Source organism: Amycolatopsis echigonensis (assembly GCF_014174495.1).
GTDB classification, from domain to species: Bacteria; Actinomycetota; Actinomycetes; order Mycobacteriales; family Pseudonocardiaceae; genus Amycolatopsis; species Amycolatopsis echigonensis.
The window spans coordinates 1-57,290 of the sequence record NZ_JACJHR010000042.1; the positions used below are offsets into that span (position 1 = coordinate 1).

Annotated in this window: 53 protein-coding genes and 1 pseudogene (1 of these 54 running past the window's edge); 28 read left to right on the plus strand and 26 right to left on the minus strand. The window is 70.5% G+C overall.

What is annotated here, in order from left to right:
• Window positions 1-146: 146 nt before the first annotated feature.
• Window positions 147-623, minus strand: coding sequence for a helix-turn-helix domain containing protein (locus tag H5411_RS26445; RefSeq protein WP_101439384.1), 477 nt, complete (start codon window positions 621-623; stop codon window positions 147-149).
• A 193-nt stretch (window positions 624-816) separates the two neighbouring features.
• Window positions 817-2,418, minus strand: a complete 1,602-nt coding sequence (locus H5411_RS26450; RefSeq protein WP_183125370.1) for an alpha/beta hydrolase — start codon at window positions 2,416-2,418, stop codon at window positions 817-819.
• Between the two features lie 130 nt (window positions 2,419-2,548).
• Here H5411_RS26450 and H5411_RS26455 point away from each other — a divergent pair, with 130 nt between their 5' ends.
• On the plus strand, window positions 2,549-3,238 hold the full coding sequence (locus H5411_RS26455) for a DNA alkylation repair protein (protein ID WP_101439382.1): 690 nt from the start codon (window positions 2,549-2,551) through the stop codon (window positions 3,236-3,238).
• A gap of 105 nt (window positions 3,239-3,343) precedes the next feature.
• On the opposite strand, the gene pheT is transcribed toward H5411_RS26455, so the two are convergent.
• The 7 genes from pheT to infC all read right to left on the minus strand — a co-directional run bounded on the left by pheT (window position 3,344) and on the right by infC (window position 10,302).
• A complete protein-coding gene (gene pheT / locus H5411_RS26460) occupies window positions 3,344-5,914 on the minus strand; it encodes a phenylalanine--tRNA ligase subunit beta (protein WP_101439381.1) in 2,571 nt (856 codons plus the stop codon).
• The gene (gene pheS / locus H5411_RS26465) at window positions 5,914-6,969 is read right to left on the minus strand and encodes a phenylalanine--tRNA ligase subunit alpha (protein ID WP_101439380.1); all 1,056 of its coding nucleotides are present in this window, start codon (window positions 6,967-6,969) and stop codon (window positions 5,914-5,916) included. The genes pheT and pheS overlap by 1 nt, the downstream gene beginning before the upstream one ends.
• A 587-nt stretch (window positions 6,970-7,556) precedes the next feature.
• On the minus strand, window positions 7,557-8,177 hold the full coding sequence (locus tag H5411_RS26470) for an AAA family ATPase (protein ID WP_244194839.1): 621 nt from the start codon (window positions 8,175-8,177) through the stop codon (window positions 7,557-7,559).
• A 2-nt stretch (window positions 8,178-8,179) separates the two neighbouring features.
• Window positions 8,180-8,968 (minus strand): TrmH family RNA methyltransferase, encoded by a 789-nt coding sequence (locus H5411_RS26475; RefSeq protein WP_376772230.1) that lies wholly within the window; start codon window positions 8,966-8,968, stop codon window positions 8,180-8,182.
• An 8-nt stretch (window positions 8,969-8,976) separates the two neighbouring features.
• Window positions 8,977-9,354 (minus strand): 50S ribosomal protein L20, encoded by a 378-nt coding sequence (rplT, locus tag H5411_RS26480; protein ID WP_009079612.1) that lies wholly within the window; start codon window positions 9,352-9,354, stop codon window positions 8,977-8,979.
• 64 nt (window positions 9,355-9,418) lie between these two features.
• Window positions 9,419-9,613, minus strand: coding sequence for a 50S ribosomal protein L35 (gene rpmI / locus H5411_RS26485; RefSeq protein ID WP_101439379.1), 195 nt, complete (start codon window positions 9,611-9,613; stop codon window positions 9,419-9,421).
• 80 nt (window positions 9,614-9,693) lie between these two features.
• Window positions 9,694-10,302 carry a translation initiation factor IF-3 gene (gene infC / locus H5411_RS26490; protein ID WP_460431750.1) on the minus strand — a complete coding sequence of 203 codons (609 nt, stop codon included), beginning with the start codon at window positions 10,300-10,302 and terminating at the stop codon, window positions 9,694-9,696.
• 227 nt (window positions 10,303-10,529) lie between these two features.
• Between infC and H5411_RS26495 the strand changes: the two genes are divergently transcribed.
• The 3 genes from H5411_RS26495 to H5411_RS26505 all read left to right on the plus strand — a co-directional run bounded on the left by H5411_RS26495 (window position 10,530) and on the right by H5411_RS26505 (window position 13,099).
• Window positions 10,530-10,889: a DUF1844 domain-containing protein gene (locus H5411_RS26495; protein WP_037370356.1), complete on the plus strand. Its 360-nt coding sequence runs from the start codon at window positions 10,530-10,532 to the stop codon at window positions 10,887-10,889.
• 567 nt (window positions 10,890-11,456) lie between these two features.
• Entirely contained in the window at window positions 11,457-12,104 is a 648-nt protein-coding gene (locus H5411_RS26500) for a GntR family transcriptional regulator (protein WP_369333440.1), read from the plus strand.
• Window positions 12,101-13,099, plus strand: a complete 999-nt coding sequence (locus tag H5411_RS26505) for a 1-aminocyclopropane-1-carboxylate deaminase (RefSeq protein ID WP_101439376.1) — start codon at window positions 12,101-12,103, stop codon at window positions 13,097-13,099. The genes H5411_RS26500 and H5411_RS26505 overlap by 4 nt, the downstream gene beginning before the upstream one ends.
• A gap of 36 nt (window positions 13,100-13,135) precedes the next feature.
• Here H5411_RS26505 and H5411_RS26510 read toward each other — a convergent pair whose 3' ends face one another.
• From H5411_RS26510 to H5411_RS26520, 3 genes are read right to left on the minus strand one after another with little or no spacing between them, the layout of a single operon-like run.
• Window positions 13,136-13,519, minus strand: coding sequence for a RidA family protein (locus H5411_RS26510; protein WP_043828490.1), 384 nt, complete (start codon window positions 13,517-13,519; stop codon window positions 13,136-13,138).
• Window positions 13,519-14,277, minus strand: a complete 759-nt coding sequence (locus tag H5411_RS26515; protein ID WP_101439375.1) for an IclR family transcriptional regulator — start codon at window positions 14,275-14,277, stop codon at window positions 13,519-13,521. Before H5411_RS26515 ends, H5411_RS26510 begins: the two co-directional genes overlap by 1 nt.
• Window positions 14,274-15,215, minus strand: a complete 942-nt coding sequence (locus H5411_RS26520) for a sugar kinase (protein WP_244194965.1) — start codon at window positions 15,213-15,215, stop codon at window positions 14,274-14,276. Before H5411_RS26520 ends, H5411_RS26515 begins: the two co-directional genes overlap by 4 nt.
• 150 nt (window positions 15,216-15,365) lie before the next feature.
• Here H5411_RS26520 and H5411_RS26525 point away from each other — a divergent pair, with 150 nt between their 5' ends.
• The 8 genes from H5411_RS26525 (at window position 15,366) to H5411_RS26560 (ending at window position 25,330) form a co-directional block, all read left to right on the plus strand.
• Entirely contained in the window at window positions 15,366-16,664 is a 1,299-nt protein-coding gene (locus H5411_RS26525; protein WP_101439374.1) for an amino acid deaminase, read from the plus strand.
• On the plus strand, window positions 16,664-18,259 hold the full coding sequence (locus tag H5411_RS26530) for an N-acyl-D-amino-acid deacylase family protein (protein ID WP_101439373.1): 1,596 nt from the start codon (window positions 16,664-16,666) through the stop codon (window positions 18,257-18,259). Before H5411_RS26525 ends, H5411_RS26530 begins: the two co-directional genes overlap by 1 nt.
• Window positions 18,256-19,647 carry a GntP family permease gene (locus H5411_RS26535; protein ID WP_101439372.1) on the plus strand — a complete coding sequence of 464 codons (1,392 nt, stop codon included), beginning with the start codon at window positions 18,256-18,258 and terminating at the stop codon, window positions 19,645-19,647. The genes H5411_RS26530 and H5411_RS26535 overlap by 4 nt, the downstream gene beginning before the upstream one ends.
• A gap of 31 nt (window positions 19,648-19,678) precedes the next feature.
• On the plus strand, window positions 19,679-20,812 hold the full coding sequence (locus H5411_RS26540) for a lactonase family protein (RefSeq protein ID WP_101439371.1): 1,134 nt from the start codon (window positions 19,679-19,681) through the stop codon (window positions 20,810-20,812).
• 74 nt (window positions 20,813-20,886) lie between these two features.
• Window positions 20,887-22,170, plus strand: a complete 1,284-nt coding sequence (locus H5411_RS26545; RefSeq protein WP_183125371.1) for an extracellular solute-binding protein — start codon at window positions 20,887-20,889, stop codon at window positions 22,168-22,170.
• 3 nt (window positions 22,171-22,173) lie between these two features.
• Entirely contained in the window at window positions 22,174-23,094 is a 921-nt protein-coding gene (locus H5411_RS26550) for a carbohydrate ABC transporter permease (protein ID WP_183125372.1), read from the plus strand.
• The gene (locus tag H5411_RS26555; protein WP_183125373.1) at window positions 23,085-23,939 is read left to right on the plus strand and encodes a carbohydrate ABC transporter permease; all 855 of its coding nucleotides are present in this window, start codon (window positions 23,085-23,087) and stop codon (window positions 23,937-23,939) included. Before H5411_RS26550 ends, H5411_RS26555 begins: the two co-directional genes overlap by 10 nt.
• Window positions 23,940-23,941: 2 nt before the next feature.
• Window positions 23,942-25,330 carry a beta-N-acetylhexosaminidase gene (locus H5411_RS26560; protein WP_183125399.1) on the plus strand — a complete coding sequence of 463 codons (1,389 nt, stop codon included), beginning with the start codon at window positions 23,942-23,944 and terminating at the stop codon, window positions 25,328-25,330.
• Window positions 25,331-25,439: 109 nt separating this feature from the next.
• On the opposite strand, the gene H5411_RS26565 is transcribed toward H5411_RS26560, so the two are convergent.
• From H5411_RS26565 to H5411_RS26575, 3 genes are all read right to left on the minus strand, one after another.
• Window positions 25,440-26,207 (minus strand): SDR family oxidoreductase, encoded by a 768-nt coding sequence (locus H5411_RS26565; RefSeq protein WP_101439367.1) that lies wholly within the window; start codon window positions 26,205-26,207, stop codon window positions 25,440-25,442.
• Window positions 26,208-26,292: 85 nt separating this feature from the next.
• On the minus strand, window positions 26,293-26,961 hold the full coding sequence (locus tag H5411_RS26570; protein ID WP_101439366.1) for a response regulator: 669 nt from the start codon (window positions 26,959-26,961) through the stop codon (window positions 26,293-26,295).
• The gene (locus H5411_RS26575; protein WP_167442063.1) at window positions 26,958-28,562 is read right to left on the minus strand and encodes a sensor histidine kinase; all 1,605 of its coding nucleotides are present in this window, start codon (window positions 28,560-28,562) and stop codon (window positions 26,958-26,960) included. Before H5411_RS26575 ends, H5411_RS26570 begins: the two co-directional genes overlap by 4 nt.
• A 163-nt stretch (window positions 28,563-28,725) precedes the next feature.
• On the opposite strand from H5411_RS26575, the gene H5411_RS26580 reads away from it, so the two are divergent.
• Window positions 28,726-30,072: a cation:dicarboxylate symporter family transporter gene (locus H5411_RS26580; RefSeq protein ID WP_101439365.1), complete on the plus strand. Its 1,347-nt coding sequence runs from the start codon at window positions 28,726-28,728 to the stop codon at window positions 30,070-30,072.
• A 99-nt stretch (window positions 30,073-30,171) separates the two neighbouring features.
• Here H5411_RS26580 and H5411_RS26585 read toward each other — a convergent pair whose 3' ends face one another.
• Window positions 30,172-30,573, minus strand: a complete 402-nt coding sequence (locus H5411_RS26585; protein ID WP_101439364.1) for a winged helix-turn-helix transcriptional regulator — start codon at window positions 30,571-30,573, stop codon at window positions 30,172-30,174.
• A gap of 116 nt (window positions 30,574-30,689) precedes the next feature.
• Here H5411_RS26585 and H5411_RS26590 point away from each other — a divergent pair, with 116 nt between their 5' ends.
• Window positions 30,690-32,123, plus strand: coding sequence for an MFS transporter (locus H5411_RS26590; RefSeq protein ID WP_183125374.1), 1,434 nt, complete (start codon window positions 30,690-30,692; stop codon window positions 32,121-32,123).
• Window positions 32,124-32,141: 18 nt separating this feature from the next.
• Here the strand turns inward: H5411_RS26590 and H5411_RS26595 are convergent, their stop codons facing one another.
• Window positions 32,142-32,606 (minus strand): SRPBCC family protein, encoded by a 465-nt coding sequence (locus tag H5411_RS26595; RefSeq protein ID WP_183125375.1) that lies wholly within the window; start codon window positions 32,604-32,606, stop codon window positions 32,142-32,144.
• A gap of 121 nt (window positions 32,607-32,727) precedes the next feature.
• On the opposite strand from H5411_RS26595, the gene H5411_RS26600 reads away from it, so the two are divergent.
• Window positions 32,728-33,384, plus strand: a complete 657-nt coding sequence (locus tag H5411_RS26600) for a fibronectin type III domain-containing protein (protein WP_183125376.1) — start codon at window positions 32,728-32,730, stop codon at window positions 33,382-33,384.
• Between the two features lie 101 nt (window positions 33,385-33,485).
• On the opposite strand, the gene uvrA is transcribed toward H5411_RS26600, so the two are convergent.
• Complete coding sequence (gene uvrA, locus H5411_RS26605) at window positions 33,486-36,347, minus strand: excinuclease ABC subunit UvrA (protein WP_101439361.1); 2,862 nt, start codon at window positions 36,345-36,347, stop codon at window positions 33,486-33,488.
• Between the two features lie 340 nt (window positions 36,348-36,687).
• On the opposite strand from uvrA, the gene H5411_RS47110 reads away from it, so the two are divergent.
• Window positions 36,688-37,380, plus strand: coding sequence for an RNase H family protein (locus H5411_RS47110; RefSeq protein ID WP_220817496.1), 693 nt, complete (start codon window positions 36,688-36,690; stop codon window positions 37,378-37,380).
• Window positions 37,381-37,384: 4 nt separating this feature from the next.
• Here H5411_RS47110 and H5411_RS26615 read toward each other — a convergent pair.
• Window positions 37,385-38,215, minus strand: a pseudogene (locus H5411_RS26615) (YwqG family protein).
• 78 nt (window positions 38,216-38,293) lie between these two features.
• Between H5411_RS26615 and H5411_RS26620 the strand changes: the two are divergent.
• The 3 genes from H5411_RS26620 (at window position 38,294) to H5411_RS26630 (ending at window position 40,346) form a co-directional block, all read left to right on the plus strand.
• A complete protein-coding gene (locus H5411_RS26620) occupies window positions 38,294-38,971 on the plus strand; it encodes an MBL fold metallo-hydrolase (RefSeq protein ID WP_183125400.1) in 678 nt (225 codons plus the stop codon).
• Between the two features lie 179 nt (window positions 38,972-39,150).
• The gene (locus H5411_RS26625; protein ID WP_220817497.1) at window positions 39,151-39,564 is read left to right on the plus strand and encodes a hypothetical protein; all 414 of its coding nucleotides are present in this window, start codon (window positions 39,151-39,153) and stop codon (window positions 39,562-39,564) included.
• Between the two features lie 116 nt (window positions 39,565-39,680).
• Complete coding sequence (locus H5411_RS26630; protein ID WP_183125377.1) at window positions 39,681-40,346, plus strand: hypothetical protein; 666 nt, start codon at window positions 39,681-39,683, stop codon at window positions 40,344-40,346.
• A 4-nt stretch (window positions 40,347-40,350) separates the two neighbouring features.
• Here H5411_RS26630 and H5411_RS26635 read toward each other — a convergent pair whose 3' ends face one another.
• A complete protein-coding gene (locus tag H5411_RS26635; RefSeq protein ID WP_183125378.1) occupies window positions 40,351-41,136 on the minus strand; it encodes a DUF1684 domain-containing protein in 786 nt (261 codons plus the stop codon).
• Between the two features lie 92 nt (window positions 41,137-41,228).
• Here H5411_RS26635 and rnhA point away from each other — a divergent pair, with 92 nt between their 5' ends.
• From rnhA to H5411_RS26650, 3 genes are all read left to right on the plus strand, one after another.
• Complete coding sequence (gene rnhA, locus H5411_RS26640; RefSeq protein WP_101439356.1) at window positions 41,229-41,708, plus strand: ribonuclease HI; 480 nt, start codon at window positions 41,229-41,231, stop codon at window positions 41,706-41,708.
• 103 nt (window positions 41,709-41,811) lie between these two features.
• Window positions 41,812-42,186, plus strand: coding sequence for a YchJ family protein (locus H5411_RS26645; RefSeq protein WP_183125379.1), 375 nt, complete (start codon window positions 41,812-41,814; stop codon window positions 42,184-42,186).
• A gap of 160 nt (window positions 42,187-42,346) precedes the next feature.
• Window positions 42,347-44,986 carry a glycoside hydrolase family 2 protein gene (locus tag H5411_RS26650; RefSeq protein WP_183125401.1) on the plus strand — a complete coding sequence of 880 codons (2,640 nt, stop codon included), beginning with the start codon at window positions 42,347-42,349 and terminating at the stop codon, window positions 44,984-44,986.
• Between the two features lie 28 nt (window positions 44,987-45,014).
• On the opposite strand, the gene H5411_RS26655 is transcribed toward H5411_RS26650, so the two are convergent.
• Window positions 45,015-46,424 carry a carboxylesterase/lipase family protein gene (locus tag H5411_RS26655; protein ID WP_183125380.1) on the minus strand — a complete coding sequence of 470 codons (1,410 nt, stop codon included), beginning with the start codon at window positions 46,422-46,424 and terminating at the stop codon, window positions 45,015-45,017.
• A gap of 59 nt (window positions 46,425-46,483) precedes the next feature.
• Between H5411_RS26655 and H5411_RS26660 the strand changes: the two genes are divergently transcribed.
• Together H5411_RS26660 and H5411_RS26665 are read left to right on the plus strand one after the other, a co-directional pair.
• Window positions 46,484-48,361, plus strand: coding sequence for a Na+/H+ antiporter (locus H5411_RS26660; RefSeq protein WP_312878619.1), 1,878 nt, complete (start codon window positions 46,484-46,486; stop codon window positions 48,359-48,361).
• Between the two features lie 22 nt (window positions 48,362-48,383).
• Window positions 48,384-49,070, plus strand: coding sequence for a histidine phosphatase family protein (locus H5411_RS26665; protein ID WP_101439352.1), 687 nt, complete (start codon window positions 48,384-48,386; stop codon window positions 49,068-49,070).
• Here the strand turns inward: H5411_RS26665 and H5411_RS26670 are convergent.
• From H5411_RS26670 to H5411_RS26680, 3 genes are all read right to left on the minus strand, one after another.
• Window positions 49,046-49,816 carry an ABC transporter permease gene (locus tag H5411_RS26670; protein ID WP_183125381.1) on the minus strand — a complete coding sequence of 257 codons (771 nt, stop codon included), beginning with the start codon at window positions 49,814-49,816 and terminating at the stop codon, window positions 49,046-49,048. The two genes, H5411_RS26665 and H5411_RS26670, sit on opposite strands and share 25 nt — an antisense overlap.
• A gap of 224 nt (window positions 49,817-50,040) precedes the next feature.
• Window positions 50,041-50,520 (minus strand): MmpS family transport accessory protein, encoded by a 480-nt coding sequence (locus tag H5411_RS26675; protein ID WP_183125382.1) that lies wholly within the window; start codon window positions 50,518-50,520, stop codon window positions 50,041-50,043.
• Between the two features lie 198 nt (window positions 50,521-50,718).
• Window positions 50,719-51,117, minus strand: a complete 399-nt coding sequence (locus H5411_RS26680) for an NUDIX hydrolase (RefSeq protein WP_101439349.1) — start codon at window positions 51,115-51,117, stop codon at window positions 50,719-50,721.
• A 38-nt stretch (window positions 51,118-51,155) separates the two neighbouring features.
• Here H5411_RS26680 and H5411_RS26685 point away from each other — a divergent pair, with 38 nt between their 5' ends.
• Complete coding sequence (locus tag H5411_RS26685) at window positions 51,156-51,953, plus strand: AraC family transcriptional regulator (protein WP_101439348.1); 798 nt, start codon at window positions 51,156-51,158, stop codon at window positions 51,951-51,953.
• A gap of 1 nt (window position 51,954) precedes the next feature.
• Here H5411_RS26685 and H5411_RS26690 read toward each other — a convergent pair whose 3' ends face one another.
• Window positions 51,955-53,433: an FGGY-family carbohydrate kinase gene (locus tag H5411_RS26690; RefSeq protein WP_101439347.1), complete on the minus strand. Its 1,479-nt coding sequence runs from the start codon at window positions 53,431-53,433 to the stop codon at window positions 51,955-51,957.
• A 93-nt stretch (window positions 53,434-53,526) separates the two neighbouring features.
• Between H5411_RS26690 and H5411_RS26695 the strand changes: the two genes are divergently transcribed.
• From H5411_RS26695 to H5411_RS26705, 3 genes are all read left to right on the plus strand, one after another.
• Window positions 53,527-54,504 (plus strand): LacI family DNA-binding transcriptional regulator, encoded by a 978-nt coding sequence (locus tag H5411_RS26695; RefSeq protein WP_183125383.1) that lies wholly within the window; start codon window positions 53,527-53,529, stop codon window positions 54,502-54,504.
• Window positions 54,505-54,874: 370 nt separating this feature from the next.
• Complete coding sequence (locus H5411_RS26700; RefSeq protein ID WP_101439345.1) at window positions 54,875-55,456, plus strand: DNA-binding protein; 582 nt, start codon at window positions 54,875-54,877, stop codon at window positions 55,454-55,456.
• 89 nt (window positions 55,457-55,545) lie between these two features.
• Window positions 55,546-56,202 carry an RES family NAD+ phosphorylase gene (locus H5411_RS26705; protein WP_101439344.1) on the plus strand — a complete coding sequence of 219 codons (657 nt, stop codon included), beginning with the start codon at window positions 55,546-55,548 and terminating at the stop codon, window positions 56,200-56,202.
• Here H5411_RS26705 and H5411_RS26710 read toward each other — a convergent pair.
• On the minus strand, window positions 56,195-57,290 hold the 3' portion of the coding sequence (locus H5411_RS26710) for a S9 family peptidase (RefSeq protein ID WP_183125384.1). 833 nt of this gene lie beyond the right edge of the window; only the last 1,096 of its 1,929 coding nucleotides appear in the window; its start codon lies beyond the right edge, outside the window; the stop codon is at window positions 56,195-56,197. The genes H5411_RS26705 and H5411_RS26710 overlap by 8 nt on opposite strands.

The following is a 57,290-nucleotide window of genomic DNA, read 5'->3' on the forward strand; positions in this document are numbered from 1 at the left end:
CCAAACGCTCGCCTGCCGCAAAACCGCCAGTCCAGCACCGCGTACTCACCCAGCACGCAACCGCACCCAGGCACGCAGCCGCCACTCCGGCACACGGCCACCGCCACGCCGGGCCCGCCTCGGGACGCGAACCCGGCGGGCACTCGTCAGTCCACTCCCTCCTCCGCTTCGCGGAGACTCGGCGGTGTCGGCAGATGGTTTCCCGGATGCTCCGGATCGCAGCCGACCCGGGGCAAGCGCGCCCGGATCCCGCCCGGTGTCCGCGCGAAATGCCGGGCCAGCTCGGCCACCGAGTCCCCGGCGAGCCAGCGGGCCTCCAGATCCGCGTCCATCTCGTCGGTCCACGGCCGCCCCTGCTGGGCCGGGCGTCCGCGCGATCTTCGCCGCGCCCCGCCGCCCGCGAAGGTGCGCAGGCTCGTGTCGAGCAGCTCCGCGACGGTCGCCACGGACGTCACGTCGAGTTCGAGTCTGCCCTCGACGACGGGTTCGCCGTCCGGCCGTTCTCCGCCGACCGTGACGGTGACTCGCTCCGGCTCGCCGTCCTCGCTGCGGGTGACGACGGCGACCTGGTACTGGACATCTCCTGACCGGACCTCGGTCCGGTGCTCCTGAATGATCGTCATGGCCGCGAAGGTATCCGCGACCCCCGACAATTTTCGATCACTTAACGCGATCGGGTGACTGCGGTCCGAAATTGTCAGACCCCCGCCGTAGCGTCCCCGGCGACCCGAAAACACCCGAGGGGGATCGGTGGACCAGCGGAAAAGAACAATGCCCCGGTCTGGCAGGCCAGACCGGGGCACCGAGCACAACACCTCAGAAACGCAGCAACCCGGCGAGCAGGCCCTGCTTCTCCTCCGCCGCGGCTTTCGCCTGGGCATCCGCCTTCTGCTGCGCGCCGGAGGCGACCGGAGACGGAACCGGCTGCGGCACCGGAGCGCATTGGACGTCGGAGTGGTCGCCGCGCACCCGCTTCGGCAGGGCGCCGGTGGCGAGGTAATCAGCGACCTTGTCGTCCACGCACGAAACTCCGGACAGCGATCCGGCGTGCGTCGTCCCGCCGGGCGCGCTGATGAGGCTCGAACGCGGGTAGCGCTTGCGCACTTCGAGGCTGCCCGAGTACGGCGTGGCCGCGTCGAGCTCCTCGCTGATCAACAGCGCGCCGCTCGCCTTGGACCCGTCGATGTCCACCGGCTTGCCCGCCTTCGCCGGCCAGTTCAGGCAGGTCGCGTTGTACCAGGTGTTGCTCCAGGTCTCGAAGGGCGCGCGGGTGTGGGTGGCCCAGGCGTCGCGGCGCCAGCGGTCCCAGTCCTGCGGCCACTGGGCATCAGTGCACTGCACCGCGTTGTAAACCGCGTAGCCGTTGTCGTCGCCGGGCGCGTTCGACTTCTCGTACAACGCTTTCAGCGTCTGCCAGTCGCCGCGGTGCACCCATCCGTCGAACGCCTTCGCCATGTCTTCCCAGCCGAACACGTAGTAGCCGGCCTGCAGGAAGATGTCGGTCCACTCGTCGCCGCCGATCACGCCGCCGGCCGGGTCGCGGTCGAGCTTCCGCTGCTGCGCGTACCAGAGCTGCTCGACGGCCGAGCCGGTTTTGCCGAGGTGGTAGACGTTGTCGTACTTCGCGAGCCAGTCGAAGTAGATCCTGATGTTGCGGTCGAAGGCGACGTCCTGGTCCAGGTTGGCGTCGTACCAGACCTTGCGCGGGTCGACGTTCCCGTCGAGCACCATCCGGCGCATGCGGTCCGGGTACAGCGTGCTGTACACCTGCCCGAGGTAGGTGCCGTAAGAGAAGCCGTAATAGTTGATCTGCCGCTGGCCCAGCGCCTTCCGCAGGCTGTCCATGTCGTGCGCGACGTCGGTGGTCTTGACGTGCTGGAGCAGCGGGCCGTTCTTCGCGCAAGCCTCGGCGTAGCCCTTCGTGCGGGCACGCCAGGTGCTCTCCAGCTGCGGCGTCTTCGGCACGTAAGCCGGACGGCCGGGCGCGAAGTAGCTCCCGTCGCACGTGAGAGCCGGTTTGCTGGAGCCGACGCCGCGGGGATCGAAGCCGATCCAGTCGTAGCTGTCGCCGGCGTGCTGGGGCACGTTCCGGCCGAGCACCGAAAGACCGAGTCCGGAACCGCCGGGGCCGCCTGGGTTCACCAGAAGCACCCCCTGGTACTTCGCGGTCTTGTGCTTCACCCGGGAGACGGCGATCTGCACCGTCGGGCCCGACGGCTGCGCGTAATCCATCGGGACCACCAGGAATCCGCATTCGGCTCCCGCCTTGGCGAGACCTGGTGCGGAACACGGTCCCCACTTGATCGGCGGCGGCGCGTAGTCCGGCCCTTGGGGCTGCACCGCGGTGGCGGCGGGTGCGACAGCCAGCGTTCCGGCCGCGACAGCGGCGGCGGCCAGTGCGGTGACGATTTTCCTCACAGTGGTCCTTTGCGTCCGACGGCAACCAGGGCTCGTCGAAGCTACCGGCTGCACGGCAGAATCTCGTTTCCCGACACGAGCCGCGCTGTCCCCCGATCGTCGGGATCCGAGACGACGGAGGTGGTCCTCAATGGACGCGAGCGAAGCGTTGCTCACGGCGGTGCGAACCGGGCTCGCCGAGCTTGCCGACCCGGTCAAAGCAGCGGAAATGCAGGCGTACATGAAATCCGAGATGCCGTTTCGCGGCGTGCCGAAGCCACCGCGCGGCAAGCTCATGAAGACGGTCCTGGCCGAGCATGTTCTGCCCGATCGAGTGACATACGCCGAGACCGTGCTCGCGTTATGGCGGGAGGCGGAGTTTCGCGAGGAGCGGTACGCGGCGATCGATCTTTCCGGGCACCGCGCCTATCGGCAGTGGCAAGACCCGGAACTGCTGGAGATGTACGACGAGCTGATCGTCGCCGGGGCGTGGTGGGACTACGTCGACGAGGTCGCGATCCGCCGCGTCGGGCCGATCCTGCGCGAGCACCGGGCGGCGGTCACGCCGGTTCTGCGTCGCTGGATGACAGACGCTGATCGCTGGCGCCGGCGAACGGCGGTCATCTGTCAGGTCAGCGCGAAGGGCGACGTGGACCAGAAGCTGCTCGCCGACGCGATCGAGGCGAACCTGGGCGATCGAGATTTCTTTCTGCGCAAGGGAATCGGCTGGGCGTTGCGAGACCATGCGCGCGTCGAGCCGGAGTGGGTCCGCGCGTTCGTCCGCGCGCACCCGGGATTGTCCCCGCTGTCTGTTCGGGAGGCGATGAAGCACCTCGGCTGACGTGAACCGTTTACGGCAAAGAAAGGAGGAATGCCATGACACCAGCGCTCCCCCGCCCCGGCTGACCGGCCGGTGGCCGGAGCGCGGGGCGGGGACAGCGTCGGATCAGGCGCGGAGCGTCGCTCCGAAGCGCTCGCCGGCTGCGGCGACCGCGGCGTCGCGGGCCTTGGTGGCCTCGTCGACGGTGAGGGTGCGATCCGCGGCGCGGAAGCGGAGCTTGTACGCCAGGGAACGCTTGCCTTCGCCGAGCTGCTCGCCGGTGTAGACGTCGAAGAGGGTGATCTCCTCGAGCAGTTCGCCGGCGCCTTCGCGGAGCACGTCGGCGAGGTCGGCGGACGGGACGTCCGTGCCGGCGACCAGGGCGACGTCCAGCAGCACCGGCGGGTAGGCCGAGATGCTGGGCGCCGGACGGGTGTCGGGCAGCGGGATCGCGTCCAGGTCGAGTTCCATGGCGACCGTGCGCGGCGGCAGGCCGAGGGCCTCGACGACCTTCGGGTGCAGTTCGCCCGCGTGGCCGACCGGCCAGTCGCCTACGCGCAGCTGGGCGCAGCGGCCCGGATGCCACGGCAGCAGGTCGGCGGCCTGCACCGTGAGCTGCACGCCGGAGGCCTCGGCCACCAGGCGCGCGGCCTGCACGGCATCGGCCCAGCCCGCCTGGCCGCCCTTGCCCCACCAGCCGGCGCGCGGGCGCTGGCCGCTGAGGACGACGGCGACGTGCACCGGCTGCGCGGGCACGGCGGCCTCCAGCACGGCGAGGTCCTCGTCGCTCGGGCGGTGCTCGACGCCGAGGTCGGGGACCTTGAGCTGATTCGGCTTCGGCAGCACGACCTGGCCGATGTGGAACAGCGACACGTCCTTCAAGCCGCGGGAAACGTTGCGCTGCAACGTTTCCAACAGGCCTGGCAGGAGGGTGGTCGCCATCCGGTCGTGGTCGGCTTCGAGCGGGTTCCGCACGCGCACGGTGGTGCGGCGGATGTCGTCCTCGGGCAGGCCGAAGGCGTCCCACACTGCGTCGCCGACGAACGGGAACGGGCGCACCTCGACGTAGCCCGCCTCGGCGAGCGCGCCGGACACCGCGCGGCGGCGGCGCTGCGCGTCGGTGAGACCGCGGCCCGCGGGCGCGGCGGGCAGGACCGACGGGATGCTGTCGTAGCCCTCGAGCCGCAGGACCTCCTCGACGAGGTCAGCGGGCTGCACGAGGTCGCCGCGCCAGCTCGGCGGGGTCGCGGTGACCAGGCCGACGCCCTGGTCGCTCGTGCTGAGCTGGACCTTGCAGCCGATCTGGCCGAGCCGACGCACCGTGACGCCGCGTTCGTAGCGGACGCCGGCGACCTGGTCGGGCAGGTTGATCGGCATGGTCACCGGGGCGTGCGGGGCGACGCCGCCGACGTCGGTGCGGCCCGGGCGGATCGCGCCGTCGCCGTACTGGCGCAGCAGCCGCGCGGCGAGTTCCACCGCGGCCGCGCACAGCGCCGGGTCGGTGTAGCGCTCGAAACGCTTCGCCGCCTCGGAGAACAGCTTGTGCCGGCGCGCGGTGCGGCTGATCGACGCCGGGTTCCAGTGCGCTGCCTCGAGAAGCACGTCCGTGCTCTCCGGGGTAATCTCCGTGCTGGCGCCGCCCATCGTGCCGGCGAGGGAGATGACGCCGCTGTCGTCGGCGATCACGATGTCGTCCGCGTCGAGGGTGCGCTCCACGTCGTCGAGCGTGGTGAGCTTCTCCCCCGCCTTCGCGCGGCGCACCACCAGGTCGCCCTGGATCGAGCTGGTCGCGAACGCGTGCAGCGGGTGGCCCAGCTCGAGCATCACGTAGTTGGTGACGTCGACCGCGAGCGAGATGGACCGGATGCCGGCCAGCATCAGCCGGCGGCGGATCCGCCACGGCGTCGGCGCGGTCGCGTCGAGGCCGGTGACCCGGCGCAGCACGAACCGCGGGCAGCCCTCGGGGTCCTCGACCCGGACCGGCCACGCCTCGCCCTCGGCTTCCGGGAAGTTGTCGAGCATCGCCGGGTCGCCGAACGGCACGTCGAGCGCGTTCGACAGTTCGCGCGCCAGGCCGCGGATCGACAGCGCGTAGCCGCGGTCCGGGGTCGGCGTGACCTCGATGACGGTGTCGTCGAGGCCGAGCAGGTCCTTGGCGTCGTCGCCCGGGCTCGCCGTGCCCGGCGGGAGCACGAGGATGCCGCTGTGGTCGTCGCCGAGGCCGAGTTCGGCCGCCGAGCAGATCATGCCGTCGCTGACCTTGCCGTAGGTCTTGCGCGCGGCGATCTCGAAATCGCCCGGCAGGACCACGCCCGGCAGCGCGACCACGACGAGGTCGCCCTCGGCGAAGTTGCGCGCGCCGCAGACGATGCCGCGCGTCTTGATGCCGTGCGGGCCCTCGTTCTCGAGCGGGCCGTCGTCCTCGTCTTCGTCCTCTTCGGACAGTTCCGCGTCGTCCGGCTCCGGGTCGGGTTCCTCGCCGACCTCGACGCGGCAGAACCGCACCGGCTTCTTGAAGCCGGTCAGCTCCTCGATCTCCGCGACGCGCCCGACCACGAGCGGGCCGGTCACCGGGCCGAGCTCGCTCAGCTCGTCGACCTCGATCCCGATCCGCACGAAGGCGTCGGCCAGGTCTTGCGGCGTGACGTCGGCATCCACCTCGAGATGCTCGGTCAGCCAGCTCACCGGGACTCGCACTACGCCTCCGTTCCGAAGGGAAGGGTGAACCGGACGTCGCCTTCGACCATGTCGCGCATGTCCGGGATGCCGTTGCGGAACTGCAGGGTCCGCTCGATGCCCATGCCGAACGCGAAGCCGGAGTACACCTCCGGGTCGACGCCGCACGCGCGCAGCACGTTCGGGTTGACCATGCCGCAGCCGCCCCATTCGACCCAGCCGGGGCCGCCCTTCTTCTCCTCGAACCAGACGTCGACCTCCGCCGACGGCTCGGTGAACGGGAAGAAGTGCGGGCGCAGCCGCGTCGTGGAGCTCTCGCCGAACATCGCGCGGGCGAACGCGTCGAGCGTGCCCTTGAGGTGCGCCATGGTGAGGCCCTTGTCGACGGCGAGGCCCTCGACCTGGGTGAACACCGGCGTGTGCGTGGAGTCGAGCTCGTCGGTGCGGTAGGTGCGGCCAGGGCACACGACGTACACCGGCAGATCGCGGTGCAGCAGGCTGCGGGCCTGCACCGGCGAGGTGTGCGTGCGCAGCACCAGGCCGGAGCCTTCGTCGCCAACGTAGAACGTGTCCTGCAGCTGGCGTGCCGGGTGGTCCTTGCCGAAGTTGAGCGCGTCGAAGTTGAACCACTCCGCCTCGAGCTCGGGTCCTTCGGCGACCTCGTAGCCCATGGCGACGAAAACGTCGGCGATGCGCTCGGACAGCGTGCTGATCGGGTGCCGGGCGCCGCGCGGGACCTGATCCCACGGCAACGTGACGTCGACGGCCTCCTCGCGGAGCACCCGCTCGTCGCGCTCGGCCTGCAATGCCGCACGGCGCGCGTCGAACGCGGACTGCACCGCCTGGCGGGCCTCGTTGACGCGCTTGCCCGCGTCGGCCTTCTCTTGCTTCGGCAGCGCGGCGATCTCCCGGCGCGCGAGCAGCACCGGCGACTGGTCCCCGAGATGGGCCGGTTTGACGGCGGCGAGCGCGTCCAGGTCGGCCGCGCCGGCGAAGGCGTCCTCGGCCGCCTTGATCGCCGCGCGCAGGGTTTCCGGTGCGAGCACGTCGACCGGCTTTTCTGTGGCTCCGGACATGACTCCTCGGCGTCCGCTGGGACTGGTGTTGTCGGCGGCACGCGGGCATGCCGCCGCACGTGCACATCGGGCAGCTCAGTCTAGGGGATCGGGCACGGGGCCCAGCCGCTCACCCTCCGCTTCCGGAGCGGCCGCGCCGGATCCGCCCCGTGATCACGACCGACCGTCGCCGCGGACCCGAACGGAGGTCAGCGAATCGGGTGAGGACCGCCCGTCGACCGGCTTGCCGCGGACATCTTCCCGGCGGGCTGGGGGCGGAGTTTCGGAGGTGGTCGGAAAGAGGACCGCGAGTCTGGACGTGGGATCGGCACCGGGGAGCGCGATGCGGCTCGTGCCGACGACCGAGTATGGCGGGAGACGCGGCCGGAGCCGTGACAAAGCTCTCGGCAGGATTCCAGCCGGTGGCGAGAGAGGACCTCAACGACGGCGAGTACAGCTGCGACGCGGCAGTCTCGGACTCGGCAGACACGCGGCAAGCCCGCAGTCAGCGGACGGATGACGACATGGCAGGACAATGCGGCTGGCGGCAATGAGCTGGCGACACGTCCAGCGACAGAGCTTCCCGCCGCAACGCGGAAACCGCCGGGTCAAAGGCGGAAGGCAGTCGTCACCTGGCGGAAAAGCTCGTCTTCCGTCATCGTGGTGTCGACCTCGATCGCTCGCACTCCGAGCCGCTCGGTTTCCTCCCGGAGGCGGCTCGTGAACAGGCGGTCCCGTTCGGCCAGGTTGCGAGCAGCCCGCGCCGGATCGCTGGTCTGCCAGACAAAACCCTCCCCCGGTGCGCTCCGGCCCTCGATCGCCGCGTGGCGGAACTCCGGCGTCGGCAGCAGCCAGACGGCCTGGTCCGCAACATCCAGCAGGGGCTTCACAAGGTGCGGCAGCAGCCGGAGCCCTTCGGCGACGCACGGTTCCGGCGGCAGGCGGAGGAGATCTTCGACGATCAGCCCGAAACCCTCGCCCCGGAACCAGTGGAACGTCTCCAGCATGACGTCCGGGGACCGCCGGACCCAGCGTTCGTCCATGTCCATGGCGAGGAACGCGTGCAGCATCGGAGCGGTGGAAGGGGTCGTGCGGGCGGCGTGGGCGCGCATGACGTCGTCGGTGGCGTAGTGGCGCCAGCCGTGGCGGGCGGCGAGGCGGCGGGCGATCGTCGATTTGCCCGCGCCGGGCGCGCCGCCGATCCAGTAGACGTGCCGGAGATCCCGCACGGTCAGCGGTGCGCGGCCATCGCTGCGGTGTAGACGCAGACTGCGGCGGCGGTGGCGAGGTTGAGGCTTTCCGCCTTGCCGTACAACGGGATCCGGACTGCTTCGTCGACCGCGGCCAGAACGTGCTCGGACAGGCCGTGTGCCTCGTTGCCGAAGATCCACGCCACCGGATCTCCGAAGTGGACAGTCTCCAGCGAAGTGGCGGCGTAACCGTGCGCGGCCAGCGTCCGGAGGCCGGCCGAGCGCAGTGCGGTCAGGACCGACGGGATATCGCGGGCTCGGGCCAGCGGGACCTGGAACGTGGACCCGGCGGCGGCGCGGACGCTCTTTCCGTTGTGCGGGTCGACGGTATCGCCAGCCAGGACGACGGCATCGGCGCCGGCGGCGTCGGCTACGCGGATCACGGTGCCTGCGTTGCCGGGTTCGGCGACATCCACGAGGACCACTACCAGCCGGGCCGAGTCCAGGACTGTCTCCAGTGGACGGTCGACGAGCGAGCAGACCGCGATGATTCCTTGCGGCGTCACGGTTTCCGACAGGCCCGCGGCCGCGCGGTCGGTGATCGGCGACACGCGCGGGGCGGCGGCGACCAGCTCAGGATGCGCGGCGGCGGCGCGTTCGGTGACGAACAGTTCGTGCACGGTCCCGTGGGACAGCGCCGACGTGACCGCGTTGACCCCTTCGGCCAGGAAGCGGCCGGTTTTCTCGCGTTCCGCGCGCCGGGTCAGTTTGCGCGCAGCAACGACCCGGGGGGTCCGTTCGGTGAACGGATCCGCCCCGGGCCGGAAAATGCTGCCGGTCAGGCCGACTTCGCTTCGCCGGTCGTGACGTTCGCCTTGGCGAGCTCGGCGAGCGCGGTGAAGGCGGCGGCGTCGTTGACCGCGAGGTCCGCGAGGATCTTGCGGTCCACCTCGACACCGGCGGCCTTCAGGCCCTGGATGAACCGGTTGTAGGTGACGCCGTTGGCGCGAGCGGCCGCGTTGATGCGGGTGATCCACAGCTGGCGGAAGTCACCCTTGCGCGCGCGGCGGTCGCGGTAGGCGTAGTTGAGCGAGTGGAGCGTCTGCTCCTTGGCCTTGCGGTACAGCCGCGAACGCTGGCCGCGGTAACCGCTGGCCAGTTCGAGAGTCGCGCGACGCTTCTTCTGGGCGTTGACCGCCCGCTTGACGCGTGCCACTGGTCCATCCTGTCGAATTCGGGGGGTGCGGGGACCCCGGGGTGGTCGGGAAAGGGTGCGGGCCTCAGCGGCCGAGCAGGCGCTTCACGCGGCTGACGTCGTTCTGGGCGACGTCCGTGGTGCCCTCGAGGCGCCGGGTGAGGCGGCTGGACTTCTTCTCCATCAGGTGGCGGCGGCCGGCCTTCTGGCGACGCAGCTTGCCCGAACCGGTGATGCGGACCCGCTTCGACGTGCCCTTGTGCGTCTTCATCTTCGGCATGGTTGTTCGTCCTCTTCCGTGCGGCGGCACACCGGAAAACCCGGTGTGCCGCTGACTGTGCTGGTCGGCGCCGGGGCGCGCTACGCCTCGGGAGCCGGTTCGGCCTTGACGGCCTTCGGCTTCACGTTCTTGTGCGGGGCCAGCACCATGATCATGTTGCGTCCGTCCTGCTTCGGCGACGATTCCACGAAGCCGAGCTCGGTGACGTCGTCGGCGAGCTTCTGCAGGAGCCGGAAACCGAGCTCCGGCCGGGACTGCTCGCGGCCGCGGAACATGATCGTGACCTTGACCTTGTTGCCCGCCGCCAGGAACCGCGACACGTGACCCTTCTTGGTCTCGTAGTCGTGCTGGTCGATCTTCGGACGCAGCTTCTGTTCCTTGATGACGGTGAGCTGCTGGTTGCGGCGGGACTCGCGGGCCTTCTGGGCGCTCTCGTACTTGAACTTGCCGAAGTCCATGAGCTTGGCCACGGGCGGGCGGGCCTGCGGGGCCACCTCGACGAGGTCGAGATCCGCCTCCTGCGCAAGCCGCAGCGCATCCTCGATCCGGACGATGCCGACCTGCTCGCCGTTGGGACCGACAAGCCGGACTTCCGGCACCCGGATGCGTTCGTTGATGCGTGTCTCGGAGCTGATGGGGCCTCCTTGGTCCGAGTGATGTTTTCTCGTTCGACCTGGTGCCCACACGATTCAGGCCCCGTCGCCGGCTGCTGCCGGTGCACGGGGCCCGCTCTGTCTCCGATCGCGCCCGGCCGGACGGCCGAACGCTTCGCCTCCGCAGTACGCTGCCTGAACGGCATGCACCACTTCGGCGAGACCGGACCCGGACACCTGAGGCGGTGACGCGGGTGGGAGCGGGGCTCCACTTGCCGCCCCCGATCGCTCGGGAGCTGGTCGCACGTGGAAGGGTACCAGACGTGTCTGAACAACCATCGCCACCGCCCCCGTATTCCCCCGACGACCGCGGGCTCGAGGAGATCCCGAGCGTCGAGGTGATCAGCCGCGCCGCGGTGATGCTGCTGTCCGCGGGCGCCGAGCGCCTCGGCCTCGCCGACGCCGACCCGGAGAACTCGCCGCACCGCGACCTCGACGAGGCGCGCCGCCTCATCACCGCGCTCGCCGGGCTCGTGACCGCCTCCGCGGAGTACCTCGGCCTGCACGCCGGACCGCTGCGCGACGGACTGCAGTCTCTGCAGAAGGCGTTCCGCGAGGCGTCGGTCGTGCCGGACCCGCCGGGCCAGGGACCGGGCGAGAAGTACACCGGGCCGGTTTACTGAGCCGGACCCCCTCTGCGCAAGAAGCACGAAGACCCGCCTCGCGGCATCGCCGGGCGGGTCTTCGCCGTTTCCGGCCTTGGACGGGCAGCGCCGGGGGCCTGTGACAGATGGCCGGTGGTCGACGGCGGGCGGGCAGGGGCGGGTGGCGATGGGCTAGGGGCGACGGCGGCTGGCCGAGGACGGTCGGCGGGCGGAAGCCAGGGCGTTCGACACGTCAGCCACTAGGGCGACGGCGCGTAGAGCGGTGCGGCATCAGGCCGCGCGACCGGCTGCCCGGCGGCTGTGCCACACCAGCCGCATGACTCGGCGCCCCAGCTGCCCAATCCCGCCGAATGCTCGACACCACCGCGCGAGCAGCGCTCGGCTATGCCACACCACGCCGCGCGGCCCCGCGACCCAACTGCCCGACCCGGGAACCGGATGCCCGGAACCACCGCGCGACCAGCGCCCCGGCTGCATGCCCCCAGAACCAGAGCCCCCGCCGCACCAGGTCGCGCCCGGCACCCGGCGATCCCCCGTCGTCCCGGGCCATTGCATCCATCGTGAGCAACATCTAACATGTTAGATGTGAGTGCACTCCCCAAGGTCTCCCGGCCGCTGCTGCGCGACGAGGCGTACGAGCGCATCCGGCACGCCATCATCGACGGCAGTCTTCCGCCGGGCACTCCGCTGCGCGACGCGGACCTCGCCGAACAGCTCGGGCTTTCCCGCGCCCCTGTCCGGCAGGCGCTGCTGCGGCTGGCCGAGGACCGGCTGGTCGTGTCGAAGCCGCAGAGTTACACGAGGGTCGCCGAGTTCGTCGCCGACGATGTCCGCGACGCGGTCCGGCTCGTGCGGGCGCTGCATGAGCTGGCCGTGCGCGAAGCGCTCCCCCGGCTCGGCACACAGCAGATCGCGGAAATGCGGGAAGCCAACGACCGGTTTCGCGCGGCCGTCGCGGCAGGGGACGTCGGCAGGGCGATCGAAGCGGACGACGAGCTGCACGACATTCCGGTGCGCGCGTGCGGGAACCGGGCGGTCGCGGCGACGCTCGACCGGTACACGCCGTTGCTGCGCCGTCTCGAATACGCGCGGTTCAGCTCGCTGCCCGCGCATCGCTCGGTCACCCGGCACGAAGAACTCATCGCCGCGCTGGAAGGCGGCGACGAAGCGGCCGCCGCGCGGCTCACTTCAACGATTTGGACCGACCTCGAAGCCCTCCTGGAGGACGCGTGAGCCTGGCTGATTTCCCCCGTTTCCCGTTGCTCGTCGGACCTTCGCCGGTGCACCGGCTGGACCGGCTGACCGAACACCTCGGCGGCGCGACCGTCTGGGCCAAGCGCGAGGACCTCAACTCCGGCCTCGCCTACGGCGGCAACAAGACGCGCAAGCTCGAATACCTCGTCGCCGACGCGCTGGCCCAAGGCGCGGACACGCTCGTCTCGATCGGTGGCGTCCAGTCGAACCACACCCGGCAGGTCGCGGCCTCGGCGGCGCGGGCCGGAATGAAAGCCGTGCTGGTGCAGGAAAGCTGGGTCGACTGGCACGATCCGCTGCACGACAAGGTCGGCAACATCCAGCTCTCGCGGATCCTCGGCGCGGACGTCCGGCTCGTCGACGCCGGGTTCGGCATCGGCTTCAAGGAGAGCTGGGAGCGGGCGCTGGCGGAGGTCGAGGCGAACGGCGGCACGCCGTACGCGATCCCGGCCGGAGCCTCGGACCACCGGCTCGGCGGGCTCGGCTTCGCGAACTGGGTGCTGGAACTGGAAGAGCAGGAACGCGAACTCGGCGTTTTCTTCGACACCGTCGTGGTGTGCTCGGTCACCGGCAGCACGCAGGCGGGGATGATCGCCGGAGCGGCCGTGAGCGGGAAGCCTCGGCGGATTCTGGGGATCGACGCGTCGGCGAAGCCGGACGAGACGCGCGAGCAGATCGGCCGGATCGCCAAGAGCACGGCGGAGCTGATCGGGGCCGGGCAGGTCGAAGAACCAGAACTCGACGAGCGTTATCACGCGGGCGTCTACGGCATTCCGGACGAGCGGACGCTCGACGCGATCCGGACCGCCGCGCGGCTGGAAGGCATGATCACCGACCCGGTGTACGAGGGGAAGTCGATGGCCGGGCTGATCGATCTCGTGCGCACCGGCGAAATCGCGAAGGATTCGAACGTGCTCTACGCGCATCTCGGCGGGCAGCCCGCGATCAACGCGTACACGAGCGTGCTCGGCTGAACCGGGTGCCCGGCCGCGGCCGGGCACCCGTGCGGCTCAGTCCAGGACGGCGAGCACGTCGATCTCGACCAGGAGACCGGCGGGCAGCCCGACGTACACCGTGGTGCGGGCCGCGTACGGGGCTTCGCCGATCAGCTCGTTGTAGACCTCGTTGAACGCGGCGAAGTGGCTGGTGTCGGTGAGGTACACGCGCACCATCACCGCGTCCGCGAAGCTCGAGCCCGCTTCTTCGAGCAGCGCGGTGAGGTTCTTGAACACCTGCCGGGTCTGGCTCACCACGTCGTCGCCGACGATCTCGCCGGTGGCCGGGTCGAACGCGACCGCGCCGGCGACCTGCAGGATGTTCCCCTTGCGGACGGCCTGCGAGAAGTTCGCCGGCGGCTTCGGCGCGTTCTCGCTGGTGATCGCCGTCTTGCCCATCATTGCCCCTTTCCGTTCCCCGTCCATCCACTGTGGACGGAAGCTTCCTCGGCGGCGGCCAGCAGCTCGGGCACGAGCGCCAGCAGCCCCTCGTAGTCCAGCAGGACCTTCGGCACCGACATCGACGCCGCGGCGAGCACCTCTCCGCCCGCGCCGCGCACCGGCGCGGATATGCAGTGGATGAAGTCCTCGTGCTCGGCATTGTCCACGGCGTACCCGCGCTCAGCGACCTGGTCGAGTTCGGCCAGGTACGCCTCGGGCGTGGTGATCGTGTTGGCGGTGAGCACGACGTAGTCGATCGAGCGGGCGATCTCCTCGCGTTTCGCCCTCGGCATCGCCGCGACGAGCACCTTGCCGACCGCGGTGCAGTGCAGCGGCGCGCGTTTGCCGACCCGCGAGTACATCCGGACCGCGTGGTGTCCCTCGAATTTGTCGATGTACACCACCTCGCCGTCCTCATAGGACGCCAGGTGCACGGTGTGCCCGGTGCGCGAGTTCAGCGCGGCGAGCGCGTCGTGCGAACTGCGCCGGACGTCGCGGTCCTCCAGTGCCTGGTTGGCGAGGTCGAAAAGCGCGCTCCCGAGCCGGTAGTGCCGGGCTCCTTCGCGCCGCACGAAATGGTGCGATTCGAGGGTGCGCAGCAGCCGCAGCACGGTCGTCTTGTGCACGCCGATCTCTTCGGCCAGCTCGTCGAGCGTCTTGCCGCCGCGGGCGAGACCGCTCAGCAGGGTCAGCGCGCGGTCGAGACTTTGGCTCACGTGACCACCACTCCCTCTCCGGTGAGCCGGAACGAACCCCAGCTGTCGGCGTCCGCCCGCACCAGTTTCGTCACGACGGCCTCGGCCAGCGGCACGCCGACGTCGTCCTGAGTCAACAGTGTGGCCGCAGCTTGCAGGTGGCCACGCCGGAGCCTGGTCAGGGGGTCAGCTCCGCGCAGGGTGGCGGCCAGGAACCCGGCGGCGAAGGCGTCTCCGGCACCGACCGGCTCGACCACGTCGACGCGAAGCGCGGGCGCGAACAGCGGTTCGGCCGAGCCCTCGACAAGCGTCGCACCGCGTTCCCCGTGCTTGACCACCAGCGTGCGCGGGCCGGGCAGAAGCGCGCGCAGCCGCGCCGGATCGCCGGTGCCCCACACGCGCTCCGCCTCGTCGTCGCCGGTCAGCACAAGATCGGCCTTCCCGGCCAGTTCGGCGAGGACGGACTGGTCGCGTCCGGCCCACAGCGCGGGGCGGTGATTGACGTCGAACGACACGAGCAGGTCGCCGCGCGGACGGTCGAGCAAGGCGCGGACGAGCGCGAGGCAGCTGTCCGAAAGCGCGGGCGTGATCCCGGAAAGGTGCAGTACGCGAACGCCGGAGAAGTCCAGCCGGGACACCAGTTCCGGACCCATGCCGGACGCGGCGGATCCCGAGCGGTAGTAGCGGACCGGACTGCCGCCCGCGCCGCTTTCCTTCACGTACAGCCCGGTCGGGCGGGTCGGGTCGACCACGACGCCGCGGACGTCCACGCCGGCCGACGCGATCTCGCGGACGAGCGCGCGGCCGAACGGGTCGTCGCCGACCGCGCTGACCCATCCGCTCGGCACGCCGAGGGCGGGCAGGTGGCACGCGACGTTCGACTCCGCGCCGCCGATGGTGCGCAGCCAGGTGCGCACCTCGTCCGGCGGGCCGGGTTCGGCGGGCACGAACAACGCCATCGATTCGCCGATGCAGAGCACTTCGGGCGACCCGGTCGGACTGCTGGTCACTGACGTTCCTTCCCCGTTGACCTGTGGCCACCCGGATGCTACACCTAGGCAACGCATTTTGCGCAACGTCCGTTGCAAGATACGCAACCGAGGTCCCAGATGAACAGCAACGCCGCTCTCACCGCCGCCGTCCGAGCCGGGCGCGGCGAACGGATCGACTGGCGCTTCCGCGCTCTCCCCCCGGCACTGTCCGGGCTCACTCTCGACGAAGCCGCGGCCCGCCGCGCGAAGCTCTTCGACGACGGCTTCTTCGGTCCGTTCGTGGCGCTCGACGCCGACGCCATGGAGCACAACCTCGCCACCATGGCCCGCTGGTGCGCCAAACGCGGCATCGCGCTCGCGCCGCACGGCAAGACGACGATGGCTCCGCAGCTGTTCGCCCGGCAGCTGGACCACGGCTCGTGGGGCATCACCGCGGCGAACGCCGGGCACATGCGGATCTACCGCGCGTTCGGCGTGGCGCGGATCCTGCTCGCGAATCAGCTCGTGGACCCGTCCGCGCTGCGCTGGCTGGCCGGCGAGCTGGCGGCGGATCCGGATTTCGAGTTCGTCTGCTGGGTCGACTCGGTGCGCAGTGTCGAGTTGATGACCGAGGCGCTCGCGGGTGCCGAACGGCCGGTCGATGTGCTGGTGGAGCTGGGCGGAGAAGGCGGCCGCACCGGGGTCCGTGACGCGGCGACCGCGCTCGCTGTCGCCGAAGCGGCGGCGAAGAGCCCGGTGCTGCGCCTGCGAGGCACGGGAGGGTACGAGGGCGCGCTGTCGCACCACACCGACGAAGCCGCGCTGGCGAAGATCAGTTCCTATGTGGACAGTCTGCGGGACGCGACGATCACCTTCGCGGAGAAGGGTTTGCTCGCCGACGGTCCGGTGTACGTCACCGCGGGCGGCAGCGCGTACTTCGACCGCGTCGTGGACGAGCTGACCAAGCCGTGGCCGGACGGTCTCGAAGTGGTCCCGATCCTGCGCAGCGGCGCGTACCTGACCCACGACGACGGCTTCTACCGCGAAATCTCGCCGCTCGGCGAACACCGGCGCATCACTGGCGTCGACAGCTTCCGTCCGGCGCTGCACGCATGGGCGCAGGTCACGTCGAAGCCGACACCGGAGCTGGCTCTGCTCACCGCGGGCAAGCGCGACCTGCCGTACGACGAGGGCATGCCCGAACCGCAGCTGCTGCGCAAGAACGGCGTGGTCACCGAACTAACCGGGCACAGCGTTCCGAAGCTCAACGACCAGCACGCGTTCCTCGAGCTTCCCGAAGGATCGCCGGTCGAGGTCGGCGACTGGGTGCGGCTCGGTCTCTCGCACCCGTGCACGACTTTCGACAAGTGGTCGTTGCTCCCGGTTGTCGACACTGACGGTGAGACAGTGGTCGACTTCGTGCGGACGTGGTTCTGATGGACACCGTGATCCGCGGCGCACGAGTCGCCGACGGAACCGGGGCCCCGCTGGAAATCCGCGACGTCGGGATCACCGGCGACCGCATCGCCGACGTCGCCGCGCCGGGAGAACTGACCGCGCCGCGCGTGCTCGACGCGACCGGGCAGGTCCTCTCCCCCGGCTTCATCGACATGCACTCGCATTCCGACCTGCAGGTGCTCGCCAACCCGGACCACCTCGCGAAAATCAGCCAGGGCGTGACCACCGAGGTGCTCGGCCAGGACGGTCTGTCCTACGCGCCGGTCAACGACGAAGTGCTCGCGAGCCTGCGCCAGCAGCTCGCCGGATGGAACGACGACCCGGCGGGCTTCGACTGGAACTGGCGCTCGGTCGGCGAGTACCTCGACCGGCTCGACCAGGGCATCGCGACGAACGCCGCGTACCTGGTCCCGCAGGGCACGGTGCGGATGCTGGTGGTGGGCTGGGAAGACCGGCCCGCCACCGACGCCGAACTGGCCCGGATGCGGGAACTGATCGCGACCGGTCTGGAGGAAGGCGCGTTCGGTCTGTCGTCCGGGCTCACCTACACCCCCGGGATGTACGCGACCACCGAGGAACTGGTCGAGCTGTGCCGCGTGGTCGGCGAGCGCGGCGGTTACTACAGCCCGCACCACCGCAGCTACGGCGCGGGCGCGCTGGAAGCGTTCGCGGAGATGGTCGACGTCTCCCGCCGCTCCGGCTGCCCGCTGCACCTCGCGCACGCGACGATGAACTTCTCCGTCAACAAGGGCAAAGCCCCGGATTTGCTGCGCCTGCTGGACAACGCGCTCGACGACGGCTGCGACATCACCCTCGACACGTACCCGTACCTGCCCGGCGCGACCTACCTGTCCGCGCTGCTGCCCAGCTGGTCCACCGAAGGCGGGCTGGAACCGACGCTCGCCCGGCTGTCCGATCCGGACACTCGCGAACGCATCCGGGCGGAGATCGAAGAGTCCGGTTCGGACGGTGCGCACGGCGTGCCGATCGACTGGGACGCCATCGAAATCAACGGCGTCCGCCGCGAGGAGAACGCCGCACTGGTGGGGCACAGCGTCCTCGCGTCCGCGCGCAAGAACGGGAAACCCCCGGCGGAGCTGTATTTCGACACGCTGATCGACGAAAAGCTCGGCACCTCCTGCCTCATGCACGTCGGGCACGAGGAGAACGTGCAGGCGATCATGCGGCACCGCACGCACACCGGCGGCTCGGACGGCCTGCTGGTCGGCGCGCGGCCGCATCCCCGCGCGTGGGGCACCTTCCCGCGGTATCTCGCCCGCTACGTCCGCGAACTGGGCGTTCTCGAACTGGCCGACTGCGTCGCGCACCTCACCGGGCGCGCGGCACGACGGCTGGGGCTGCCGGACCGGGGCCTCGTCCGGCCCGGTTACGCGGCCGATCTGGTGCTCTTCGACCCGGACACGGTCGCCGACACCGCGACGTTCGACAATCCGCGGCAGCCCGCCGCGGGCCTCTCCCACGTCTTCGTCAACGGCGTCGCCGCCCTCGAAGACGGAACCCCCACCGGCGCGCTCGCCGGGCATTCCCTCCGCCATCCCGGGAGTCGACGATGATTCACTGGCTGCAGACCAGCACGGCCGGTCTGCTCACGCTCGCCGCGGTGTCCATCGCGGTGCTGCTTTTCCTCATCATCAAGGTCAAGGTCGAACCGTTCATCGCCTTGATCGTGGTGGGCCTGCTCACCGCGCTGGCCGCGGGCGTGCCGGTCGGCACCCTGGTCGGCACCGCGCAGAAGACGTCGGATTCGCTGCTGGAGAAGGGCTTCGGCAGCATTCTCGGGCACATCGCGGCGATCATCGGGCTCGGCACGCTGCTCGGCTCGATCCTGGAGAAATCCGGCGGCGCGCGCGTGCTGACCGCGGCGTTGCTGCGGACGTTCGGCGAGAAACGCGCTCCGCTCGCGATGGGCCTGTCCGGTCTCATCTTCGGCATCCCGGTGTTCTTCGACATCGGCATTTTCGTGCTCGCGCCGCTGGTTTACGCCGCGGCGAAGCAGGGCGGCCGCTCCATCGTGCTGTACGCGATGCCGTTGCTGGCCGGGCTTTCCATCACGCACGCCTTCATCCCGCCGCACCCGGGGCCGGTCGCCGCGGCCGGGCTGCTGCACGTCGATCTCGGCTGGCTGATCCTGATGGGCGCGGTCTGCGGCATCCCGGCCTGGTTCATCGGCGGCATCCTGTACTCGACGTGGATCGGCAAGCGGGTGAATGTGCCGCTGGCCGAGGATTTCGCGAAACTCGCCGGGGAGGACGGCGAGCAGGAGGGTCCCGCGCCGTCGCTCAAGCTGGTCGGCGGGATCATCGCGGTGCCGCTGGTGCTGATCCTCGTCGGCACGTTCGGCAGCATCCTGCTGCCCAAGGGATCCACTGGCGCGGGCATCGCGGCGTTCCTCGGCACCCCGGCCATCGCGCTGACGATCGCGACCCTGCTCGCGTCGTGGCTGCTCGGCCACCGCCGCGGGATGAGCGGCGCGGATCTCGCCCAGCTGTCGGCCACCGCACTGCGCCCGGTCGCGATGATCCTTCTCGTGGTCGGCGCGGGTTCGTTCTTCGGCGCGGTGCTGTCCGCGACCGGCATCGGCAAGGCGGTGGCCGGTTCCCTCGGCGACGCCGGGCTTCCGGTGCTGCTGGCCGCGTACATCATCAGCTGCGGCATGCGCATCGCGCAGGGTTCCGCGACCGTCGCGATCGTGACCACGAGCGGCATCGTCGCGCCGACGGTGATGGAACTGCATTATTCGCAAGCACAATTGGCGCTGCTCGTGGTCGCGATCTCGGCCGGGTCGATCATCGCCTCGCACGTGAACGACGGCGGATTCTGGATCGTGTCGCGGTATTTCGGGCTCACCGTGACCCAGACGCTGAAAACCTGGACGGCTTTGGAAACAGTCCTTTCCTTGAGCGGTTTCGGTGTGGCAGCATTGGTGATGGCATTGGTCTGAACCACATCGGCACAGGTTCCGGGGGTATTCGATGACCGCGATTTCCCGCCGCACGTTCGTCGGAGCAGTCGGCGCGGCCGGGGCCGCCGCCGTGGTGGGCGCACAGCTCGCCACGGCAGCGTCCCGGCCGCGCGCGGCCACGACGGTGTACGTCGGCAGCTACACCACCAGCTCACCGTCCGGCCACGGGCTCGACGTCACCCAGCGAGCCGCGGGAAGCCCCGCGCTCACGCCGGTGCGCACGGTTCCGAAGCTGACCGACGTCTCCTGGTTCGACCGGACTCGCGACGGCCGGATCCTGTACGTCACCAACGAAAACGAGGGTGCCGAGACCGGAACGGTGTCCGCGCTGGACATCTCCGACCCGACCCGGCCGAAGCCGCTCGGGTCGGTGTCCTCGCAGGGCGGTTCGCCCACGCACCTTTCGGTGCACCCGAGCCAGAAGTACGTGCTGGCCGCCAATTACGACTCCGGCAGCGTCGTGGTGCTGCCGATCAAGTCCGGCGGCAACCTCGGCGCGGCGACTGATCTGCAGCAGCACCAAGGCAAAGAGCCGCACGCGCACCAGGTGGTCACCGACCCGTCCGGGAAGTGGGTGCTCACGGTCGACCTGGGCACCGACTCGGTGTACGTCTATTCGTTCGACACCGGCAAGGGAAAGCTGAAGCTGCACCAGCAGATCACCCTTCCCGCCGGTGCGGGACCGCGGCACCTCGCGTTCCACCCGAACGGCGAATTCGCTTACGTCGCCCAGGAACTGCGGCCGGAGATCACCGTCGCCAGCTGGGACGCCGCCACCGGCACGTTCAAGCCGATCGCCGTGGTGCCCGCGGTGCCGCCGGGCAGCACCGGCGACCTGTTCCCCGGCGAGATCGCCGTGTCGCGCGACGGAAAGTTCGTCTACGCCACCGTGCGCGGCCCGAACACCATCGACACGTTCACTGTCGCCGACGGCGGAGCCAAGCTCACGCTGGTCTCCTCAGCGCCGTCGGGCGGCAACTGGCCGCGGCACCTCGCGCTGGACCCGGGCGAAAACTGGTTCTACGTTTCCAACCAGCGCTCCGGCACTGTCACCTGGCTGCCGCGCGACCCGGCCACCGGCCTGCCCGGCAAGTCCGCGGGCTCGCTCGCGATCCCGAACGTCAACTCTGTCTTCTTCGTCTGAGAAAACCGGGGCTGTCACGCCGCACAGCCCCGTCTTTTCCGGTCTCCGACCGGTCCCCGCGACAGGAGTCACCGATGAAGCTGCGCTCTGTCCTGCCCGCTGTCGCCGCGCTGGCGTTGCTCGCCGCGTGCGCACCCGCTCAATCCGGCCCGGCCGGCGCCGGCGGAAACCAGACCGACGGCACGCTCCGGGTCTGGCTGTTCGACGAAGCGAACCGTGCGCCGAAGGAGGCCGCGGTCAAGGAAGCGAGCACCGAATTCGAGGCCAGCCACGCCGGCGTCAAGGTCGACGTGCAGTGGGTCCCGGTCGAAGGCCGGGCGGACAAGTTCTCCGGCGCGTTCAACGACCCGGCCAACGCCCCCGACGTCGCCGAATTCGGCAACACCGACGTCGCCAGCTACGCGCAGACCGGCGCGCTGTCCGATCTCGCCAAGGACATCTCGAACTGGTCGGACGGCAAAGACCTGCTTCCGTCCGTGGTGGACACCGCGAAGGCCAACGGCAAGATCTACGGCATTCCCTGGTACACCGGCATCCGCGCGTTGTACTACCGCACCGACGTCTTCGCCGAACTCGGCCTCAAACCGCCCACGACGCTCGCCGAACTGACCGACGACGCGCGCAAGATCCGCGCCGCCAAACCGGATCTGTACGGCATCGCCACCGGCGGCAAGTACACCTACGCGATGCTTCCGTTCATCTGGGCCAACGGCGGCGATCTGGCCAAACAGGACAATGGCAAGTGGACGTCCACTGTGGACTCACCGCAGGCCAAGGCAGGCGTCACCGCGTACGCGAACCTGATCAAGGACGACATCTGCCCGCCCGCTGCCTGCGCCAACCTCACCGGCACGCAGAGCGTGACGGCGTTCGCCGGCGGCAAGGCCGGCATGGTCATCGGCGGCGACTTCAACCGCAAGGCCGTCGAAAAGGGCGCGGTCAAGGGCAAGTACGCGATCATGCCGCTGCCCGGCACCACGCCGAACTCGGTCGCGCCCGCGTTCGCCGGCGGCAACCTGCTCGGCGTGTTCGGCGCGAGCCAGCGCCACGGTCTCGCGGTGCAGTTCGCCGAACTGCTGGCCGGCATCAAGTACCAGGAGAAGATGTACGCGGCTATGGGCAACCTGCCCACCCTCGCGTCGGTGCAGAAGAAGCTCGCCGCCAGCGACCCGACGCTGAAGGCGTTCGTGGACACCCTCGCCGCGGGCACGAAGTTCGTGCCCAGCACCCCGGCGTGGTCCAAGATCGACAGCCAGAACGTCCTGCCCACCGCCGTGCAGCAGATCGCGACCGGCGGCAAGGACGCGAACGCTGCGCTGGCCGACGCGGCCGTGGCGATGAACAAGAACTTCGGCTGACCCGTGGCCGCAGTCCGTTCCGCGACCGTCCGCCGCGACGGCCGCGCGGCCGTGAGGTACCTGCTGCCGGCGGGCATCCTGCTCGGCGCGCTGCTGGTGTACCCGATCTACCAGCTGGTCGTGATCTCGCTCTACGACTACGGCCAGCCGCAGGCGGCGGGCGCGGCCCCGCTGGTGTTCCTCGGCCTCGACAACTACGCGAACCTGCTCGCCGACGCCCAGTTCTGGACGGTTCTCGGCAAGACGATCGGGTTCGCCGCCGCCTGCGTGCTCGGCAGCCTGGTTGTCGGCACGGCGCTCGCCGTGCTGGCGAGCCGGGTCCGCGCGCTGCCGCGCACGCTGCTGTTCCTGGCGGCGCTCGGCGCGTGGGCGACCCCGGCGATCGCCGGCTCGTACGTCTGGCTGTTCCTCTTCGACACCGACTTCGGCCTGGTCAACGAGGTGCTGTCGGGCATCGGCTTCAGCGGGATGGCGCACCACTCCTGGACGTTCGGCACCTTCGGCACGTTCGGGCTGGTCGCCGCCGAGGTGATCTGGTGCTCGTTCCCGTTCGTGATGGTCACGATGTACGCCGGGATCAGCGGGGTGCCGAAGGAGACGCTGGAGGCGGCGGCGCTCGACGGCGCGTCGGTCTGGCGCACCTCGTGGTCGGTCGTCCTGCCCGCGGTGCGGCCGCTGCTGACCATCGCGACCGTGCAGTCGATCATCTGGGACTTCAAGGTGTTCACCCAGATCTACGTGATGACCAACGGCGGCGGCATCGCCGGCCGGAACCTGATCCTGAACGTCTACGCCTACCAGCAGGCGTTCGCCGGGCAGGAGTACGGGCTCGGCTCGGCGATCGGGGTCGTGATGACCTTGCTGCTGCTGTCGATCACCGGGCTCTACGTCCGGTCCCAGCGCCGGAGTGCCGCATGGCTGTGAAAGTGCGCCGCCCGGCGCGGCTCGTCGCTGAAATCGTCACCGTGGTGATCGCCGGGATCGTCGCGTTCCCGCTGTACTGGATGGTGCTCTCGGCGTTCAAACCGGCCGGCGAAATCCAGTCGGCGCATCCGAAACCGTGGACGTTCGCGCCGTCGCTGGACAGTTTCCAGCGCGTGCTCACGGTTTCCGGATTCGGTCGGTACTTCCTCAACAGCCTCGTGGTCGCGGTGGTCGTGGTGCTGCTGTCCCTGGTGCTGTCGTTCCTTTCCGCGGTAGCGCTCACGCGATTCCGGTTCCGCGGCCGCGGAGTGCTGCTGGTGATGCTGCTGGTGGCGCAAATGGTTCCGGTGGAAGCGCTGACCATTCCGCTGTTCTTCCTGATGCGCTCGGTCGGCGGCACGGTGCCGGCGTTCGGGCTCAACGAACTGGGCTCGCTCGTGCTGGTGCATCTGGCGTTCAGCCTGCCGTTCGCGATCTGGATGCTGCGCGGGTTCGTCGCCGCGGTGCCCGCCGAACTGGAGGAAGCGGCCACTTTGGACGGTGCGTCGCGGATGCGGTTCACCTGGCAGATCCTGTTCCCGCTCGTCGCGCCCGGGCTCGTGGCGGTGAGCGTGCTGGCGTTCATCCACGCGTGGAACGACTTCCTGTTCGCCAAGACGTTCATCATCTCCAAGACCGAAAACCAGACTCTGCCGCAGGCGATCCTGGTGTTCTTCAAACCGGAGGACACCGACTGGGGCGCCGTGATGGCCTCGTCCACCCTGATGACGATTCCCGTGCTGGTGTTTTTCGTGCTGGTGCAACGGAGACTCGTCGGCGGGACGGCCGGGGCGGTGAAGGGATGACCATGTCCGGTTTCGACGCTCTCCTCCCCCGTCCGGTGTCCGCGGAGCCGGGGCCCGGCAGCTGTCCGTGGCCCGCGCCAGTGGAGGTGCGGACAGCCTGGGGTCTCCCCGCCGAGGGCTACCGGCTCACGATCGCTCCCGACGGCGTCACGCTCGAAGCAGCCGACGCCGCGGGCGAGTTCTACGGCCGCCAGACCCTGCGTCAGCTGGCCGGTCCGGACGCGTTCCGTGCCGCGTCGATCCGCCATGGACCGGTCCAGCTGCCGTGCGGGACGATCACCGACCATCCGCGCTTCGCCTGGCGCGGCTGCCTTTACGACGTGGCCCGGCACTTCCGGACGAAGGCCGAGGTGCTGCGGTTCGTCGACCTGCTGGCCGCGCACAAGCTGAACGTCCTGAACCTGCATCTCACCGATGACCAGGGCTGGCGGATCGAAACGCCGGAGTTCCCCCGGCTCGCGGCCGTCGGCGGCTGGCGGACATCGTCGATGGTCGGCAGGCACGACGGCCCGGAACGCGACGGCCGGCCGCACGGCGGTTACTACACTGTGGACGATCTGCGCGAGATCGTCGCCTACGCCGCCGCGCGAGCCGTCACCGTGGTGCCCGAAGTGGACATTCCCGGACACGCCCGAGCCGCTATCGCCGCGTACCCCGAGCTCGGTCCAGCCACCGAAACCCCTTGGGAGGTCTGGACTTCCTGGGGCATCAGCACGTCGTTGCTGGACCCGTCGGAGTCCACTCTGGACTTCTTCCGCGCGGTCTTCGACCACGTGCTGGACATCTTCCCGTCCCCGGTGATCGCGCTCGGCGGCGACGAGGTGCCCGGTGCCACCGAGGCGCACCACCGGTTCGTCCGGGCGATCGCCGGCCACCTTGTCGCCCGTGGCCGCACGCCGATGGGCTGGGACGAGGTCCTCGACGGCGGCGACCTGCCGCCGATGGTGATCGGCGTGTGGCAGGACCGCGAACGCGCCTCGCTGGCGGCGAAGGCCGGGCACGACGTGGTGCTCTGCCCCGAGGACGGGGTGTACCTGGACCACCGGCAAAGCGACCACCCGGACGAACCGATCCCGGTCGGGTACTTGCAGGATCTCGAGCACTTCTACGGCTTCGAGCCCGAATCCGGACCGCACGTGCGCGGGATCCAGGCGCAGCTGTGGTCCGAACACCTGGACACCGTGCGGCGGACGGACTACGCGGCCTTTCCGCGGCTGTCCGCGTTCGCCGAGGTCGCGTGGAGCAGCGGACCGCGCGACTACGCGGAATTCCTGCCCCGGCTGCGGGACCACCACCTGCCGCGCTTGGACGCGCTCGGCGTCGAATACCGGCCGCTGGATGGACCGCGTCCGTGGCAGACCCGGCCGGACGCCCCGGGACGACCCCGCTGACCGCACTCCCGGCCGGAAGTGCGGTCCTCCTTGACCTGCTTTCGACTTCGCCAGGACGAGGATGGTCTCGCGCGCCGCGATGAAATCCTCAGCGAAGCCGTATAGGTCGTTATACGCCAGCCGGGCCGAGGAACATCCCGCCGGTCGCGTCGATGACCTGTCCGGTGACCCACCGCGAGTCCGCCGAGGCCAGGAACGCCACCACGTCGGCGATATCAGCCGGTTCAGCGACCCGCCGGAGCGCGGACGCCGCCGCCGTCCCCGCGCGCATCCGCTCGTCAGCGAACATAGGCGCGGTGCGGTCGGTCGGCGTCGGGCCGGGAGCCACGCCGTTCACCGTGATCCCCCGCTGGCCGAGTTCCTGCGCCAGGCTGCGGGTGAACACGTCGAGCGCGCCCTTCGTCATGCTGTAGGCCAGCTCGAACGGCAGCGCGATCCGCGTGTCCGCCGACGAGATGTTGACGATCCGGCCGCCGTCCCGCAACACCGGCAACAGGCGCTGCACCAAGAAGAACGGTGCTTTCACGTTCACCGCGAACACCCGGTCGAAGTCCTCCGTAGTCGCCGTCGTGATCGAACCGGCGCCGGTCGCCGCGTTGTTGACCAGGATGTCGAGCGCGACCTCGCCGGTGCGTTCGCGCAGCTCCGACGCGAGCCGGTCGAGCAGCGTCGCCGCGTCGCCGTCGGTGCCCAGCGTCGCCTGCACCGCGAACGCCTGCCCACCGTTCGCTTCAATCGCCGAGACAGTCTCCTTGGCCGCCGCTTCGTCGCTGCCGTAGTGCACGGCGACCAGCGCGCCGTCGTGCGCCAGCCGCGTCGCGATGGCCCGGCCGATGCCCTTGCTGCCGCCGGTGACCAGTGCGATCTTCTGCGTCATTTCTTGCTCCCCTGAGCGGTGTGAACTTCGATGTCCACACCTTCGGGGAGCCCGCTTACCGTCCGCGCACGAAGCGCTGACGGGCTCAGCCAGGCTTCAGGCGGTACCAGACTTCCGGCCGCCCGACCTGCCCGTATCGCGGTTCGCGCTGGGCCAGCCCGTTGTCCGCCAAGTACTCCAGGTACCGCCGCGCGGTGACCCGGGACGCGCCGATCGCACTGGCCGCACCACCGGCGGACAGTCCTTCGCCGGCCCCGGCGAGCGCGTCGGTGATCGCGTCCAGCGTCTCGGCGCTCATGCCCTTCGGCAGCGGCGCGGCCTCGGTGGTGCGCAGGGTGCCGAGCGCGCGATCGATCTCCGCCTGCCCGGTGACCTCGCCGGACGCCTCGCGGAAAGACGCGTAGCGCTCCAGTTTGTCCCGCAACGACGCGAACGTGAACGGCTTCAGCAGGTACTGCACGACCCCGACCGAGACGGCTGCCTTGACCAGCGCGAGATCGCGCGCGGACGTCACCGCGATGACGTCGATCGGCAGCCCGGCCGCACGCAGCGAACGGCAGACGGCGAGGCCGTGCGTGTCCGGCAGGTAGAAGTCCAGCAGGACCAGGTCGACGGGTTCGCGCTCGCAGAACCGCAACGCCTCCCCGCCGGAATGCACCACACCGGCGACGACGAACCCCGGCATCCGCTCGACGTACAGCCGGTGCGCCTCGGCCGCCACCGGCTCGTCTTCCACCACCAGCACCCGGATCACGCCGGCACCTCCTGCCTCGGCAACCGCACGGTGAACACCGCGCCGCCGTCCCGGCCGACGTCGATGGTGCCGCCGTAGCGCCGGACCGCCTGCACCACCAACGCCAGCCCGAGCCCGTGGCCGTCCCCGGCCTTCGTCGACCAGCCGCGGCGGAACATCTCACCCACCGCTTCCTCGGGCACGCCCGGACCGTTGTCCGCGACGCGCAGCAGCAAACCGTCCTCTTCGGACCGCGCGGTGACCACCACCGAGGGCCGCGCGCCGGATTCCCGCACCACAGCGTCGATTCCGTTGTCGATCAGGTTGCCGAGGATCGTCACCAGGTCGCGCCCGGCGACGCCGGGGCCGAGGTCGTCGATCATCGTGTCCGGCGTGATCGTGAATTCCACGCCGCGTTCGCTCGCCTCCGCGGCTTTGCCGAGCAGCAGCGCGGCCAGCACCGGTTCGGCGACCGCGGTCATCACGCGGTCGGTGAGTTCCTGCGCCAGCGCGAGTTCGGCGGTCGCGAACTCCACGGCGTCCTCGGGGCGGCCCAGTTCCACCAGCGACACGACCGTGTGCAAGCGGTTCGCGGCTTCGTGCGCCTGCGACCGCAGCGCTTCGGCGAGGCTGCGCGCGGTGGTCAGCTCGCCGGTGAGCGTCTGGAGTTCGGTGTGGTCGCGCAGGATCACGACGGTGCCCTGCGCGCGACCGCCGGAGCTGACGAGCGTCGTGCTCACGACCAGCACCCGCGAGTCCGTCAGGTGCAGTTCCTCGGTGCGGTTTTCCGGCGCGGTGAACGCCGCCGTCAGCTCGGGCGACAACCCCAGCTCGGCGAGCGGCTTCCCGGCCGGGTCGCCGGTCAGCCCGAGGAGCGTGCGGGCGCCGTCGTTGCACAGCCCGACCCGGCCGTCGCGGCCGACCAGCAGCACGCCCTCGCGAACCGAATGCAGCACGGCTTCGTGATACTCGAACAAATTGCTCAGCTCGGCCGGCGCGATGCCGCGCGTCTGCCGCTTCAGCCGCGCGCTCACCAGCCAGCCCCCGCAGGCGCCCACCAGCAATACCGCCGCCGCGACGCCGAGCAGCGGCCAGACGCGGTCCTGCAGCTCGGCCGAGATCGCCGCGATCGTGATGCCCACCGCGACGAGCGCGACGACCCGGTGGTTCGCGTCGAACACCGGCACCACCACGCGCACCGACGGACCGAGCGAACCGGTGTAGGTCTCGGACACGACGCCGCCCCGCTGCGCCGCTTCGATGTGCCCGAGGAACCGCTGCCCGATCAACGCCGGATTCGGGTGCGTGTAACGGATTCCCTGTGGCGACATGATCGTCACGAAGTCCACGCGCGTGTCCGCGAGCACCCGCTGCGCGTAGGGCTGCAGCGTCGCGGTCGGGTCGGCGGTCGCCGCCGCCCGCGCGACGTCCGGCGCGTCGGCGATGGAACGGGCCACCGCGAGCGACTGCTCCCCGGCCCGGTCGGTCGTAGTGCGCCGGGCGTCCAGATAGGCAATAGTGATCCCGCCGGACACGAGCACGAGCAGGATCGCCAGCTGCAGCACCAGCAGCTGCCGGGCCAGGCTCCAGCGGCTCGTCCGGATCCGAGGTGTCGGGGGCACCCGCCCATACCAGCACACGCGCGGGCCCGGCAACACTCCGGCGCCGCTCCCGGCAAGTCCACACCGGACAGTTCCGCCGCGAACTCAATGAACACAACGGTGACGCCGGTCATATCCGCCCCGCATAGTGACCCGCGTTCCCCCCACCGAGCTGGAGGCAACGGTGCCTACACCGACCCCCGAGCCGGTCGCGCCCAAGCGCGACCGCACGCGTTACCTGTACCTGGCCGTGATCGCCGCCGTCGTGCTCGGCGTCGCGGTCGGGCTGCTCTGGCCGTCCGCCGGCAAAAGCCTCGCCCCGCTGGGCACCGGCTTCGTCAACCTGATCAAGATGATGATCTCGCCGATCATCTTCTGCACCATCGTGCTGGGCATCGGCTCGGTCGCGAAGGCGGCGAAGGTCGGCAAGGTCGGCGTCACCGCGCTGGTCTACTTCATCGTGATGTCGACGTTCGCGCTCGCGATCGGGCTCGTCGTCGGCAACCTGCTGCACCCGGGCAGCGGCCTGCACCTCAACCCGGCCGACGTGTCCAAGGTGCACCAGCAGGCGAAGGGCGGCGAGGGCGGCGTCGACTTCCTGCTCGGCATCATCCCGAAGACCTTCGTGTCCGCGTTCACCGAGGGCCAGGTGCTGCAGACGCTGCTCGTGGCGCTGCTCGCCGGGTTCGCGCTGCAGAAGCTCGGCAAGCGCGGCGAGCCGATCCTGCGCGGCATCGAGCACATCCAGCGGCTCGTGTTCCGCATCCTGTCGATGATCATGTGGGCCGCCCCGGTGGGCGCGTTCGGCGCGATCGCCGCGGTGGTCGGCGCGACCGGCTGGGGCGCGCTGCGCAGCCTGCTGGTGATCATGCTCGGCTTCTACCTGACGTGCCTGGTGTTCGTGTTCGGCGTCCTCGGCGCGGTGCTGTGGCTCGGCGCGCGGGTCAACATCTTCAGCCTGCTGCGGTATCTCGGCCGCGAATTCCTGCTGATCCTCTCGACGTCCTCGTCGGAGTCCGCGCTGCCGCGGCTCATCGCGAAGATGGAGCACCTCGGCGTCAGCAAGCCGGTCGTCGGCATCACGGTGCCCACCGGGTACTCGTTCAACCTCGACGGCACGGCGATCTACCTGACGATGGCGACGCTGTTCATCGCCACCGCACAGGACCAGCCGCTCGCGCTCGGCGAGCAGATCACGTTGCTGCTGTTCATGGTCATCGCGTCGAAGGGCGCGGCGGGCGTCAGCGGCGCCGGCATCGCGACCCTGGCCAGCGGCCTGCAGTCGCACCGGCCGGACCTCGTCGACGGCGTCGGGTTCATCCTCGGCATCGACCGGTTCATGTCCGAGGCGCGGGCGCTGACGAACTTCGCCGGCAACGCGGTCGCGACCGTCCTCATCGGATCGTGGATGAAGGAATTCGACCGCGACCGCTCGCGGCAGGTGTTCAGCGGCCAGGCGCCGTTCGACGAAGCGACCCTGCTCGACGAGACACCGGCGGAACCCGCTCCACGGGTCCCGGCGAAGGTCTGAGACCCGGTCCGCGCCCGGGCCCCTTCCCTCCGGGTGCGGACTGTTCGGCGCCGCGGCCGTGCGCGTCCCCCGTGCGCACGGCCGCGGTGCTTTTCCCGTTCAGCAAGCGGTGCGGCCGTCGTAGCCCTGCCGCGAAACGGCGATCGCCTCGCGGTGCCGCTCCGCCCAGTCGACGAGCCCGGACAGCGAGTCGTAGAGCTCGCGCGCCATCTCGGTCGCCTCGTACTCGACCCGCGGCGGCACCGTCGGGTAGACCGTGCGCGTCAGCAGGCCGTCGCGCTCCAGGTTCCGCAGGGTGAGCGTGAGCATGCGGCGGCTGATCCCCTGCACCGAGCGTTCGAGTTCGGTGAACCGCACCGGACCGCGCGTCGCCTCCAGCAGGATGCCGATCACCCATTTCCCGCTGATCCGGTTCACGACCTCCATCACCGTGCACACCGCGAGTTTCGCCGGGTCGAAGTCCGTGGCCTCGTCGGTCACAGCGATGTTCCCCTGGGACATGAAAGTGCCTCCTTCCGCACCGCCTCATGGTCACACATGATGGGCACTGTAACAAGAGATGCCCTGGCTGCGACCAGCGGAAACTCTCCCCTGTGCTGGTACTGGAGGACCTTGTCATGCCCGAAACCGCTCGGCATCGCGGCGCGGCGCTCGCCGTGCTGTCCGCCGCCTCGCTGATGGTGGTGCTCGACAGCTCGATCGTCGCGGTCGCCCTGCCGGTGATCCAGACCGACCTGGCGTTCAGCGCGCCCGGGCTGGCCTGGGTCGTCAACGCCTACCTCGTAGCGTTCGGCGGCCTGCTCCTGCTGTCCGGCCGTCTCGGCGACCTGGTCGGCCGGCGGCGGGTGTTCCTCGTCGGGCTCGTCGTCTTCACCGCCGCTTCGCTGGCCGCCGGCCTTTCGCCGAACGCCACCACGCTGGTGATCGCGCGCTTCGTGCAAGGTGTCGGCGGCGCGCTGACGTCAGCGGTCGTCTTGGGAATGATCGTGACGCTCTATCCCGAGCCGCGCGCCCGAGTCCGCGCGATCGGCGTTTACAGCTTCACCCAAGCCGCGGGCGCGTCGATCGGCATGGTCGCGGGCGGCGCACTCACCCAGGGCCTCGACTGGCACTGGACCTTCTCCATCAACCTGCCCATCGGGGTCGCAGCTCTCGTCCTGACGCCGCTGGTCGTCGCCTCCGACCGCGGTCTCGGCCTCCGCACCGGCGTCGACGTGCTGGGCGCGCTCCTGGTCACCGGCGGGGTGATGCTGCTGGTGCTGGGCATCGTGCAGGCAGGCGAGGCGGGCTGGACCTTCCTGACGATCGCGACCCTGGTTGCGGCCGTTGTCCTGCTCCTGCTGTTCCTGCTGCGCCAAGCCCGGACGCGAACCCCGTTGCTGCCGCTGCGCTTGCTCCGGGTGCGCGCGATCAGCGGCGCCAACCTGACCATGGTCGTGATGGTCGCCGGCTTCCTGGGGTTCCAGTTCGTCACCGCGCTGTACCTGCAGCAGGTCCTCGGTTTCGACGCTCTCGCCACGGGTTTCGCCTTCGTCCCGACGCCGGTCATGATCGCCGCCTTCTCGCTCGGCCTGGCCGACTGGCTGAACACCCGTTTCTCCCCGCGCTCAGTCCTGGTCGCCGGTCTGCTGACGACGTCGGTCGCTTTCCTGTACCTCACCCAAGTCCAGACCTCGGGCGGCTACGCCCTGCACGTGCTGCCGTCGCTGATCCTGATGGGCGCCGGGGCGGGGATGGCGATCCCGGCGCTGATGGGCTTGGCGATGTCCGCCGCGACCCCTGAGGACTCCGGCGTGACGTCGGGTTTGATCACCACGACCCAGCAGGTCGGCGGCGCGCTGGGAACCGCCGTGCTGGCCACCGCCGCGGCGACCCGGACCGCCGGATTGCTGGGCGGGGGTGTTCCGGAGAAAGAGGCGCTGGCGTCGGGATTCCGGGTGGCGTACGGCTTCAGCGCCGGGTTGACGGCTCTCGCCGCGATCCTCGCCGCGGTGATCCTCGGCCGCCGGGCCGCCGCTCCTGCCGCCGCGCCCGAACCGGTCGCCCGCTGAGACGCTCGCCCTGGCTGGCTACCTCGAAGTCGCGAGGTAACCAGCCAGGCCGTGGTGGCCCCGCCGCATCATCCACGCGTGATTGGCGCGAAAGAACGGCCGCGCGACGACGTCGAGCCTGCGCAGCAAGGGTTTCCGCACCTGGACGTGCTGCGTGATCTCCAGCCGGGAACCCGCGCCCTCGGCGTGGATCGCCCCGGCGAGCACTCCGTCGAGATCCCCGCTCAGCCGGACGCGCACCCGCAGGCCGGCCGCGTCCTGCTGCTCCCGGTGCATCGCGATGACGATCCGGTACGGCAACCGGGACCGGCAGACGATCCGGGCGGTGTCGTCGTCGAGCTGGCTCACCGACTGGACGTCCGGCCACCACCGCGGATAGGACTCGAGGTCGACGATCGCGTCGAACACCCGTCCCGGCAGGGTGGGCAGCCACCAGTCATTCCGGAACGCATACTCGGCGTTCGTTCTCTTCTCGAGGACCACAGTCCGCCCCTCTCTCCCGAGTGCCGATCAGCGGAACGCGCGCTTGTCGATCTTGGCCGCCGTTTCCTAGGCTGGCCACCCCTTGGGTACGCCGCCGCCTGAACCGTCAAGGAGGCTTGCCGTGCCACCAGCCGCCCGGACCGCCCTCGCCGCGGTGCTGGCCGCGACGCTCGTCGGCTGCGGCCCTCCGCCGGCCCCGCCCGCTCCCGCCTTCACCGCGACCCTCACCTCGCCCACGAACGTCGTCCTGCACTGGCCCTCCGACCCGGCCGCGGCGGGATACCTCCTCGAATACGCCAACGCCGCCGACGGCCCGTGGACCGCGCTCCAGTACCTCCCGCCCGGCCAGACTTCTTATACCCACCCGAACCTGATCCCGGAAACGCCGTTCTACTACCGAATCCGGTCTTTCGCTGGCCCGGTGTCGGCGACCGTCACGGCGGGCAACGCTTCCGCATCCGCTGCTCCGCCGGCTGCCGGTGCCCCGGTCCCGGTGCGACAACCCGAGGCGGCCCCGGCCAACCTCACCGCGACCCCCGCCCCGGACCAGAGCCTGCACTTCGCCTGGACCGACCGCTCGAGCGACGAAGCCGGCTTCCTCCTGGAAATCCGCCGCCCGGGCGCCTCGGAGTTCGCGCCGGTCGAGGTAACCGACCCGAACGCCACGCACTGCGCGCTGTCGCTTTTGCCCGGCGAACAGGGCTCGGCTTTCCGGATCCGCGCCCTGTCCTACGGCCCGCTCTCCCCCGTCGTCGAGCGCACCACGGGAAAGGACTGAGCCTTCCGGCGCGCAGCGAAGAGCCGCCCGGTACGGGGACCGGGCGGCTCTTCTCGGCTCGAAGCACCGCGGACGTGGCTGGGGCGCGACCCCGCCGCGCGTCAGGCCGGGTTGAGCACCTGCGTGAGGAACTCGCCGGTGTAGCTTCCCTCGGTGGCCGCGACCTGTTCGGGCGTTCCCTCGGCGACGACCATTCCGCCGCCGGACCCGCCTTCCGGGCCCATGTCGATGATCCAGTCGGACGTCTTGATCACGTCGAGGTTGTGCTCGATCACGATCACCGTGTTGCCCTTGTCCACCAGGCCGTTGATCACGCCGATCAGCTTGCTGATGTCCTCGAAGTGCAGGCCGGTGGTCGGCTCGTCGAGGATGTAGACGGTCTTGCCGGTGGAGCGCTTCTGGAGTTCGCTCGCCAGCTTGACGCGCTGCGCCTCGCCGCCGGACAGCGTCGGGGCGGGCTGGCCGAGACGGACGTAGCCGAGGCCGACGTCGACCAGGGTCTGCAGGTGCCGGTGGATCGCCTTGATCGGCTCGAAGAACTCGGCCGCCTCCTCGATCGGCATGTCCAGCACGTCGGACACCGTCTTGCCCTTGTAGTGCACCTCGAGCGTTTCCCGGTTGTACCGGGCGCCCTTGCACACCTCGCACGGGACGTAGACGTCCGGCAGGAAGTTCATCTCGATCTTGATCGTGCCGTCGCCCGCGCACGCCTCGCAGCGGCCGCCCTTGACGTTGAACGAGAAGCGGCCCTGCTGGTACCCGCGGACCTTCGCCTCGGTGGTGGCCGCGAACAGCTTGCGCACGTGGTCCCACACGCCGGTGTAGGTGGCCGGGTTCGACCGCGGCGTGCGGCCGATCGGCGACTGGTCGACGCGCACCAGCTTGTCGACGTTGCCGAGGCCGTTGACCCGGGTGTGCCTGCCCGGCACCTGGCGCGCGCCGTTGAGCTTGTTCGCCAGCACCTGCGCGAGGATGTCGTTGACCAGCGTCGATTTGCCCGACCCGGACACGCCGGTGATCGCCACGAGGCAGCCGAGCGGGAACGACACGTCGATGCCGCGCAGGTTGTGCTCGCGCGCGCCGACGACGGTGAGCTGCCGCTTCTTGTCGACCGGCCGCCGGATCGCCGGCACCTCGATCTGGCGCCGCCCGGACAGGTAAGCCCCGGTGATCGAGTCCTTGTTCTTGAGGATCTTCTTGTACGGGCCGCTGTGCACGATGTGCCCGCCGTGCTCGCCCGCGCCCGGGCCGATGTCGACCACCCAGTCGCTGGCCCGGATGGTGTCCTCGTCGTGCTCGACCACGATCAGCGTGTTGCCGAGGTTGCGCAGCCGGGTGAGCGTCTCGATCAGCCGGTGGTTGTCGCGCTGGTGCAGGCCGATCGACGGCTCGTCCAGCACGTACAGCACGCCCACCAGACCGGAGCCGATCTGCGTCGCCAGCCGGATGCGCTGCGCCTCGCCGCCGGACAGGGTGCCGGACGCGCGGTCGAGCGACAGGTAGGTGAGGCCGACGTCGAGCAGGAAGCGCAGCCGCGCCTGGATTTCCTTCAGCACCGCGCCCGCGATCATCGCCTCGCGCGGGCCGAGCACCAGCTCGTCGAGGAACTCCGAGGCCTCCGCGATGGACAGCGCGCAGACCTCGGCGATCGACCGGTCGCCCTGCGTCGCGTGCTCGAGCGTGACCGCGAGGATCTCCGGCTTGAGCCGGGTGCCCTGGCAGGCCGGGCACGGCACCTCGCGCATGTAGCCCTCGTACCGCTCGCGCATGTACTCCGAGTCGGTCTGCTCGAGGCGCCGCTCCAGGAACGGGATGACGCCCTCGAAGGCCGCGTAGTACGAGCGCTGCCTGCCGTACCGGTTGCGGTAGCGGACGTGCACCTGCTCGTCGACGCCGTGCAGCACCGCCTTCTGCACCCGGGCGGGCAGCCGCCGCCACGGCGTGTCCATGCGGAACCCGACCGCCTCCGACAGCGATTCCAGCAGCCGCAGGAAGTAGTCGGCGCTCTGCCCGCCCGCCCACGGCGCGATGGCTCCCTCGGCCAGCGACAGCTCGTCGTCGGGCACCACCAGTTCCGGGTCGACTTCCTTGCGGATGCCGATGCCGGTGCATTCGGGGCACGCGCCGTAGGGCGAGTTGAACGAGAACGACCGGGGTTCGAGGTCCTCGATCGCCAGCGGGTGGCCGTTGGGGCAGGCCAGGTTCTCGGAGAAGCCGCGCACGCGGTGCGGGTCGTTCTCGTCCAGGTCGACGAAGTCGAGTTCGACCAGGCCGTCGGCCAGCCGCAGCGCGGTTTCCACCGAATCGGTGAGCCGCTGCCGCGCGCTGGTCTTGACCGTGAGCCGGTCGACCACCACGCCGATCTGGTGCTTTTCCTGCTTCTTCAGCTTCGGCGGGTCGGTGAGCGGATGCACCGTGCCGTCGACCACCACGCGCGCGTAGCCCTGCTGCTGCAGGTTCTGGAACAGGTCGAGGTACTCGCCCTTGCGCCCGCGCACGACCGGCGCGAGCACCTGGAACTTGGTGCCCTCGGGCATCTCCAGCACCTGGTCGACGATCTGCTGCGGCGTCTGCTTGCTGATCGCCTCGCCGCATTTCGGGCAGTGCGCCTTGCCCGCGCGGGCGTAGAGCAGCCGCAGGTAGTCGTACACCTCGGTGATCGTGCCCACGGTCGACCGCGGGTTGCGCGAGGTCGACTTCTGGTCGATCGACACCGCGGGCGAGAGGCCCTCGATGAAGTCGACGTCCGGCTTGTCCATCTGCCCGAGGAACTGCCGCGCGTACGCCGACAGCGACTCCACGTACCGCCGCTGCCCCTCGGCGAAGATCGTGTCGAAGGCAAGGCTCGACTTGCCCGACCCGGACAGGCCGGTGAACACGATCATGCTGTCGCGGGGCAGATCGAGATCCACGCCGCGGAGGTTGTGCTCGCGCGCTCCGCGAACAACGAGGCGATCAGCCACGCCTTCGTCCCTTCCATCGTTCTGCTCGGTGGCCCGCCGGGAGATCCGGCTCCGGCGGACGTGCCCAGGGTAGGGACGACCACCGACAAAAACCGGACCGCACGTGTTCTGCCTGGGGTTTTCCGCTCTCCGGGGGCCGGGGGAAGCGGCCCGCGGCGGGGTCGCCGGACGCTGTCGGAGACCCCGCGCGGCAGAGCGGATGCGCGGGCTGGCCCGGTTCCACGATACAGGTCGGCGAAGGCCGCCCGGCCGCGGTGCGCGGCCCCCGGGAACCGGCCCCGGACAGGGCCTTCCGGCGGGTTTTCCGGAAAGCGCCGCCCGCTGCCGATACGTTCGGGGGGTGGCGAACGACGAAGCCGGGGCAGTGCGGATCTACGCGGCGGGAAAGGGCGGCGACGACCCGGGACCGGGCGGCTGGTCCGCGCTGCTGGCCTACGGCGACCATCGGAAAACCCTCTCCGGCGGGGCCGCGGAGACGACTGCGGAGCGCATGGCGCTCACGGCGACGGTCGAAGCGCTCGAAAGCCTGAAAAGGCCGGTCCGCGTGCACCTCTACAGCGACAGCGAGCATCTCCGAGCCGCGCTGGACGGCCGCGGCTCCGACGACCTCCTCCCCCGGCTCCGCACCTGCGCCGCGCGCCACCGGATCACCTGGCGCGCGGCCGAGGATCCCGCGGCCCACGCCCAGCTCGCCGAACTGGCTGACCTCGCGACCGCCGCCCGCCCCGCCGGACGACCGGCCGCGCCGCCGGAAGACGACGAGTGCCGGCACGGCATGACGAAGGCCTACTGCGCCGACTGCCGGCAACTCGACGCGGGAGTTCTCCCGACCGGGTACCGCACGAGGGGCGGCAGCGCCTACCACAACGACGCCGACTGCTACTGGCTGCGCAGGGGCCAGCAGCGGCAGGAGCGGATGGGCCGCGACACCCACGAGATCGTCCGGATCGCGTGGGCGTCGGTGATCCCGGGCGAACTCGAACCGTGCGAGCACTGCTGCACGACGGAGTGGCTGAAGCGGCATCGGCGCTGATTCGTCAGCCGGACTGCATGACGCACCGGACCCGGTCGAACCGGCCCGCGGCGAGGTCGTCGTCCCGGATCAGCCAGTACAGAACGCCGGCGTCGCCCCACATCAGGCCCGCGTCGCCGTCGCTGTCGATCTAGGCGAGCAAGGCCCAGCGCAGCGCCTCGCCGGCGAGGTCCGCTTCGCTCGCGTCCTCCGGCAGGACCGCCGCGGCGACCTCGTCCTCCGGCGGGCCTTGGACCGGCCAGGAACAGCCGCCGATCTGGTGATACGGCGCTGCCGACGATTCCCGGAGCCGGTCGAAGAACTCCTCGGACCAGTTCTCCGGGTCGGAGAGCGGAAGCCCGTCGCGGGCGAGCGTGCGGCGCAGCACCTCCTGCTGCGAGTTCGGGAAGGTTCCGGTGATCTCCGCGGACACCTCCAGACGCGGATAGGCCTCGACTCCCTCCGGCGCGGCCCGCTCCGCGGTCGCGGTTCCGGCCGGGACGACCACGACCCCGCCGAGGGACGTCAGGTCGACCGGGCCCTCGGCCTCGAACCAGTCGTCGCAGTAGAAGAACAGCAAGGAACCCGACGCGGGCAGCTCGATCCCGCCAGGCACCCGGGGCAGCGCCGCGCAGTCCACTGAGGCGACGAAGTTCATCGGCAGCTCGCCTCGCCACACCGGCCATTCGACGTCCGCGGGCAACGCCGGGCTCCCGCCGAGATGACCGACGCGCGCGCCGCTCCCGTCCGCAGTCAGCCGGACCGCGGGCCGGAACACCGTTTCCCACGCCTCGGCCACATCCGGCGGCAGGTTCTCGCGCGCCAGCTTGGCGAGCGGGTCGATCCAAGAGGTCATGCGGAGATCTTGACAGCAGGCACCGACAAAAACGGCCACGTGGCCGCCGCCCGGGTGATCCGGCTACCGTGGGGACTCGTGAACATCGCCGACACTTACACCGGACACGTCGAACCGGGCGGCGACGCCGCGCGCCGGACGCTGGACGGGCTCACCATCACCAAGCTCTCCGTTGGCCCGATGGACAACAATGCGTACCTGCTCGTGTGCCGCGCGGAGAACGAAGCCCTGCTGATCGACGCGGCCAACGACCCGGAACGGATCTCCGACCTGATCGGCCACGGCCCCGACCGGCCCGCGCTGCGCACCGTCGTGACGACCCACCAGCACCCCGACCACTGGCAGGCGCTGGGCGCGGTGGCCGGGGCGAACGGCGCGAACACCGCGGCGCACCCGCTGGACGCGGAACCGCTGCCGGTGCCCCCGGACTTCCTGGTCGAACACGGCGACACCCTGAAGGTCGGCGCGGCGACGCTGGAGGTGATCCACCTGCGCGGCCACACGCCCGGGTCGATCGCGCTGCTGTACCGGGACCCGAAAGGGCACGGGCATTTGTTCACCGGGGACTCGCTGTTCCCGGGCGGGGTCGGCAAGACCTCGTCGCCGGAGGACTTCACGTCCCTGCTGGACGACGTCACGGCGCGGATCTTCGACGAACTGCCGGACGACACGTGGTTCTACCCGGGACACGGGGACGACTCGACGCTAGGCGAGCAGCGTCCGCACCTGGCCGAGTGGCGCGAACGCGGCTGGTGAACCCGGTTGTCCAGCAACTCCTGACGCTGGCCGCGGTGCTCCTGGGCGCCGCGGCCTCGTTCACCGCGACGACGCTGGTCGAGCGCGGCAAATAGCGACGCCAGTATTCGACGCGGTGGGACGACAAACGGCTCAGCGCCTACGCCGAGTACGCCACCGCGCTGAAATCGTGCGCGCAGTTGTCGTATCGAATCGCCGCGACCCGCGGCTATCCGGCGGGCGCGCTGCCCGTCGACCTCGATGAGGGTTTGGCCGGCCTCGCCCAGGCGGAGAACGAGCGTGCGACCACCTGGGAATCCGTGCTGCTTCTCGGTTCCCCGGCGGCGGTCGACGCGGGACGCCGCTGGCACGAGACGGTCTGGAAGCTCAGCTGGGTCGCCCGCGGCACAGCGATGAGCCACGACGAGTTCATCGGTCTCTATCACGCCATCGGCGCCAAACGGGACGAGTTCTACGCGCACGCCCGAGCCGACCTGGACGTGCGCAGCGGACGCTTGCCCCAGCCCGATCGCGACTGGCTTCCGCCCGCGGACCGCGATCTCACCGGACAAGGGCCGGTCGTTTCGTCCCCTCTGGACCAGAACGGTCCCTAAATCCCAAGCCCGCCAAGGGAATTCCGCGACAACCGTGCGCGGCATGTTGCCCATCCGGCCTCCAGCGAGTACGCAAGCGAAGGTCAACTTTCGCGGCAGGGGATTCGGGGAGCGGCATGATGGCGCGGTTGTGGTCACGGCGGACGGTGCTGGGCGGCGCGGCGGGCAGCGCGGCTCTGTTCATCACCAGCTGCGCGTCGAAACAAGCCAAGGCCACCGCTGCGGCTCTGCCGCCCGCTCAACCCGGCGGCGCGCGCGTGATGATCATCCGGCACGCCGAGAAACCGTCCGGGTCCGGCGGGCCGCAAGGCATCGACGTGAACGGCAGCCCCGATTCCCACTCGCTGACCGTCCGCGGCTGGACCCGGGCCGGTGCGCTGGTGGAGTTGTTCGCGCCGGCGACAGGCTCGCCGCGGGAGGGGCTCGCCCGGCCGACCGCGGTCTACGCGGCGGGCGGCAGCGGCGGCGAGGGCACCCGGCCGCGCGAAACTGCCGGGCCGGTGGCGGAACGGCTCGGCAAGACCGTCCTGACCACTTACGCCAAGGGCAGCGAGAGCGCGCTCGCCGCGGAGGTCGCCCGGCGGACGGAGCCGACGTTGATCAGCTGGCAGCACGAAGAGATTCCCGCGCTCGCGGCCGCGTTCGGGGTGGCCGCACCGCAGAAGTGGCCGGACGACCGGTTCGACGTCGTCTGGGTGCTGACCCCGGCCGGATCTGGCTGGACCTTCGCTCAGGTGCCGCAGTTGCTCCTGGCCGGGGACAGCGCCGAGCCGATCAAGTGACGTCTCACTGCCTCTCGTAAGGAATCTTCTCGCCCGCCTCCACCGCGAACGGCAGGTGATTCCCCTCGGGCGGCAACGGGCACGTCGCGAAGTCCGTGAACGCGCACGGCAAGTTCACCGCCCGGTTGAAGTCCAGCGTCACGGTCCCGTCCGCCGCGGCTTCGTCGACCGGCAGGGAACGGTTGGCGGCATAAGTAGTCACGCCGCTGGTCGCGTCAGTGAAGAGAATGTTGTACCCGCCGGTCTTCCCGTTGAACGCAGTGAGCGTGTACTCGGCACCATCGCGCTCGAAGACCACCCGGCCCGGCGCGGTGTAGACATGCGACAGCCCTTCCACGACCGCACCCACAGTCGTCGGCCGCGGCTCGTCGAACGGCTCGAACCGGCCAGTCAGCACACACCCCGGGTCGGGTTCGTACGCGGGGACGCCGTGGAAGGCTTGCAGCACAGGCGCTTTCGGGTCATGGACGCGGATCAAGTAGCCCGACCGGCGCGCGATCTCGATTTCCACCGAACCGGCCGTCACCCGGGTGCCCGCGCCGCTGTTCACCAGCTCGAACCGGCGGACATCAGTCAGCAGAGCGCCTTCATGCCGCAACTCCCCGCCAGCAGGATCGACGTAGGCGGCTTCGGCGTCTTGCCACCATCGGCCGGGAATCCCGGGGTACGTCCGGGGCGAATCCTCGAGCCAGTCGAGCGACACCAACGCCAGCCAGCCGTACGGATCGGCCAGCGTCTTTTCCCGCTCCGCCTTCCAGTCCCGCCACGCCTGCGCGAACTCCACCGCCATGTCCGGCTCCCTTCCGTCCGTGTCCTCCGCACAACACCCGGCCCGGCAGGGCATTCCGGCTCCCAGCACGTGAGAACGGTAAGGTCGCCCGGGTGGCGGAGCAGACCGAACAAGCGGTGGAGATCTACACCGACGGCGCGTGCAGCGGCAACCCCGGACCGGGCGGCTGGGGCGCGCTGCTGCGCTACGGCAAGCACGAGCGCGAGCTGTACGGAGCCGAGGACACCGTCACCACCAACAACCGCATGGAGCTGATGGCTCCGATCCGGGCGCTGGAAAGCCTCACCCGCACGTCCGTGGTGCGGATCTACACCGACAGCACCTACGTCCGCAACGGCATCCTCCAGTGGATGCCCCGGTGGAAGAAGAACGGCTGGCAGACGCAGGCGAAGCAGCCGGTCAAGAACGCCGACCTCTGGCAGCGCCTCGACACCGCCTGTCAGCAGCACGAGGTCGAGTGGCTGTGGGTCAAGGGCCACGCCGGGCTTCCGGAGAACGAGCGCGCGGACAAGCTCGCGGTCAAGGGATCGCAGGAAGCCGCCGCGGCAGGAGTGCGCCGGGCGCGCGGCTGAGCTGTGCGGAGAAGTTCGGCGTGAAGCCGGGCAGAGCCGAGAACGCCGGGCAGATCGCCGCCTGGGTGCGGCAAGCTCTCGCGCTGGAGACAGAATCAACGGCGTGACCAACCCCTGCCCGTGCGGGCTGCCCGAGCCCTACGCCGACTGCTGCGGCCGGTTCCACCGCGGCGACCAGCACGCCCCGACGGCCGAGCGGCTGATGCGGTCCCGGTACTGCGCGTTCGCTGTCGGGGAGCCCGACTACCTGCTCGAGACGTGGCATCCGGACACCCGGCCGAAGCGGCTGCGGCTCGATCCCGCGCGGGAATGGACCCGGCTGGAGATCCTCGGCCGGACCGGCGGCTCGCTGCTGCAGAACGAGGGCACCGTCGAGTTCCGCGCGCATTACCGCTGCCGGGGCCGGGACGACTCGCAGCACGAGAACAGCCGGTTCGTCCGCGAGGACGGGCGCTGGTACTACGTCGACGCCCGCTAACCGGAACCACAGGGGAAAATCGGGCGAAAAGACCCGGCCGAGGTCTGTTCCCGGACGCTCCGGGCGGCTACGATCACCGGCGATCGTTAAGGAACTTTACTAACAATCGCCGCCGCCAGGAGCCCGAGGAGGACCGCTCGTGACCCCACGCCGGCCAAGAATGCCCGGACGGCTGTTCGCAGTCGCCGCCCTGACCGCGGCGCTGATCCCCGGCGTCGCCGGAGCCGCTTCGGCCGGGCCGGAGCCCGGCCAGGCCGCGATCCCCGGTTATCTCATCCAGTCCTCGGCCAAGGTGCCCGACGACGCCTCGGTGTCGAAGCCCGGCTTCGACACGAAGGGCTGGTACCCGGTCGGCTCGCAGTCGACGGTGTACGCCGGGCTGCTCGCCAACGGCCGCTACTCCGACCCGTTCTACTCCACGAACATGAAGAACGTGCCGGCCGCGGACTTCAAGGTTCCGTGGTGGTACCGCGCCGACCTCAAGGTCGCCGACCCGGCGCAGCGCACCTACCTCGACGTCAGCGGCGTGCTGTCCAAGGCCGACGTCTGGGTCAACGGGACCCGCGTCGCGACCAAGGACGAGGTCAACGGGCCCTACACCCGGCACGACCTCGACGTGACCAAGCAGGTCCACGCGGGCGTCAACAGCGTCGCGTTCAAGGTCTACCCGAACGACCCGAACAACGACCTGTCGATGGGCTGGATCGACTGGGCGCAGACCCCGCCGGACCAGAACATGGGCCTCGCGCGCGAGGTCGTCGTCCGGCACAGCGGGCCGGTGGCGCTCCGCGGCGCGCACGTGGTCACGAAGCTGAACGTGCCCGCGCTCGACCACGCCGACCTCACGGCGAAGGCCGACGTCCGCAACGACTCCGACGCGCCGGTCCGCACGACAGTGTCCGGCACCGTCGCGGGCAAGCCGGTCAGCCAGGACGTTTCCCTTGCCGCGCACGAAAAGAAGACAGTCACCTTCCCGGTGATCGGCATCGACCAGCCGCCGGTGTGGTGGCCGGCCGGCATGGGCGGACAGCCGATGCAGCAGCTGGACCTGACCGCGAGCGTCGGCGGGACCACGTCCGACGCGAGCCACTCCAGCTTCGGCATCCGCGACGTCAAGGCTCCGCTGAACTCCAGCGGCGGACGGCAGTACGTCGTGAACGGAAAGCCGCTGATGATCAAGGGCGGCGGCTGGTCCCCCGACCTGCTGCTGCGCTGGGACGCGGGCCGGGCGGCGGACAAGCTCGCCTACGTCAAGAATCTCGGCCTCAACACGGTGCGGCTCGAGGGCCACATCGAGCCCGACGCGTTCTTCGACCTCGCGGACCGGATGGGCGTGCTGACCATGCCCGGCTGGGAATGCTGCGACAAGTGGGAAGGCCAGGTCAACGGCGACGAAAAGGGCGAGCCGTGGACCGAGGCGGACTACCCGATCGCCAAGGCTTCGATGACCGCGGAGGCGCAGCGGCTGCGCGACCACCCGAGCGTGCTGTCCTTCCACATCGGCAGCGACTTCGCGCCGGACGCGCGGATAGAAAAGGGCTACCTCGACGCGCTGTCGGCGGCGGACTGGCCCGCGGCGGTGATCTCCGCGGCCTCGGCCAAGGCGTCGCCGAAACTCGGCCCGTCCGGGATGAAGATGAACGGCCCGTACGACTACGTCCCGCCGAACTACTGGTACGACAAGGCGCACAAAGACGCGGGCGGCGCGTGGAACTTCAACTCCGAGACCAGCGCCGGGCCGGACATCCCGACGATGGACACGCTCAAGCGGATGATGACGCCCGCCGAGCTGGACACGCTCTGGAAGAACCCGGCCGCGCCGCAGTACCACCGCTCCGAATCGGAGACGTTCGCCAACCTGAAGATCTTCGGCGACGCGCTGGCCGGCCGCTACGGCAAGCCGACGAGCCTGGACGATTTCGTCCGCAAGGCGCAGCTGGCGCAGTACGAGAACGTCCGCGCGGAGTTCGAATCGCACTCCCGCAACTTCACCGACGCGAAGGACCCGTCGACCGGGCTCATCTACTGGATGCTCAACAGCGGCTGGACGTCGCTGCACTGGCAGCTGTTCGACGCCTACCTCGACCAGAACGGCTCCTACTTCGGCGCCAAGAAGGCGAATGAGCCGCTGCACATCCAGTACTCGTACGACACCCGCTCGGCCGAGGTGGTCAACTCCACCACGACGAAGGCGTCCGGCCTGACCGCCACCGTCGAGCTGTACAACACCGACGGCACGAAGAAGTTCTCGAAGACCAAGAAGGACCTGTCGGTCAACGGCGGCGGCGCGCACGCGAAGGCGCTCGACATCGGTTCGGTCAGCGGGCTTTCGTCCACCTACCTGGCGAAGCTGGTGCTCACCGATTCGGCGGGCAAGGAGGTCAGCCGGAACGTGTACTGGCTGTCCACCAAGGACGACAAGCTCGACTGGAGCAAGTCGGACTGGTACTACACGCCGACCTCCTCGTACGCCGACCTGTCCGGGCTGTCGAAGCTGGGCGCGGCGAAGGTGGCCACCGCGGCGACCTCCGCACCGGGTCCGGACGGCACGACGGTCACCACGGTGAAGCTCACCAACACCTCGTCGAGCAAGACCCCGGCGTTCATGGTGGACACGCACGTGGTGGACAGCGCGGGCACGCCGGTCCTTCCGGTGTCCTGGTCGGACAACCAGGTCAGCCTGTGGCCGGGCGAATCGGTGACGCTCACCGCCACCTACCGCACGGCCGACCTGCACGGTTCGGCTCCGTCGGTGCGGGTCGCGGGCTGGAACACCGGCACACAGACCGTCCGCGGCTGAGCACGGCGGGACTAGCGGGCCCGGCCCGCTAGTCCCACAGCCGCCGCTGCTCCGGATCCGGATCGGACACGGTCGTGCTGACGTCGTCGAACAGCCGGGTCATCCGGTCTTCCGGCGCGTACGGGTCCCAGCCCGGATCGCCGGTCGCCACGAACCGGACCCACGTTTCGAACATCTCCTTCGCCATCGCCCGCAGCCGCTCCGGATCGGGGCGGGCGATGGCGAACAGGAAACGCCAGTTCGGGTTGCGGACATCGTCGAACACGAACGGCAGGTCCACCCCGTGCGCCGCGCCGAGGCCGCGCCCGCGCGGCGCGATCCGCCAGTCCAGCCGGTACATCCACGCCGTGCCGCCCGCCGCGTGCTGGGCCTCGGCGAGCCGGATCGCCGGCAGCCACCAGTCCCCCGCCGTGCGGACGCGGTTCACCAGCTGGTCTTCCGGCCAGTCCGGCAGCAGGTCCCGGTACGCCTCGGTCATCCGGGCGATGTCGTCCGGTTCGAGCATCGTCGAGCCGGTGCCGAGCAGTTTCGCGCCGCCGGTTTGCAGCCAGGAGAACAGATCCTGCTCGTCCGCGGTGGTCCCGGTGAGGATCCGGACCTCCCGCGCGGCGCCGTCCGCGACCGCTTCTCCGGGCCGCCGAGGCAGAAGCTCCCCGTCGACCACCACCCGGTACGGCACGAGCGTGCCGAGCTGAGCCGTGACCCGTTGCTGCGCGGTCAGAATCTCCGTGACCGGCAGCGTGGACAGATCGGCGTTTCCCAGCTCGGCCAGCACCGCCTCGCCGACAGCTTCCGCCTCGGCAGGGGTGTGCACGACGGAACCCACGCCCGTGCCGCTCTGCACGATCGCCTGGCCGAACAGCCCGCGCGCGGCCGGAACCGCCAGCAACGTCCCCACGGTGCGGCCTCCATTGGACTGCCCGGCGAGCGTGACGCGGCGGGGGTCGCCGCCGAACGCGGCCACGTTGTCGCGGACCCATTCCAGCGCCAGCACTTGGTCGTGCAGCGAGAGATTCCCGTCGGAAACCCCGGGCAGCCGGAGCAGGCCGAGCACCCCGAGCCGATACCCGACGGTCACGACGACCACGCCGTTGCGGGCGTACGCGGACGCGTCGAACTGATGCGGAGCGCCCATCACCCCGCCGCCGCCGTGGATCCACACGAGCACCGGGTACGAGCCGGGCGCTTCGGGTGCGTAGACGTTGACGTACAGGCAGTCCTCGTCGCCGACGAAGCGTTTCCCGGTCACGTCGGGCTGCGGAGCTTTGCCCGCGAACTCCGTCGCGTCGCGCACCCCGGTCCAGGAAGCGACCGGCACCGGCGGCCGGAACCGCAACTCCCCCACCGGCGGCTCCGCGAACGGGACCCCCAGGAAAAACCCGACTCCGTCCCGCACCTCGCCGCGGACGGCACCGGCCCGCGTCTCCACCGTCGTCACGACCGCAGCCTAACGCCGGTCCGTGCGCACGCTCCGAGGCCGCGGGTGATGATTGTGCGGTGGAAATCGCAGCGGAACTGGTGGCGCTGGTCCTGACGGTCCTCCTGGTGACCGTCGTCGCGCGCCGGATGGACTGGTCCGCGCCGCTGTGCCTGGTCGCGGTCGGCGTCGCGGTGTCGTTCGTCCCCGGAGTGCCGCAGTACGAACTGGACCCGGAAGTCGTCCTCATCGGACTCCTGCCGCCGTTGCTGTACTCGGCGTCGATCCAGACGTCGCTGATCGCGTTCCGCAAGCTTCGCGGGCCGATCGCGCTGCTGTCGGTCGGGCTCGTCGTGTTCACGGCGTTCGGCGTCGGGCTGGTCGCCTGGCTGGTCGTGCCGGGATTGCCGCTGGCCGCCGGGATCGCGCTGGGCGCGATCGTCGCGCCGCCGGACGCGGTGGCGGCGAGCGTGGTCGCGCGGCGGGTCGGGATGCCGCGCAAGCTCGTCCGGCTGCTGGAGGGCGAAAGCCTCTTCAACGACGCCGCCGCGCTCGTCGCGCTGCGCACCGCGATCGCGGCGATCGCCGGAGCGGTCAGCCTCTGGCAGGTCGGTCTCGACTTCCTCCTCGCGGCCGTCGGCGGGATCGTCGTCGGCTTCCTCGTCGGGCTGATCGTCACGTACGTGCGGGCGAAGCTGGAGGACACGATCACCGACACCGCGCTGTCGTTCGCGGTGCCCTTCGCGGCGTACCTGCTCGCTGAAGCGGTGCACGGATCCGGTGTGCTGGCGGTGGTCGTCACCGGGCTCATCCAGGGGCACCAGACGCCGCGGATCCAGTCCGGGCCGTCGCGGCTGGCGAGCAGGCTGAACTGGGAGACCGTCCAGTTCCTGCTGGAGAACATGGTCTTCCTGCTGATCGGCCTGCAAGTGCGGAGAATCCTGCACGAGGTCGGCAAGAGCGGGCTGACGCTGGGGCAGCTCGCCGGGATCTGCGCCGCGGTGCTCGCCGCGACGATCCTGACCCGCATGCTGTGGATGGTCGGGATCGGCGTGGTGAAACGCGTCCTGAAGACCCTGGGCTTCCAGCGAGGCAAGGTGTGGCCGTGGCGCTATTCGGCGGTGATCGCGTGGGCCGGGATGCGCGGCGTGGTCACGCTCGCCGCGGCGTTCGTGCTGCCCGCGGACACCCCGCAGCGCGCGGTGCTCGTGCTGGCCGCGTTCGTGGTGGTGGCCGGGACGCTCGTGGTGCAGGGCATGACGCTGCCGCCGCTGATCCGGCGGCTGCGGCTGCCCCGTCCGGACCCGGCGGAGGACGCGCTGCAGGAAGCCGCCGTGCTGCACGACATGACCCGGGCCGCGCTCGCGAAACTCGAGGAACTGCGCCGTCCGGAAGATCCGCCCGAGGTGATCGAGCGGTTGCGCGACCGGTTGCAGGGCCGCTCCGACGCCGCGTGGGAGCAGCTCGGCAGGCAGAGCGCGCTCGCCGAAACCCCGAGCGACGCCTACCGCCGGCTTCGCGTCCAGCTGCTGGAAACCGAACGCGAACAGTTCCTGAGCGCGCGCGACCGGGGAACCGCCGACGACGCGGTGCTGCGCCGCGTGCTGGCCCGGCTCGACATCGAAGAATCCATGCTCGACCGCGACGACGAGGAACCGCCGGTGGCCGAACGCGAACTCAGCACCCCCGCCGCCACGGCCGGGTCGTGCAAGCACCTCGACCACGAATGGCCGGAGCAGGAGCCCAGTTCCCGGGACTCCTGTGCCGAATGCCTCGAGGCCGGGCTGACCTGGGTGCACCTGCGGATGTGCCTCAAGTGCGGGCACGTCGCCTGCTGCGACTCGTCGCCGGGCAAGCACGCGTCGCAGCATTTCCACGAGACCCGGCATCCGGTCATGCGCAGCTTCGAGCCGGGCGAGACGTGGCGGTGGTGCTTCGTGGACAAGCAACTCGGTTGAGCCGACCGGTTAGGGTCGGGGCATGAGCACGCCCGAACAGGAAGTCGAGTACCGCCAGCACCGCTTCAGCCCGCCTTCGGGCGCCACTGAGATTTTCCTGGTGCGCCACGGGGAATCGATGCCGCAACGGCTCAGCGAGCCGTTCGATCTCGTCGACGGCCAGGCCGACCCGGACCTCGCGCCGGAAGGCCGCGACCACGCCGCGCGCGTGGGCGAGCGGCTGGCGTCGGAACGCATCGAAGCGCTGTACGTGACCACTTTGCGGCGCACCGCGCAGACCGCGGCGCCGCTGGCGGAAAAGCTCGGCCTCACCCCGGTCGTCGAGCCGGATCTGCGCGAGATCCACCTGGGCGAATGGGAAAACGGGCTGTTCCGGAAGCACACCGCCGAGGGGCATCCGCTGGCGCAGAAGCTGTGGGAAGAACAGCGGTGGGACGTCCTGCCCGGCGCGGAATCCGACGAAGCGTTCGGCAGGCGGATCCGGGCCGCGCTCACGCGCATCGCCGCGGCGCATCCGGACCAGCGGGTCGCGGTGTTCACCCACGGCGGCGTGATCGGCGAGGCGTTCGCCCAGGCGAGCCGCGCGCTGGAACGGTTCGCGTTCCTCGGCGCGGACAACGGATCGATCTCCCACCTCGTGGTGCACGGCGACAACTGGCTGATCCGCGGCTTCAACGACCGCTCTCACCTGGCCGCCCCGCTCGGCTGAGCCGGCTCGTCGCGGCGGATCGACCCCGCCGCGACGAGCTGCACCGTCACCAGCACGGCGATCGCCTCCGCGGCCAGGAGGCCGATCAGCACCAGCACCTGCGTCGTACCGGCCTGAAGCGGGCTCGCCCCGCCCAGCAGGACGCCGACGTACGCGCCCGGCAAGGTCACCAGGCCGACCGTCCGGGTCTGGTCGAGCGCCGGGATCAACGCGTGTCCCGCCGACGGACGGCAGATCTCCAGCGCGGCGTGCCTAGGGAGAAATCCCAGCGCGAGCGCGGCTTCGTACTCACCGCGGCGTTGCTTGAGTTCGTCGAGCGCGCGGCGGGCCGCCTGCGAGGTCGCGGTCATCGACCCGCCGATCACGATTCCCGCGACCGGCACGACGGCGATCGGCTTCGCCGGAACGACGCCGGAACCGAGCACCAGCCCCAGCACCGGAACAACGCCGGACGCCAGGGACAGCGCGACCCACCCGATCCGCCGCGGCACCCCGATCCGGCTGGCGGACGTCGCGGCGGCGATGGAGAACATCGCGAGCACGAACAGGCCGGTCAGCCAGTCCGAACGCAGGATGACCGTGATGACCAGGGAGACGAGCGCGAGCTGCACGACGGCGCGGACGGCCGCGACGACCACCGCCCGGCCCTGCCCGAGCTGCCCGAACCGGACGACGGCCGCCCCCGCGAGCGTCAGCACCGCGAGCACGGCGATGAGCGCGGGCCCGAATCCGATCGCACCGTTCACGGTGGTGATCCTGCCGCAGGCCGGGACTCGTCGCGGTGAGCCGGGCCCTTCTCCGTGCCCAGCGCTGAGGTTTTCTCTCCGGAGCGGAGTGCGATGCCCCGAAAGCGAAGCCTATGCGGGCCCGCCTCTTCTGCCGGTCCGGCGAGCAGCACGCCCGCGAGTCCGCCGCATACGCTGGGAAACCCCAGCGCGGCTTTGGGTGCGGAGCTGGAGGTCCGCCCAGGTCAGGCGCTGCAGCTGAGCTGCCGCCCCTCCCCCGCCACCGATTTCTCGGCGACCACGTGCCCGTCCACCCGGATCCGGCACAGCAGCGCCCCGGTGCTCTGCGCGACCAGGCTGCTGAACACCGGCTGCTCGGCGATGGTCGTCCGCTGTACCGTGACCGACCAGGGCAGCCGCACCGCGGCCTGTTGTTCGAGGTCGCCGCCGGCCGCGACGTAGGTGAGGTTGCGCGCGACGTCCTCGCCGGTCAGTTCGTAGACGACCGTGCGGGTCACCTCGCGCGCGATCGCCGGTTCGACGGTCACCGACGGCACCGACGCGGCCGGAGCGGGCCGGTCCGGGGTCGCTTTCGGCATGACGTACCACGCGACGGCGACCGCGACGGCGATGACGCCGACCACGACCACCCCGCTTCCGAGCGGCCGCAGCCTGCCCGGTTCCCCCCGAACCGCCGTGGGCCGGGTCGCGCCAGGAACACCCATGGAGAGGTCTTCTCTTCTCGAGCGCACTTCCCGCGAGTGCGACGTCTGGTTCTTCGCCGGACCGTTACACGGCGTTAGCCAACCCGAGAAAATTGACTTCTATTCACCCTGATGGGGGTAAAGGGCGTTCGCTCACGGGCACGGTCACCACGCACGATGCCGATGACGCTCGCGCGCTCCGGAGCTGACGCAGGGTGATCAGTCGACGAGCCCCGCCTCGGACAGCATCCGCAGCACGCGCTGTCCGGCGGGTGGGCACGCGGCGGCGTCCGCGGCGCGCAGCCAGGCGGCCTCGGCGATCTCCGCCGACGGCTCCGGTTCGCCGGTGTGGTCGGCGGTGTAGCAGGTCATCCGGACGCGGCGGCCGTCGGCGAAACCGTCGGCCTGCTCGTCGAGGAGCGCGAAGAACCGGAAGCTGAGCGGGTCGAGCGCGACGCCCAGTTCCTCGCGGATCTCCCGGCACAAACCCTCGACGTCGCCCTCGCCGGGTTCGCGCTTGCCGCCGGGGAGATAGAACTTTTCCTTGCCGGTCGTGCGGACGGACAGCAGCCGGCGGTCCCGTACGTGGACCCAGGCCAAGGCATCGATCGGGGTCATGGAGGCATTCTGTCGTACCCGCGAGGCATGATCGCGGGGTGTACTCGGAAAGCCCGCCGCCGCACTCGCTGCGCCGCCTCGTGCGGTGCCGCTGGGAATCGGCGGAGCCCGGCCCGAAGCGGATCGTCCCCGACGGGTGCGTGGACCTCGTCGCCGATGCCGGCCAGGTGTTCGTGGCCGGGCCGGACACGACGGCGTGGACGTCGGTCTTCCCGCCCGGCACGCGGCTGCGCGGCCTGCGCTTCCAGCCGGGAGCGGCAGCGGCGATGCTCGGCGTGGGCGCGGACGAACTGCGCGACAGCCGGGTCTCGCTGACGGACCTCTGGAACCACCGCGGCGCGACCCTCGCCGACGAGATCCTCAGCGGCCGCGATCTCGCCGACGCGATGGCCGACGTCGCGGCGGCCCGGGCGGCTGCCGCGGACCCGGTAGTGGAGCGGATGCTGGCGCAGTTAGCCGCCGAGATTCCCGTCCGAGGGGAGTCTCGTTCTCCCCGGCAACCGGCGCGCTCGGGCACGCAAGCCGCAGCGCGTTCGGCCGCACTGGACGTGCGACCGGCACGGCGTCAGGCCAACGCCGACGGCCCCTCGGCGTGGCATCCGGCAAAAGCAGACCGAAGCGAACGCCAGGCGCGCCGCTTGTTCACCCTCGCGGTCGGCTACGGACCGGCCACCTACCGCCGCGTCCTGCGCTTCCAACGAGCCGTCGCACTGGCACCCGCCACGGCGACGCTCGCCGACCTGGCCGTCGCCGCGGGGTACGCCGATCAACCGCACCTCACCCGCGAATGCCGGGCCCTCACCGGCCTCACCCCGGGCGCCTACTTCGCCCGGTAACTCATTCCGCCGCCAAATCTTGTTGTCGCGCAAGGAAATGCGCGACGTCGATCGTCGCCGGATACAGCGCACGGTAGTGCTCGTAGAACTCGTCGTACCGATCCGCCCGGGCCGGATCCGGCTCGATCACCTCGGCCACCGGGTTCCACGCCTCGATGTCCGGCTCCAGCCCGACCGCCACCGCCGCCAAATACGCGTCCCCGAAGCACGCGCCCACCGTTTCCGTCGGGAGATGCTGCGGCGTGCGCGTCACGTCGCTCACGATCCCCGTCCACACCCGCCCCTGGGTGCCGCCGCCGACCGCGACCAACCGGCGCGCGGGCGCACCCATCGCGGAGAGGTTGTGCCGCACCCCGTAAGCCGTTCCTTCCAACGCCGCGCGGTACAGCTCCGCCCGGCCGTGCGAGGTGGTCAGCCCGGCGATCACCCCGCGTGCCAACGGATCCGGCAGCGGAGTCCGCTCGCCCGCGAAGTACGGCAGCATCACAAGTCCGCGGCTTCCGGCCGGAACCTGACCGGCCGAGGCGACGAGTTCGGCGAAGTCGCCGTCGAAGAGTTCCCGCAGCCAGTCGGTGATCGCGCCGGACGTCGCCATTCCCGCGGCCAGCGAGTAGCTGCCCGGCACCACCCCGCGCGTCGCCCACAATCCGGGCACCGGGCGAGCCTCGGCGACAGCCTGGACGAGGAACATCGTGGTGCCGTACATGACCATCGTGTCGCCGGGGTCGCGCACTCCGGCGCTGGTCGCTTCGGCCCACGCGTCGATCGTGCCGCAGGTGACCGGCAATCCGGCCGGCAGTCCGGTTTCAGCGGCGGCCTGAGCGGTGACCGTCCCGGCCACCTCGGTCGGCCAGGCGAGCCGCGGCAAATCGATCCCGGGCGCGACGAGCGCGGCCCAGTCCTCCGCCCAGCCGCCCGCGCGCAGGTCGTACATCGGGTCGCACTGGCTGGCCGAATGGTGGTCGAGCACGTATTCGCCGGTCAGCCGCCGCACGAGGTACGAACTCGCCATCAGGAACTGGCGGGCCCGCGCGGCGACGTCCGGCTCGTGCCGGTACAGCCACCGCCACTTCGGGCCGACCGCCTGGCTCGACAGCGCGCTCCCGCAGCGCTCCACAATGGACTCTTCGCCGAGTTCGGCGGTCAGCTCGGCGATTTCCGCGCCGGCCCGGGTGTCCACGCCGTACAGGATCGCCGGGCGCAGCGGGCGGCCGTCGGCGTCGGCGGGCAGCAGCACCGGGCCGATGCCGCTCACCGCGAGACCGGCGGGTTTCCGCCCGCCGGCCAGCAATTCGCGCACCAGCTCGGCGAACGCGGCCCACCACACCGTTTCGGCGTCGTGCTCGAACCAGCCGGGCCGCGGGCGGGAGGTGCTGTGCGGGCGGGCGGCGCGCGCCAGTACAGTGCCGTCCGCACCCACGAGGACGCCTTTAGAGCTGGACGTGCCGATGTCGATGCCGAGCAACGGGCCCGGTTGCATCGCCGCACCCCCGGTAAGCTGACGGTAAACGATTACCCGGGACGGTATTCTGCGGTCTCCGGGGTGTCAAGGAAGCCAGGACGAGGAGGCTCGGTGGCCACGATCAGCGACGTCGCCGCCAGGGCAGGCGTCTCGACCGCCACGGTGTCGCGGACCCTGAACGGGAAGTCCACAGTGGACCCCGAGCTGGCCGCCCGGGTGCTCGAGGCGGCCGAGGAACTCGGCTACCACCCGAACGGACTGGCCCGCAATCTGCGCCGCCAGGAGACCGCGGTGCTCGCGCTGATCATCTCCGACGTCGAGAACCCGTTCTTCACCTCGATCGCGCGCGGGGTCGAGGATCTCGCGCAGGTGTCGGGATATTCGGTCGTGCTCTGCAATTCCGACGAGAACGAGGACAAGGAACGCCGGTACCTCGACGTCGCGCTGCAGGAACGCGTCGCGGGCGTGCTGCTGTCCCCCACCGGCCCGGCCACGAACGTCACCCGGCTGCGCCGGCTCGGCACGCCGGTGGTCGCGGTCGACCGGCCGCTTCCCGGCACCGACTGCGACCAGGTGCTCGTCGACACCCGCCGCGCCGCCCGGCAGGCGACCCGGCATCTCGTCGCGAACGGCTACCGCCGGGTGGGGTGCCTGAGCGGGCCGTCCGGCGTGCGCACCGCCGACGACCGGCTGTCCGGCTACCTCGACGCGGTCGGCGAGGAGAACGCGATCTACCGCCGCGCCGAATACCGGGCGGAGGGCGCGCGCCGCGCCGCCGGGGACCTGCTCGACCAGCCGGCGCCGCCGGACGCGCTGCTGGTCGCCAACAGCACGATGGCGATCGGGGTGCTGGAGGCGCTCGCGGCGCGGAAGCTGCGGGCCGGGCGCGACATCGGCATCGTCTCGTTCGACGACGCCCCGTGGACGACCCTGATCGACCCGCCGCTGACCGTCGTGGCTCAGCCGGCGTACGAGATCGGCCGGGTCGCCGCGCAACTGCTGCTGGCCCGCATCGCCGACAGCACCCGCGAGCCGGTCACCACGACCCTCGACGCGCAGCTGATCGACCGGCAGAGCTCGCACCGCTGAAGCCCCCGCGCGGCGAGATCCGCCGCGCACACCGGGCCCGGAGGGAAACGACGTGCCTGGCGGCCCGGCGGAGATCCGCCGAGCCGCCAGGCACGCCCCACCCCCTGTCCCCCCAGCGTCCGCCGCGGACGGCGGAGCACGGGCCGCACCCGAGGGCGGGAAACCGATTACTCGTTCGCAACGTAAATCGGCGGTCCGGGAGTGTCAAGCACTCGAAAGCCTGGACAAGCCACCCGGTGCGGGGCAGACTGTCCCGAACTCGCCTACCCCGCGTGTTGACTTCTGTGCGATACGTGGCGATCTTTGGTGAATTCACCCACAAAAAGGCGAGAAACCGCACGAACCCGCACACACGCGCTAGTCTGAGCGTATGTCGATAGCGCTGGAGAACGTTCTCGCAAGAGCCGGCCTCAAAGCCGACGCGAACGAGTTTCTCACGCTCGTGGAGGACGCGGCCCGCAGGCTGTCGCCGCCCAACCCCGACCCCTCGCACTACTTCTCCCCCGACCAGCGGGCCGCGCTCACCGACGCGGGCCTCGACCTGAGCCCGCGCGACGAAAGCGAACCGGACTTCCGCGCGCGCACCGTCGCCGCGCACGCCGTGCTCGCCGATTCCGCGCTGTCGGTCGGCCAGGCGGCCGAGATGCTCAACGTCGACGACAGCCGGATCCGGCACCGCCTCAAGGAAGGCAGGCTCACCGGCTGGAAGGACCAGGGCTGGCGGCTGCCCGCGTGGCAGTTCAACGGCGCGGGCGTGCTGCCCGGCCTCGAAACCGTGCTGCGCGCCGTCCCCGAGGACCAGCCGGCGCTGGTCGTCGCCGCGTTCATGAACACCCCGCAGTCCGACCTGGTGATCAGCGACCGGCCGGCCACGCCGCGGCAGTGGCTGCTCGCCGGCGGCGACCCCGAGCAGGTGGCCCGGCTCGTCGCCACCCTCGGCTCGCCGTTCTGACCCGCTGACCTTCCCGCCTGCGCACCGCCGCGCCCGCCGCGGCGCAGGCCCGCCCCCTGCCCCGACACAGGACGGACAACCTCCCCCGCATGGCCCGGCTCCCCTCGCCTCCGGCGCGGTCGGCTCTGGTCAAGGGGCTGGACCGCAGCCACGACGTGGTTTCGGTGCAGCCCGAGACCCGGCTGGTCCGCATCTTCACCGCGCACGGCAACCATCCGCAGCAGTGGAACACCTTCCGCTACACCGGCCCGCTCCCGCACGGCCGGTTCGACCAGCAGACGCCCGGCCGGGGCGGCCGTCCGGTCACCGACCCGGGCAACGGCGTGCTCTATTTCGGGCTGACCGTGCGCACGAGCGTCGCCGAGGTGTTCCAGACGACCTCGACGGTGGACCGCACGACGCGCGGGCCCCGGCTGGTCGTGGTGCGCCCGACGCGGGTGCTGCGGCTGCTCGACCTCACCGGGCTGTGGCCGACGCGGGTCGGCGCGTCGCAGGAGATCTCCAGCGGCCCGAAGAAGATCACCCAGGCGTGGGCGCGGGCGATCCGCGGCGCGATGCCGGACCTCGACGGGCTCTGGTACCGCTCGTCGATGGACGCGGGCAAGCCCTCGGTGTGCCTGTGGGACCCGCCCGCGGGCGCGGCGCTGCCGATCGCCCCGGACGTCCTGCTTCCGCTGGACCATCCGGGGCTCGACGTGCCGCTCGGGCGCGTGTGCGAGGAGCTGAACTACACGCTGCTCAGCTGAGGTGCCGGGCCCACCAGGCCAGCGCCGCCTCGAACCGCTGCACCCGGTGCCGCGGCTTGCCCGAGCGCGTCAGCTCGTGTCCCTCGCCGGGGAACAGCAGGAATTCCGTCTCGACGCCGGCCTGGCGCAGCGCCACGAACTGCCGCTGCGCCTGCTCCAGCGGGCACCGCCAGTCCTGTTCGGAATGCACGACGGCGAACGGGATCCGCACGTCCGCGGCGTAGCTGAGCGGGCTGCGGCGACGCTGTTCCTCGGGGTCCGCGCCGACGTAGCCCTCGGTGAAGTAGTAGCCGATGTCGGAGCTGCCGGCGAAGGAATCCCACGCGTTCACGGCGCGCTCGCTCCACGCCGCGCGGAACCGGTCCGGGTGCTTCGCGGCGACCCAGCTCGTCATGAACCCGCCGTAGGAACCGCCCATGATCCCGGTCCGCGACGAGTCGAGGTCGGGCCGCTCCAGCGCCTTGTCGAGCAGCGCGAGCACGTCGTCGACATCGACGGTGCCCAGGTTGTGCACGACGGAAGTGCCGTGCGATTGCCCGTATCCGGCCGAACCGCGCGGGTTGCCGAGCACGACCGCGAAACCGGCTGACGCGTACACCTGCGCCTCGTCGAACACCGTCCATTCCTGCTGGGCGAACGGTCCGCCGTGCACCACGCGCAGCACCGGATGCGGCCCTTCGCCCTCCGGAAGCACGAGCCAGCCGTGCACCGGATAGCCGTCCGGCGCGGTCGTTTCGAGTTCCACGACCTCGCAAAGACCCTTGTCCCGCAACGGCTTCGAGTAATCGGTGAGCACGCGCGGACCGTCGGGGCCCAGGACCGCCAACTCCCCCGCGGTGTCCAAACCGGCCACTACCGCGACGACGGTTTCGCCGTCCGCCGCGAATCCGTGGACCGCCGAGTGCCCGGCGTGCAGCACGCGCAAGTCGTCGAGTTTCGCGCCGTCGGCGTCCGCCGGGATCGCCCGCAGTTCCACCGCACCGCGGTTGCGTACGGCGACCAGGACCTCGTCGCCGAGCGGAATCGCCGGGCCGGAGCCGGGCTCGAGGTCCACCGTCTCGACATCGGTCAGCCGCCGCGGTTTCCCG

What these genes read in the sequence shown, in the direction of transcription:
- H5411_RS26560 (WP_183125399.1), top strand. Translation starts at nt 23,942, where the DNA reads ATGTCCGGTTTCGACGCTCTCCTCCCCCGTCCGGTGTCCGCGGAGCCG.
- H5411_RS26675 (WP_183125382.1), bottom strand. Translation starts at nt 50,520, where the DNA reads ATGGGTGTTCCTGGCGCGACCCGGCCCACGGCGGTTCGGGGGGAACCG.
- H5411_RS26665 (WP_101439352.1), top strand. Translation starts at nt 48,384, where the DNA reads ATGAGCACGCCCGAACAGGAAGTCGAGTACCGCCAGCACCGCTTCAGC.
- H5411_RS26585 (WP_101439364.1), bottom strand. Translation starts at nt 30,573, where the DNA reads ATGTCCCAGGGGAACATCGCTGTGACCGACGAGGCCACGGACTTCGAC.
- H5411_RS26520 (WP_244194965.1), bottom strand. Translation starts at nt 15,215, where the DNA reads ATGGCGTTGTTCGTGCCCGCCGAACCCGGCCCGCCGGACGAGGTGCGC.
- H5411_RS26650 (WP_183125401.1), top strand. Translation starts at nt 42,347, where the DNA reads ATGCCCGGACGGCTGTTCGCAGTCGCCGCCCTGACCGCGGCGCTGATC.
- H5411_RS26525 (WP_101439374.1), top strand. Translation starts at nt 15,366, where the DNA reads ATGAACAGCAACGCCGCTCTCACCGCCGCCGTCCGAGCCGGGCGCGGC.
- pheS (WP_101439380.1), bottom strand. Translation starts at nt 6,969, where the DNA reads ATGTCCGGAGCCACAGAAAAGCCGGTCGACGTGCTCGCACCGGAAACC.
- H5411_RS26545 (WP_183125371.1), top strand. Translation starts at nt 20,887, where the DNA reads ATGAAGCTGCGCTCTGTCCTGCCCGCTGTCGCCGCGCTGGCGTTGCTC.
- H5411_RS26535 (WP_101439372.1), top strand. Translation starts at nt 18,256, where the DNA reads ATGATTCACTGGCTGCAGACCAGCACGGCCGGTCTGCTCACGCTCGCC.
- H5411_RS26510 (WP_043828490.1), bottom strand. Translation starts at nt 13,519, where the DNA reads ATGGGCAAGACGGCGATCACCAGCGAGAACGCGCCGAAGCCGCCGGCG.
- H5411_RS26630 (WP_183125377.1), top strand. Translation starts at nt 39,681, where the DNA reads ATGATGGCGCGGTTGTGGTCACGGCGGACGGTGCTGGGCGGCGCGGCG.
- H5411_RS26540 (WP_101439371.1), top strand. Translation starts at nt 19,679, where the DNA reads ATGACCGCGATTTCCCGCCGCACGTTCGTCGGAGCAGTCGGCGCGGCC.
- rpmI (WP_101439379.1), bottom strand. Translation starts at nt 9,613, where the DNA reads ATGCCGAAGATGAAGACGCACAAGGGCACGTCGAAGCGGGTCCGCATC.
- H5411_RS26590 (WP_183125374.1), top strand. Translation starts at nt 30,690, where the DNA reads ATGCCCGAAACCGCTCGGCATCGCGGCGCGGCGCTCGCCGTGCTGTCC.
- H5411_RS26455 (WP_101439382.1), top strand. Translation starts at nt 2,549, where the DNA reads ATGGACGCGAGCGAAGCGTTGCTCACGGCGGTGCGAACCGGGCTCGCC.
- H5411_RS26565 (WP_101439367.1), bottom strand. Translation starts at nt 26,207, where the DNA reads ATGACGCAGAAGATCGCACTGGTCACCGGCGGCAGCAAGGGCATCGGC.
- H5411_RS26705 (WP_101439344.1), top strand. Translation starts at nt 55,546, where the DNA reads ATGGCCCGGCTCCCCTCGCCTCCGGCGCGGTCGGCTCTGGTCAAGGGG.
- H5411_RS26690 (WP_101439347.1), bottom strand. Translation starts at nt 53,433, where the DNA reads ATGCAACCGGGCCCGTTGCTCGGCATCGACATCGGCACGTCCAGCTCT.
- H5411_RS26530 (WP_101439373.1), top strand. Translation starts at nt 16,664, where the DNA reads ATGGACACCGTGATCCGCGGCGCACGAGTCGCCGACGGAACCGGGGCC.
- H5411_RS26700 (WP_101439345.1), top strand. Translation starts at nt 54,875, where the DNA reads ATGTCGATAGCGCTGGAGAACGTTCTCGCAAGAGCCGGCCTCAAAGCC.
- H5411_RS26680 (WP_101439349.1), bottom strand. Translation starts at nt 51,117, where the DNA reads ATGACCCCGATCGATGCCTTGGCCTGGGTCCACGTACGGGACCGCCGG.
- H5411_RS26555 (WP_183125373.1), top strand. Translation starts at nt 23,085, where the DNA reads ATGGCTGTGAAAGTGCGCCGCCCGGCGCGGCTCGTCGCTGAAATCGTC.
- H5411_RS26635 (WP_183125378.1), bottom strand. Translation starts at nt 41,136, where the DNA reads ATGGCGGTGGAGTTCGCGCAGGCGTGGCGGGACTGGAAGGCGGAGCGG.
- H5411_RS26445 (WP_101439384.1), bottom strand. Translation starts at nt 623, where the DNA reads ATGACGATCATTCAGGAGCACCGGACCGAGGTCCGGTCAGGAGATGTC.